Genomic DNA, 56,044 nt, shown 5'->3' with positions numbered 1-56,044 from the left:
AAGACGGTCTGCCAGCTGCCGGTCGCCTCCACCATCAGATTGCCGACAGGGACCATCAGGGCGGCCACGCCCTTGGCGGTGTAGAGCATGCCGGCGTTGGTCGCGGCGAAGCGCGAGCCGAAGGTGTCGGCGCAGCAGGCCGGGAACAGGCTGAAGATCTCGCCCCAGGCGAAGAACACCAGTCCGGTCAGGATGACGAAGGCCACCGGGTCGGCACCGTAGGCGCTGAGCGCCATCACCCCGACCGCCTCGATGGTGAAGGCGATGAACATGGTGTTCTCGCGGCCGATATGGTCTGACACCCAGCCGAAGAAGGGCCGCGTGATGCCGTTCATCACCCGGTCGATCGACAGGGCGAAGGTCAGCGCCGGCAGGGTCAGACCCAGGATGCTGACCGGCGCTTCGACCAGACCCATGTCGGCGGCGATGGGGCCGAGTTGGGCCGTCACCATCAGGCCGCCGGCGGCGACCATGGTGAACATGCCGTACATGATCCAGAAGACGGGGGTGCGCAGCATCTCCTGCGGGGCATAGTGGCGGCGCTGCGGGGCGGCCGTACCGCGGCTCTGGCCGTATCCCATCTTCGGCGGGTCGGTCATGAAGCAGGCCAGCACCAGGATCACCAGCCCCTGGCCCAGGCCGAAGGTCATGAAGGTGGTCTCGAAGCCGGAGGACTCGATCATGGTGGCGATCGGCACGACCGTCAGGGCGGAGCCGGCGCCGAATCCGGCGGCGGTCAGGCCAGCCGCCAGCCCACGGCGGTCGGGAAACCATTTCAGCGCGTTGCCGACGCAGGTGCCATAGACGCCGCCGGCGCCGATGCCGCCGATCACCGCGGCCAGATAGAGAAGCGCCAGCGAATCCGCCACCGCGTTCAGCGCCCAGGACAGCGCGCACATCGCGCCGCCCACCAGCACGACGATGCGCGGACCGAATTTGTCGACGAACCAGCCCTCCACCGGCACCAGCCAGGTTTCGGTGACGATGAAGATGGTGAAGGCCACCTGGATCGCGGTGCGACCCCAGCCATGCTTGTCGTCGATCGGCTCGACGAACAGGGTCCAGCCATATTGCAGATTGGCGATCATCGACATGCAGACGATGCCGATGGCAAGCTGCATCCAGCGCCCGCCCCAGGGTGCGGCCTGGGCCGTTTTGCCGTGCGTCTCACGCACCATGTCCTTCCTCCCCAATGCACCCGACATGTTCTGTTCGGCGTCTCTTGTTCGGCATCTTCTGTTCGGATGTCCGGACCTGTATTTTCGACCCTGTTCTTGGTTTCTGGTGTCCGGTCCGGGAAAACGGCTGTGGGATGGAACCTTCCACCACCAACTTGCGGTTGCTGGCATGCCAAATGCCCCATGCCCGCCTTCACGATCATCAGTTTGACTGACTATGTCAATACGAACCATTTGCCGACGCAGTGACATGCATGCGAATTGTCCATGTGAATCCGTTGGAATTCCACGATCCGGAAAAAGCGGGGTCTCGCGGCTGGTCGAAAGCGCTACGCCGTTGCGGTAATGCTCGGCTGAACAGGAGGAATCCGTCCTATGCCGTTGCCTGATCCACCGCTGCTGGTCATCACCGACCGCCGCCTCGTCGAGCAGCCGTTGCCGCAGGTGGCGGAGCGCCTGTTCGCGTGTGGCGTGCGCTGGCTGTCGTTGCGCGACAAGGACCTGCCCGATGCCGAACGTGTGGAACTGGCTCGCGCGCTGATGGTACGTGCCCGTCGGTGGGGGGCCTGCGTCACCCTGCATGGCGACCCGGCGCTGGCGGCGGCGGCCGGGGCGGCCGGGGTGCATCTGCCGTCCGGCGGCGACCCGGCGGCGGCGCGTGCGTTGCTGGGGCCGGGGGCGCTGATCGGGCTGTCGTGCCACGACTCGGACGGCGCCGGGGCGATAGAGCAGGGCAGGGGGCAGGTCGATTACGTGACCCTATCGCCGATCTTCCCGTCCGCCAGCAAGCCGGGCTACGGCCCCTGCCTGGGTGCGGCGGGGCTGCGGAGGTGGGTAGGGCGATGGGCGAATATGGGCGTGCCGGTGATCGGGCTGGGCGGCATCGACCACCCCGGCGCGGTGGCCGAATGCCGGGCGGCCGGGGCGGCGGGCGTGGCTGTGATGGGGCTGGCGATGCGCGGCGACCCGCAAGCGCTGGCGCCGCTGCTGGCCGCGCTGGCGCCGGCCAAAACAGCCGGATTGTCCTATGGTTAAGCTCAGGCGCGTTTCACGCCGGTCCCCCTGGACATTTCAACGGCTTGCATGCATCTGGTATGTAGGATACGAAAAAAGGCCGGTGGCTCCGCGCAAGGGGCCGACCGGGTGCGCCGCGACCGCCGGCGAGACATGAGGACATCCACTCCATGACCTTTCCCGCTCTCAACGTCCAGCCCCTCGACACCGGAACCACCTTCCGCAGTCAGGTCTACCACGCGCTGAAGCAGGCGATCACGGAGATGGACATCTACGACCATGACCGTGAAATCCGGCTGGACGAACGGCAGCTCAGCGACAAGCTCGGCGTCAGCCGCACCCCGATCCGCGAGGCGCTGACCCTGCTGGAGCAGGAGGGCTTCATCCGCCTGCAGCCGCGCCGCGGCATCTTCGTCGTCCGCAAGACCAAGACCGAAATCGTCGAGATGATCCAGGTCTGGGCGGCGCTGGAAAGCATGGCCGCCCGCATGGCCGCCGAACATGCCCCGGCGGCGGAGATCCACAAGCTGTGGGACCTGTTCGGCAGCTTCGAGCAGCGTAGCCCGAAGGACCATGTCAGCGAATATTCCGACGCCAACATCGCCTTCCACAAGAGCATCATCCAACTGAGCGGCTCGAAGCTGATCCAGGACGTCACCGACAACCTGTTCATCCACATGCGGGCGATCCGCAAGCTGACCATTGGCCAGGAGGACCGGGCCGAACGCTCCATCCACGACCACCGCGCCATCATCAAGGCCCTGGAAGAGCGCAACGCCGACCTCGCCGAACGGCTGGTGCGCGAGCACACCATGGGTCTGGCCGCGCATGTGGAGAAGCATTGCGATTTCCTGGAGTGAGCGCGCTCGCTGTCATCTGACTCCATACCGATTGCCCCCTCCCCATCCCCCCCCCCGCGTTCCGCGGGAGAGGGGGTAGGAACTTTGCAGACGTTCAGCGGCAGTCCCCTCTCCCGCGAAGCTCTCGCACAAAGCTAAGCTTTGTGCTGACGCGGCAGGCGGACCGTAGGTCCGCTGAGAGCGGGGGAGGGTTAGGGAGGGGGCCGCATTGCCTACACTCCTGACTACGCCGTCACCGCCTCCTTCTGCGCCGTCTCCACCTTCGGCGCGTCGTCGCCGTCGATGGTCACCACCCGCAGGGAATTCGTCTTGCCCGGCGTCCCGAACGGCACGCCCGCGGTGACCACCAGCGATTGGCCGGAGCTGCCGATACCGGTTTCCGCCGCCGCGGTCAGCGCCCGCCCGACCATTTCCGAGAAATTCGCCACGTCGTCGGTCAGCACGGCATGGACACCCCAGGCCAGAGACAGCCGCCGTGCCGTCGCCTGGTTTGAACTGAGGCCGAGGATCGGCACGCCCGGCCGCTCGCGCGAGGCGCGCAGCGTGGTCGATCCGGTGGTGGTGTAGGTGACGATGGCGGCGGCGCTGATGGTTTCCGCCACCTGTCGCGCCGCGGCGGTCAGCGCGTCGGGGGCGGTCGCCTCCGGGCTGGGATGGTCGGCGTCCATGATGCGGCGATAGAGCGGGTCGCCCTCCACCCGGCGGACGATGCGCTCCATCATCGCCACCGCCTCGACCGGATAGCGGCCGGAGGCGGATTCGGCGCTCAGCATCACCGCGTCGGCGCCGTCATAGACGGCGTTGGCGACGTCGGAGGCTTCGGCGCGGGTCGGGGTCGGTTCCGACACCATGGATTCCAGCATCTGGGTGGCGACGATCACCGGCTTGCCCATGGCGCGGCTGAGCCGGATCATCTTCTTCTGCAGAGCCGGCACGTCTTCCGGCGGCAGTTCCACGCCCAGGTCGCCGCGCGCCACCATCACCGCGTCGGACAGCTCGATGATCCGGTCCAGCGTCGGCAGGGCGGCCGGCTTCTCGATCTTGGTCATCACATGGGCGCGATTGCCGATCAGCTCGCGCGCCTCCAGAATGTCCTCCGGCCGCTGGACGAAGCTGAGCCCGATCCAGTCGACGCCGAGTTCCAGCCCGAAGGCGAGATCGCTGCGGTCCTTCTCCGACAAAGCGCTGAGCGCCAGCGCCGCGCCCGGCACATTGACGCCCTTGCGGTCGGACAGGGTGCCGCCGGCCACCACCTCCGTCTCGGCGAAGTCGGGGCCGCAGTCCAGCACGCGCAGCCGGATGCGACCGTCGTTCAGCAGCAGGTCGAGGCCCGGTTCCAGACTGGCGAAAACTTCCCCATGGGGCAGGCAGACGCGGCGGCGGTCGCCCGCCCCGCGGTCGAGGTCCAGGCGGAAGCGGTCGCCGATGGCGAGGTCCACCGGCCCGGACCCGAAGGTCCCGACCCGCAGCTTCGGCCCCTGGAGGTCGAGCAGGATGCCGATCGGCCGGCCCAGCGTCTTTTCGGTGGCGCGGATGCGGGCGTAACGCTCCGCATGTTCGGCCTGGGTGCCGTGGCTGGCGTTCAGGCGGAAGACATTCACGCCCGCCCGGGCCAGGGCCGTGATCTGGCTTTCCGAAGAACTGGCGGGGCCCAGCGTGGCGACGATCTTTGTGCTGCGGTGAAACGGCATGACGACAGCCTTCCTCCGCCCGGCCCTTTGCGAAAGGGGCGGGACTGGCGAATGATGATGAGCGAGGTTCGGTGTTGCCCGGATGCTGGAAGTCCTAGGCCGGACGGTCAAACGGCACCCGCCCCTTATTCCGCATCGTGAGAGTGGTTCCACCCGGCGCACATGGACAGCCGGACCGCCCGTCGGCGACACTGGGGCATGTCCGAAACCGCGCCTCAAAGCCCTGTTACTCCCCATCCGGCCGCCACGCTGATCCAGCTGCGCGACGGCCCGGACGGGTTGGAACTGCTGGTGATGGAACGCCACGCCGGCCTGCGCTTCGCCCCCGGCGCCACCGTCTTCCCCGGCGGCCGGCTGGAGGCGGCGGACCATCACCCGCTGTGGCGCGTCCACTGGCCGGAGGGGGAGCCGCCCGCCGACCTCGCGCACCGGGTCGCGGCCTTGCGGGAATGCGTGGAGGAGTGCGGCATGCTGCCGACCCGCGATCCGCTTTCCTCCTCGGCGCTGGCGGACCTGCGCTGCGGACTGGCGGCGGGGGAGGGCTTCGCTGCGGCGCTGGCGCGGGTCGGAGTCGCCCCCGCGCTCGACCGCATGGCGGTGCTGGCCCGTTGGATCACGCCGGAGATGCTGCCGCGCCGGTTCGACACGCTGTTCTTTCTTGCCCCGGCACCGGAGGGGCAGGAGCCGGTCTGCGACGGCGGGGAGGCGGTCGGCGTGCTGTGGGCCACCCCGCGCCGCCTGCTGGCGGAGGAGGAGGCGGGTCGGCGCCGGCTGGTCTTCGCCACGCGGATGACCCTGCTGCGGCTGGCGGTATGTGCCGACATGACGGCGGCGATGGCCAGTGGTGCGTTGGCCTCCGCGGCGGTGTCCGGCCAGGGCTTGCCGGCGCCGATCCTGCCGCGGCTGGTGGAAACGGCGGCCGGTCCGGTGTTCCGGATTCCGGCCGGCTGCGGCTTTTTGCCACTGGAGACCTCCGCCCAAACTGTTAGGCTTGGGTAAGATTAGGCAAGTTCAGTACGGTTTCCGCGATGTGAAAATTGCGCAGACGTGCTATTGTGCGATGCGACATGCGCAATCAATCTCCATGCTGACGCTCGGCGCCGAACGACGGCGCTTCGGGCTGAGGCGGGAGGATCGCGGAATGGATGTCGGGTTCATCGGGGACGGGAAGATGGCCGAAGCGATCATGGACAGGCTGCGCGACGCCGGGCACCGGCTGCACCGCCACCCCCATGGCCGCGGCGACTTCCGCCACCGGGCCGGCGCGTGCGACGTGGTGATGATGCTGTTGCCCGATGCGCCCGCGGTGGAGGCCGCCCTGTTCGCCGAGGACGGCTTTGCCGCCGCCCTGCCGCCGGGCGCGCTGGTGATCGACCTGTCGGACCTGCCGCCGGCGGAGGCTTCGGCCAACGCCGCGCGGCTCGCCGATCTGGGCGCCCTGCTGGCCGATGCGCCGGTCGGAACCGATCCTGTTATCGATCTCGGCGGCAGCGACGCGGCCTGTGCGCGGGCCGAACCGCTGTTGCGGCTGTTTAGCGATGGCGTCGTCCGTGCCGGCGGCCCCGGTTCGGGGCAGCGGGCGCGTCTGGTCCGCATGGCGGACATGAGGATGGCGGACAGGAAAAGCGACGATCCGGATGGACTGCACCGGCTGCTGCGTCTGATGGCCTTCGACGGGCCGGCTGAATCCAGGTTGGGCACATCATGAACACCTCCACCGCTCCCGACATCGCCCCAATGCGCCGTCCGGCCTCCAGCCTCTTTGCGACCGGACCGGACATGATCGTCCCTTTCGGCGCCGGGCTTGCCGCCGGTCTGGTCGCCGGGCGGGCCGATATGGCGCGGCTGGGCAACAAGGGCGGGCGTCTGGTGGAGATGGCGGCGCTCGGCATTCCGGTGCCGCCGGGCTTCGTCATCGCTGCGGAGGCCGGGCACGGGCTGGGCGCGGAGGATGCGCTGCCGGCGGAACTGCTGAAGCGGATTGATGAGGCCGTCCTGGCGCTGGAGCGGCAGGCGGGTGGGCGCTTCGGCGGCACCGGTGATGGTGATGGTGGGCCGCTGCTGCTGTCCGTCCGCTCGGGCGCGGCGGTGTCGATGCCCGGCATGATGGACAGCATCCTGAATCTCGGCCTCAACGACCGCACCGTGCAGGGGCTGGCGGCGGCGTCGGGCGATGCGCGCTTCGCCTACGACTGCTATCGCCGGCTGGTCCAGTCCTTCGGCTGCGTGGTGATGGGCGTGCCCGGCCACCGGTTCGAGGCGCTGCTGGACGAATACAAGGAGGAGCGCGGGCTTCAGCGCGACGGCGAGCTGACGGCGGAAGACTGGCGCAGCCTGATGCCGCGCTTCCTTCGGCTGGTGGAGACGCGCTGCGGCCGTCCCTTTCCGCAGGATCCGACGGAACAGTTGCGTCTGGCGGTGGCGGCGGTCTTCCGCTCCTGGATGAACCCGCGGGCGGTCGCCTTCCGCGTCCTGCACGATGTTCCGGAGGATTTAGGGACGGCGGTGACGGTGCAGGCGATGGTGTTCGGCAACCGTGGGCCGGAGTCCGGCACCGGCGTTCTGTTCACCCGCGATCCCTCCACCGGCGCGCCCGGCCTGTGCGGCGAGTTCCTGGCCGATGCCCAGGGCGAGGACGTCGTGTCCGGCACCTGCGATCCCGACCCGCTGAGCGCCAGCCAGCCCAACCCGGACCGCTCGATGGAGCGCCGCATGCCGGCGGTCCATGCCGAGCTTTGCCGGGTGGCCGAGCGGCTGGAACGGGCCTTCGGCGACATGCAGGACATCGAGTTCACCGTGGATGGCGGGCGCCTGTTCATCCTGCAGTCGCGCAGCGGCAAGCGCTCCTCCGAAGCGGCCGTCCGCATCGCCGTCGACATGGCGGAGGAGGGGATCATCACCCGCGACGAGGCGGTGGGCCGCGTCGATCCGCAGGCGCTCGACGAGCTGCTGCGCCCGACCCTGACGCCGGAGGCGCTGGCCGCCGCCATCGCGACCGGTCTTCCCGCCTCGCCCGGGGCGGCGACCGGCCGCGCCGCCTTCACCACCGAGGATGCGCTGCGGCTGTCGCGCGGCGGTGGGCCGGTGATCCTATGCCGGCCGGAAACCTCGCCGGAGGACATCCACGGCATGCAGGCCGCCGTCGGCATCGTCACCGCCCGCGGCGGCTTCACCAGCCACGCCGCCACCGTCGCCCGCGGCATGGGCCGCCCTTGCGTCTGCGGCGCCCGCGGGCTGCGCATCGACCCGGAAGAGGGGGTGATGCGGGCCGGTGAGGTGACGGTCCGCACCGGCGACCTGCTGACCATCGACGGCAGCAACGGCGCCGTGGTTCTGGGAGCCGCGGCCCTGCAACGGCCGGCGCCGGATGGCGCGACCGCCCGGCTGCTGGACTGGGCGCGGGAGTGCGGGGTGGGGCTGGCGGCGGATTGAGCGTCGAGGATTGTGGGGGGATCATCCCCCCACGATACCTCCATCACCCCCGCATCAGCGCCTTCAGGTGCGCCGCGCAGCCTTCCGCCAGCCCGGTCGCGTCATAGCCGCCTTCCAGCGCCGACACCACCCGGCCGCCGCACACCCGGTCGGCAAGCTCGACCAGCTTGCGCGTCACCCATTCGAAATCCTCGGCGGTGAAGCCGAGTTGGGCCAGCGGGTCGCGCTTGTGGGCGTCGAAACCGGCGGAGATCAGCAGCAATTCCGGCTGGAACGCCTCCAGCGCCGGCAGGATGGCGCGCTCCACTGCCTGGCGGAACTCGACGGAGCCGCTGTAGGGTTCCAGCGGCAGGTTCAGGATGTTGCCGTCGACGCCGCGCTCCCATGAATTGCCGGTGCCGGGGTAGAGCGGCGACTGGTGGGTGGAGGCGAAGAACAGGTCGGGGTCGTCGGCGAACATCGCCTGGGTGCCGTTGCCGTGATGCACGTCGAAATCGACCACGGCGACGCGGGTCAGGCCGTGCACCTTGCGGGCATGCTCGGCCCCGACGGCGATGTTGTTGAAGACGCAGAAGCCCATGGCGCGGGCCGGTTCGGCATGGTGGCCGCAGGGGCGCACCGCGCAGAAGGCGTTGGTCGCCTCGCCGGCCAGCACCGCGTCCACTGCGGCGCAGACCGAACCGGCGGCGCGCAGGATGGCGCCGCGCGACCCCGGCGACAGCAGCGTATCGCCGTCCAGCCGCTGATACCCGTCGGCCGGCACCGCGGCGAGCACGGCATCGACATAGCTGCGCTCATGGACGCGCGACAGCTGCTCGACATCGGCCTCGGGGGCGGACCGGCGCTCCAGATCGCGGAACTCCTGCCGGTCCAGCACTTGCCACACCACGGCCAGCCGTTCCGGCGCCTCCGGATGGCCGGGGCCGGTGTCATGCGCGAAGCAGTCGTGATGGGTGAAGATCAGGGTGGTCACGGGCGGCCTCTCCCATAGGAAAGGCGCCGCCGGACAGGATGTGCCGGCGGCGCCATGGTCGGGGAATGGTTCAGTGGGCGTAGCTGGTGGTGGCCGGCGGCGGCTCCGCGACCGAGGCGACGGTGCCTTCAAGCTCCTGCAGATGCAGGCGGGTGAAGTCGCGCGCGCTGACGACGCCGACCAGATGGCCGTCCTCCAGCACCGGAAGATGGCGGATGTGGTGCTTGTCCATCAGTTGCAACGCCTGATGGACGCTGTCCGACGGGGTGCAGGTCACCGGCTGGCGCGTCATCAGCTGCGACACCGGCATGGACAGCAGCGAACCGCCGCGCTCCAGCAGGGCGTGGACGACGTCGCGTTCCGAAAGCACGCCGGCCAGCGTGTTGCCTTCGGTGCGGCAGACATCCTTGACGACCAGGGCGCTGATGTTCTCCGCCTTCATCAGCTTGACGGCCTCGGCGACCGTTGCGCTGGTCCGCACGGCGACGACGCGGGATTCCTTGGTGCGCAGGATATGTTCGACCTTCATGGCGTGACTCCTGATCGGCTGGCGGCTGGCAGGAAAACCGTCTCTCGGGCGGTTCCCTAGGGGCGGCAAGGCGCCCGGCCGGGCGTCGTGCTGTGAATATGGTATGCCAGATACAGTACGCCAAGCAAACAATTTCGACATCGGCCTATGCGATGGTGCAGCGCAATCAAAATCGCTCTGTTGGAGCCGTAATGCCAAAGCACAAGAGGCGAAATGTTCGACATGCGGTATGTTTGATATGCGTGCAAATTGATGGAGGTATGCGGCATGCGCATGTCCGGCATCGTGTACCTTGTATACCAAACAACTTGAACCAATTGCTGCGGCGCGTCATAACAGAATGGTCACGCCGAAGCCGACCAAACAAAAAAGCACCCCACCGAGACACTGGAGCGATGAACATGTTGGAAATGCTGGTTCTGGCGCTTGTGCTGTCCGTCTTCGGCGGCACGGTCCACTATATTCTGTCGATGCAGATCACCAACGCGGGCAAGTCGCAGCGCGATTTCTCCTCCGCGCCGCTTCGCCTCGCCAACCCGACCGAAGCCGATCTCAAGGAACCGGAGGACGAACTGCCGCCGGGTCCGGCCTGGGCAAGCTTCCCCCGCGCCTTCTGAGCTGCGGTTCCCCACCTGACAGATCGTAAGAAAGACGGCCCTTCCAGGCCGTCTTTTTCGTTTCGACTCCAGTCCGGCATGCGGCCCGCTCAGGCGAGCGGCAGCACCAGCTGGAAGCTTTTGATGGTCATCCGCTTGCGGTGATAGAAGCGGTGGGCCTCGCCGCGCTGGATGCCGGAGATGATCTCCATCTGGGCGCAACCGCGCTCCCGCGCCTCGCCCGCCAGCCAGTCGAACAGCTTGTCGCCCAGCCCGTAGGACCGCTTGGCGGAGCTGGTGACCAGATCCTCCACATACATGTAGCGACCGCGCGACAGCGTCTCGTGGACGCGGAAGCCGCCGCAGCCGGCGATCTCGCCGTCCAGCCGCAGAAGGGCGAGGTTGTAGCCGTCGTCCATCTGGCGGCGAATCTGCGCGCGGTAGGCCTCGGGGTCGGTCATGTGAGTCCGCAGCTCCTTCATGATCGGATAGCTGGCGGCGATATCGGCATCGTCACGCGCCACGACGATCTCGATGTTCTGCTGCTGGTCCATGGCGGTCGACTCCTTATCAATATGGGTTCTGCCGGGAAGGGCGTCAGCGCCGGCGGCGGAGACCATGCCGGCCGGCGGTTGCCGGGCCGAATTGTGCCGTCGGAGCTGGCATACCATATGCCAATAGATTGTCCGGCCAAAAGCTGCGCCGCCCCACTTTCCGCGTGCCGGAAAATCGAAACGCGACTCTCGCCCCCGGCGCCTGGGCGAATGCAGCCTGCGGAAACAGTTCGCCCAACCCACTAATCGCTTGTCAGGTGTCCGGCATCTGGTATACCATATTGATAATTCCAGATCGGATCAGGACTGCACCGGTCTGGCGGGAGGCGAAAACCCGCCACCCAAGCATTGCAGCGCACCGAGGCCGCATCCTCGCCGCGCTGCCAAGCAAAAGCGAACAACAGCGTCAAACCTCTTAAAGCATCTAAGAAGACGCCAAAAGTAAAAGCCTAAGCATCAAAACAGAAGCGACGCCCGAACCGGCAGAGAACCGCTTCCTAGGAGGAGATAGAAGATGCAGCATACGAATTCGGAGGCGCAGGGAGCACCGCTCGGCGGCCGCTGGATGCAGTTGGTCATCGGCGTGATCTGCATGTCGATGATCGCGAACCTGCAATATGGCTGGACGCTGTTCGTCAACCCCATCGATGAAAAGTACCATTGGGGTCGTGCCGCCATTCAGGTCGCCTTCACCATTTTCGTCGTGACCGAAACCTGGCTGGTGCCGATCGAAGGCTGGTTCGTCGACAAGTTCGGTCCCCGCATCGTCGTTGTGGTCGGCGGCGTGCTGTGCGCCCTGGCCTGGGTCATCAACTCGTTCGCCGACTCGCTGGCGCTGCTCTATATCGGCGCTGCCGTCGGCGGTGTCGGTGCCGGCGCCGTGTACGGCACCTGCGTCGGCAACGCGCTGAAGTGGTTCCCGGATCGCCGCGGTCTGGCCGCCGGCCTGACGGCTGCCGGTTTCGGTGCCGGTTCCGCCGTGACGGTCGTGCCGATCGCCAACATGATCCAGACCTCCGGTTTCCAGCAGACCTTCCTGGTGTTCGGTCTGGGCCAGGGCCTGATCGTCTTCGCGCTGGCCTGGTTCCTGAAGGAAGCCAACCCGGCCCTGCTGCCGAAGGGCAAGTCCACCGTCAACCAGAGCCGCCGCAACTACACCCCGCAGGAGACGCTGAAGTCGCCGGTCTTCTGGGTGATGTACCTGATGTTCGTCATGGTCGCCGCCGGCGGTCTGATGGCCACCGCCCAGCTCGGCCCGATCGCCAAGGACTTCCACCTCGACGGCATGCCCGTCAGCATCATGGGTCTGACCCTGCCGGCGCTGACCTTCGCCCTGACCATCGATCGCGTGCTGAACGGCGTGACCCGTCCCTTCTTCGGCTGGGTGTCGGATCACATCGGCCGTGAAAACACGATGTTCGTCGCCTTCGCCATCGAAGCGGTTGGCATCCTGGCGCTGAACCAGTGGGGCCACAACCCGGTCGCCTTCGTTGTCCTGACCGGTCTGGTGTTCTTCGCCTGGGGCGAGATCTACAGCCTGTTCCCGTCCTGCTGCGCCGACAGCTTCGGGTCGAAGTTCGCCACCACCAACGCCGGCCTGCTCTACACCGCCAAGGGCACTGCCTCTCTGGTCGTTCCCTTCGCCAACATCATTGTGGCCTCCAGCGGGTCGTGGCAGACGGTGTTCTTCTTCGCCGCCGCGGTCAATGCCATCGCCGCCTTCATGGCCCTGTTCGTCCTGAAGCCGATGCGTGCCCGTCAGATCGCCGAGGACACCGTCCAGCCGGTCAGCGGCAAGCTGGCGACCGAAGGCGCCGACTGAAAGGAAAGGGAGGTTCCCGCCGACCGGGGGGCCGGCCGGGACTCCAGATAAAAGGCGGCACAGTTCACCGCCAAACGACACGACAAGCCGGCATCGGGACCACCGCATTGGTCCCGGTGTCGGTTTGTCGCGTTTTGGGAGGCAGAATCGTGAACCGCATCGGAGGGTGAGGGTCACGAACCATGCGTCCCGGCAGAGCCCGCTTCAAAGGCTGATATTCTGTATACAGAATACGATTTGCATCGTCAACACCGATCGAAAGGGGTGGATCGATTATGCTGGCTATCGTCGTTCTGATGCTGGCGGCTTTCTCCTCGGGCGCGCTGAATGCGGTTGCCGGCGGCGGCGCCTTCATCACCTTTCCGGCCCTGTTGTTCGCCGGGGTGTCGCCGGTGGCCGCCAACGCCTCCAGCACGGTGGCGCTGTTTCCGGGGCAGGCGGCCAGCAGTTGGGCCTACCGGCGGGAGATCGCGGCGGGCGGGCAGGTGAATGTTCCGGTCTTTGCGGCGCTCAGCCTCGTCGGCGGGCTGGCCGGCGCGCTGCTTCTTCTGCTGACGCCGAATGCGGTGTTCGCGCGCTTCGTGCCCTGGCTGCTGCTGTTCGCGACCGCCGTCTTCGCCATCGGCGCTTATGCGCCCGGCATCGTGTCCAGGCTGCGGTTGGGCGGGCGCAGCGTGCTGGTGGTGCAGTTCCTGATCTCGATCTATGGCGGCTATTTCGGCGGTGGCATCGGCTTCCTGATGCTGGCGGCGCTGACCCTGTTCGGGCTGCGCGACATCCACGCCATGAACGGGCTGCGGCTTCTGCTGGCGATGCTGATGAACGCCGCGGCGGTCGGGACCTTCATCGTCGCCGGGGCGGTGTCCTGGCCGGAAACGCTGGCGATGGCTGTCGCGGCGGTGGCCGGCGGCTACGTCGGCGCCATGGGGGCCAAGCGGGTCGATCCGAAGCTGCTGAAAACACTGGTGGTCATCATCGGAACGGCATTGACCCTCTACTTCTTTGCGAAGGGAGCCTGATTCGATCGGGGAAGCGTCCGATTCCGCAATCTTCAACCCCACCCCCACATTCCGCATTGACATACGGTATGTGGTATACCAAACTCCAAACACAGTTTGCGCGACAGACTGTTGGATGCCGCTGCAAAGCAACCGGTCAGCCGATGGATGCGGCCGGTGTGGGCAGGCTGGCGTCGTCCAGCCCCACAGCATTCAAAAAGTGAAATCGGGGGAGAGGGGAATCCGGCATGAAGATCTGCATCTACGGATCCGGGGCCATTGGCGGCTATCTCGGCGTGCGCCTGCACCAGGCGGGTGCCGAAGTCAGTCTGGTGGCACGCGGTGCGCATCTGGCGGCGATGCGCGAGAACGGCGTCACCTTGCTGATGGGGGAGGAGAAGACCGTCGTCCACCCCCGTTGCACCGACAACCCGGCCGAACTCGGCCCGCAAGACTATGTCATCATCGCGCTGAAGGCCCACTCCGTCCCCGGTGTCGTGCCCGCGATGCAACCGCTGCTGGGTGACGACACCGCCGTCGTCACCGCGGTCAACGGCATTCCCTATTGGTATTTTCACGGCACCGGCGGCGAATTCGACGGCCGCACCCTGGAGACGGTCGATCCGGGTGCGGTTCAGTGGAAGGGTCTCGGTCCGCAGCGTGCCATCGGCTGCGTCGTCTATCCGGCGACCGAGGTGGTGGAGCCCGGCGTCATCCAGCATGTCTATGGCGACAAGTTCTCGCTGGGCGAACCCGACGGGTCGAAGTCGGAGCGCGTCGTCGCCCTGTCCAAGGCGATGGAAGCCGGCGGCCTGCGCGCGCCCGTGCTCGACCGCATCCGCGACGAGATCTGGCTGAAGCTTTGGGGCAACCTGTGCTTCAACCCGATCAGCGCGCTCACCCACGGCACGCTGGAAGGCATCTGCGGCGATCCGGACACCCGCGCCGTCGCCAAGGCGATGATGCTGGAGGCCAAGGACATCGGCGACAAGCTGGGCGTCCATTTCCGCGTCGATGTGGAACGCCGCATCAACGGCGCTGCCGCGGTGGGCGCGCACAAGACCTCCATGCTGCAGGACCTGGAGCGCGGCCGGCCGATGGAGATCGATCCGCTGCTGTCGGTGGTGCAGGAGATGGGCCGCATGGTGGGCGTGCCGACGCCGACCATCGACGTGGTGCTCGCCCTGGTGAAGCAGCGGGGCGAGAACGCCGGCTGCTACAGCCGGCCGCAGCCCGCGGCGGCTCCCGCCTCCGCCCCCGAAGTGGTCGCGGCCCAGTAAACAATGCAGGTGGCGCGGCCGGCGCCGAACCCGAAAGGACCACGGGGCCGGCCGCATCGAACAGGGGGAGGAGCGTCATGAAGGTCGAGGACATTCTCCGCAAGAAGGGCACGCGCATCGGCATGGTGCGCATCAATGAAACGGTCGCCACCGCGCTGCGCCTGATGAAGGCGGAAAACACCGGCGCGCTGGTGGTCAAGGACGTCTGCCGCACCGAAGGCAACACGGTGGTCGGCGTCATTTCCGAACGCGACGTGGTCCGCGCGCTGGTCGACCGCGGGCCGGGCATCCTGGAGCAGGCGGTATCGGCGCTGATGACGCGCGATCCCTATTGCTGCAGCCCGTCGGATACGGTGCGTCACGTGCTGAGCCTGATGGACGAGCACGGCATCCGCCATGTCCCGGTGCTGGAGGGCGCGACGCTGGTCGGCGTCGTCAGCGTCCGCGACCTGATCCGCCGCCAGTTGGAAGAGCTGCCGGTGGACGAACTGCCCATCGCGGCCTCGGCCGCCGAAAGCTGGGACTTCCCGGTCGTCGCCAACCAGTGACCGGTGCCGGTGGGGCCGGCGCAATCGGTTGCCGGCTCCCTTGCCTTTGCCGCTTCGGCGCTAGCCCGCCCTGATCTGGACGCGGGTGGATTTTGCCCGCCGCCATGGCCGGCCTTCGAAAGCAAACGACATGAAGATCGCGATACCCAGGGAGCGCCGCCCGGGCGAGCGCCGCGTCGCCGCGTCTCCCGAAACCATCAAGAAATTCAAAACTCTCGGATTGGATGTCGTCGTCGAGAGCGGGGCCGGTCTCGGTTCCAGCATCACCGACGCGGCCTATGAGGCGGCGGGGGCCGCCATCGCCGCCGACGAGGCGTCGGCGCTGGCCGATGCCGACATCGTGCTGAAGGTGCAGCGGCCGCTGATCGCCGGCGAAGGGGACGTGGACGAGCTGGCGCTGATCCGCAATGGTGCGCTGCTGTTCGCCATCCTCAATCCCCACAACAGCCGCGACCATGTGAAGGCCTACGCCGATGCCGGCGTGAATGCCTTTGCCATGGAGTTCATGCCGCGCATCACCCGCGCCCAGGTCATGGACGTGCTGTCCTCCCAGGCCAACCTCGCCGGCTACAAGGCCGTCGTCGATGCCGCCAGCGAGTACGGCCGCGCCTTCCCGATGATGATGACCGCCGCCGGCACCGTTCCGCCCGCGCGCGCCTTCATCATGGGCGTCGGCGTCGCCGGTCTGCAGGCCATCGCCACCGCCAAGCGCCTCGGCGCCATCGTCTCGGCCACCGACGTGCGCCCGGCGGTGAAGGAGCAGGTGCAGTCGCTGGGCGGCAGCTTCGTCGCCGTCGAGAATGACGAGTTCAAGCAGGCCGAGACCGCCGGCGGCTACGCCAAGGAGATGTCCGATGACTACAAGCGCCAGCAGGCCGCTCTGGTCGCCGAGCACATCAAGAAGCAGGACCTCGTCATCACCACCGCGCTGATCCCCGGCCGCAAGGCGCCGATCCTGGTGACGGCGGAGCATGTGGCGTCGATGAAGCCGGGGTCGGTGATCATCGATCTGGCGGTGGAGCAGGGCGGCAACGTCGAGGGCGCCAAGCTGGGCGAGGTGGTGACCACGGCCAACGGCGTGAAGATCGTCGGCCATGCCAACTACGCCAGCCGCATCGCCGAGAGCGCCTCGCTGCTCTACGCCAAGAACCTGCTGGCGCTGCTGACGTCGCTGCATGGGAAAGAGACGGGCGTGGCCGTCAACTGGGACGACGAGATCGTCAAGGCCATCGCGCTGACCCGCGACGGCGCCATCGTGCATCCTGCCTTCGCGGACGCCCGCGAAGCGCAACCCGCGTGAGGAGGCGGATCCCATGGAACACCCGGATCCCGCAAGCAACATCGCCGCTTTCCGTGAAACCCTGGCGAACCTGAGCAATCAGGTCGATGCGCTCGCCGCCCAGGTCGCGCACAGCGCGCAGCCCGTTACCGAGGCCACCGGCGGCCACGGCAGCTTCTTCGTCACCGGCCTGACCGTGCTCGTTCTGGCCTGCTTCGTCGGCTATTACGTCGTCTGGCGCGTCACCCCGGCCCTGCACTCGCCGCTGATGGCGGTCACCAACGCCGTGTCGTCGGTCATCATCGTCGGCGCCCTGATCGCCGCCGGACCCACCGGCTTGGACTTCTCCAAGGTCCTGGGCTTCCTCGCCGTCATCCTGGCGTCCGTCAATATCTTCGGCGGCTTCCTCGTGACCCAGCGCATGCTCTCCATGTTCAAGAAGAAGGGCAAGTAAGACCATGGAAACCTTGTCGGCCCTTCTCTACCTCGTCGCCTCCATCTGCTTCATCATGGCGCTGCGCGGGCTCTCCAGCCCGGAGACCTCGCGCCAGGGCAACATCTACGGCATGGTCGGCATGACCATCGCCATCCTGACCACGCTGGCCTCGCCCATCGTCCAGTCCTATTGGATGATCGTGCTCGGGATCGCCATCGGCGGCGCCATCGGCTATGTCGTCGCCAAGAAGATCGAGATGACGGCGCTGCCGCAACTGGTCGCCGCCTTCCACTCGCTGGTCGGCCTCGCCGCTGTCTTCGTCGCGCTGGCGGCCTTCTATTCGCCGGAGGCCTACGGCATCGGCCTGCGCGGCGCCATCGCCAAGGGTTCGCTGATCGAGATGGCGCTCGGCACCGCCATCGGTGCAATCACCTTCACCGGCTCGCTGGTTGCCTTTGCCAAGCTGCAGGGTCTGGTCACCGGCAAGCCGCTGGTCTTCCCGATGCAGCACCCGCTGAACGCGGCGCTGGGCGTGCTGACCGTCATCCTGATCGGCTGGCTGGTGCAGTCGAACGCCGATGCGGCGCTCTGGCTGATCGTGGCCGTCTCTCTGGCGCTTGGTTTCCTGCTGATCCTGCCGATCGGCGGTGCCGACATGCCGGTGGTCATCTCGATGCTGAACAGCTACTCCGGCTGGGCGGCCTGCGGCATCGGCTTCACCCTGCAGAACAACCTGCTGATCATCACCGGTGCGCTGGTGGGCTCCTCGGGCGCGATCCTGTCCTACATCATGTGCAAGGGCATGAACCGCTCGATCTTCAACGTCATCCTCGGCGGCTTCGGCGGCGAGGCTGCCGTGGCCGGCGGTGAGGCCAAGGGTCCGCAGGGCAGCGTCAAGGCCGGCTCGGCCGAGGATGCCGCCTACATCATGAAGAACGCCCAGTCGGTGATCGTTGTGCCGGGCTACGGCATGGCGGTGGCCCAGGCCCAGCATGCCCTGCGTGAAATGGCCGACAGCCTGAAGCATGAAGGCGTGGACGTGAAGTACGCCATCCATCCGGTGGCGGGCCGCATGCCCGGTCACATGAACGTGCTGCTGGCCGAGGCCAACGTGCCCTACGACGAGGTGTTCGAGCTGGAGGACATCAACCGCGACTTCGGCACGGCGGATGTGGCCTTCGTCATCGGCGCAAACGACGTGACCAACCCGGCCGCCAAGACCGACCCGTCGAGCGCCATCTACGGCATGCCGATCTTGGACGTGGAGAAGGCGAAGACGGTGTTCTTCATCAAGCGCGGCATGGCGGCGGGGTATGCCGGTGTGGAGAACGAGCTGTTCTTCCGGCCGAACACGATGATGCTGTTCGGCGACGCCAAGAAGGTCACCGAAGAGGTGGTGAAGGCGATGGAAGCGTAGAGGTTGTTGGATGAAAAAGCGCGCCGCTCCGGTTGGGGCGGCGCGCTTCTTTTTATGGGGGAATGTCGGCTTCGATGCCCCCTCCCTAACCCTCCCCCGCCTTTGGCGGTGGAGGGGACTGCCGCCGCTTCGCAGAAGGCACCCTCTCCCGCGGAACGCGGGGGAGGGTCGGGGAGGGGGCAATCGGAGCCGACGCTATCCCACCACCAGATCGTCCAACCGAAACCCCGCGATCTTGTAGATCTCCTCCAGCGCCCGGCCGAACTCCACATCCGGGTCGTTCGCCACGCGCTCGCGCATCGCAGCCAGAATCTCCTGCTTGCTGCTGAAGCGTACCGCCATGATGAACGGGAAGCCGAAGCGCTCGCGATAGGCGCGGTTCAGGTCGCGCTGTTCCTGCGCCTCCGCCTCGGTCAGTTCGTTCAGCCCGGCCTTCGCCTGTTCGGTCTGCGAAAAGGCGGTCAGGTTGGCGGCGCGGGTCGCGCGGTCGGCGAGGTCCGGGTGGGAGAGGATCAGCGTGCGCTGCCGCTCCGTCCCGGAAGTGCGGACGATGTCGATCATCACCGCACGCAGGCTGTCCGCATCGGCGAAGGGACGCTTGTCCCACGCGGCCTCGGCCACCCAGGGGCTGTCCTCGAACACGGCGCCCAGCGCCGCGACGAAGGCGGCGCGGTCCATTCCGTTCAGATCGTCCAGGCTGTAGGGCATCTGCGCTCTCACTTCGCGGTGTAGGGATGTTCGGCGATCCAGTGGCGGGCGATGTCCAGCCGGGTCGCCACCCATGCCTTGTCATGGCTGCGCACATAGTCGAGGAAGCGCGCCAGCGCCGCCGCGCGGCCGGGCCGGCCGACCAGACGGCAATGCAGGCCGACGGACATCATCTTCGGCGTCGTCTCCCCCTCCGCATAGAGCGTGTCGAAGCTGTCCTTCAGGTAGGCGAAGAACTGGTCGCCGCTGTTGAAGCCCTGGTTGGTGGCGAAGCGCATGTCGTTGGCGTCGAGCGTGTAGGGCACGATCAGTTGCGGCCGGCCATGGCTGTCGTCCCAATAGGGCAGGTCGTCGGCGTAGGAATCGGCGTTGTAGACGAAGCCGCCCTCCTCCGCGACCAGCCGCCAGGTGTTGGGGCTGCAGCGCCCGAGATACCAGCCGAGCGGCCGTTCGCCGGTGACGCGGGTGTGGACCTCGATGGCGCGCAGCATGTGCTCGCGCTCCACCTCAGACGGCAGATGCTGATAGTCGATCCAGCGCCAGCCATGGGTGGCGATCTCCCACCCGGCGGCCTTCATCGCGGCGACCACGTCGGGATTGCGCTCCAGCGCCATGGCGACGCCATAGACGGTGACCGGCAGGTTGCGCTCGGTGAACATCCGGTGCAGCCGCCAGAAACCGGCGCGCGAGCCGTATTCGTAGATCGACTCCATGTTCATGTGGCGGGCGCCGGGGATCGGCTGGGCGCCGACGATCTCCGACAGGAAGGCCTCCGACGCGGCGTCGCCGTGGAGGACGCAGTTCTCGCCGCCTTCTTCGTAATTGATGACGAACTGCACCGCCACCCGGGCGCCGCCCGGCCAATTGGCCTGCGGCGGGGTGGCGCCATAGCCGATCATGTCGCGGGGATAGCCCTGGGGTTGGGCGGTCTCGGTCATCGTCGTCTCGCTCGCTGCGGTCGAAGCGGGGACTACGCTAAGCCATTGGCGGCAGGGGGTTCAATCGGCGGATTGGGCGCGGGGATGAAGACAGTTTCCGGATTTCGGAGGGTGGGATTGCGATGTGGATGCGCTTAAGTTGGCGGTTCGATGATTGAGCTGTTGTTGCGCGTGCCCCCTCCCTAACCCTCCCCCGCTCTCGCGGGAGAGGGAACCCCGCCGCACTCCCGCAAAGCTCCTGCCCCCTCTCCCGCGGAGCGGGGGAGGGATGGGGAGGGGGCAGCCACAGCGACCACCCAAATCCAAGGAGACCGCCCCTATGGGCCGCCTGACCACCCACGTCCTCGACATCGCCGCGGGCCGTCCGGCGCCGGGCATGCGCATCCGCCTGACGGCCCTGGATACCGGCACCATCCTTGGCGAGTTCACAACGAACGCCGATGGCCGGCTCGACGCCCCGGCGCTGCAGGGCGAGGATTTCAAACCCGGACGCTATGAGCTGCTGTTCATGGCCGGCGACTATTTCCGCCGCATCGGCGTCATCTCCGGTGATGGCCCGGACTTCATTGACGAGGTTCCGCTGCGCTTCGGCATCAAGGACGCCGCCCAGCATTACCATGTGCCGCTGCTGGTTTCTCCCTGGGCCTATTCCACCTACCGCGGCAGCTGACGCCCTCTCCCCCGTTCGCGCCGCTTTCCAGCCTGTGGAAAAGGCAACCCGTTGATTTGCCGCACCCACCATCCGCGCGCTTAGCTGTCTTCAGGAACAATCGCGTTTGGTAAGGAGTCGAGCGATGGCGAGAATGACGGCGGCGGAAGCGGCGGTGCGGGTGCTGGAGCGGGAGGGCATCGACGTCTGCTTCGGCGTCCCCGGCGCCGCGATCAACCCCTTCTACGCGGCGATGCAGCGGCGCGGCACGATGCGCCATGTGCTGGCCCGCCATGTGGAGGGCGCCTCGCACATGGCCGAGGGCTATACCAGGGCCAATGCCGGCAACATCGGCGTGTGCATCGGCACCTCCGGCCCGGCCGGCACCGATATGATCACCGGCCTCTATTCGGCGATCGCGGACTCGATCCCGATCCTGTGCATCACCGGACAGGCGCCGCGCGCCCGCCTGCACAAGGAGGATTTCCAGGCCATCAACGTCCCGGACATCGCCAAGCCGGTGACCAAGTGGGCGCTGACCGTGCTGGAGCCGGCGCAGGTGCCCTACGTCTTCCAGCAGGCCTTCCACCTGATGCGCAGCGGCCGTCCCGGCCCGGTGCTGATCGACCTGCCGATCGACGTGCAGATGGCCGAAATCGAGTTCGACGAAGAGGCCTACGAGCCGCTGCCGGTCTACAAGCCGGCGGCCACCCGCCAACAGGTCGAAAAGGCGCTGGCGATGTTCGCCGCGGCGGAACGGCCGCTGGTGGTGGCCGGCGGCGGCATCATCAACGCCGATGCGTCCGACAAGCTGGTCGAGTTCGCCGAGCTGATGGGCGTGCCGGTCATCCCGACCCTGATGGGCTGGGGCACCATCCCCGATGACCATCCGCTGATGGCGGGCATGGTGGGGCTGCAGACCGCCCACCGTTACGGCAACGCGACGATGCTGAAGTCCGACTTCGTGCTGGGCATCGGCAACCGCTGGGCCAACCGCCACACCGGCTCGGTCGAGGTCTACACCAAGGGCCGCAAGTTCGTGCATGTCGACATCGAGCCGACCCAGATCGGCCGCGTCTTCATGCCCGACCTCGGCATCGTGTCGGATGCCGGGGCGGCGCTGGACATGTTCATCGCGGTGGCGAAGGAGTGGAAAGCCGCCGGCAAGTTCAAGGACCTCGGCGGCTGGGTCAAGGACTGCCAGGGCCGCAAGCGGTCGATGCACCGCCGCAGCGACTTCGATCAGGTGCCGATGAAGCCGCAGCGCGTCTATCAGGAGATGAACAGCGCCTTCGGCCAGGACACCACCTACGTCACCACCATCGGCCTGTCGCAGATCGCCGGCGCCCAATTCCTGCACGTCTACAAGCCGCGCCACTGGATCAACTGCGGTCAGGCCGGCCCGCTGGGCTGGACCCTGCCGGCGGCGCTGGGTGTCCGGGTGGCCGATCCGAAGCGGCGCATCGTCGCGCTGTCCGGTGACTACGACTTCCAGTTCATGATCGAGGAACTGGCGGTCGGCGCCCAGCACAAGCTGCCCTACATCCATGTGCTGGTGAACAACGCCTATCTCGGTCTGATCCGGCAGGCGCAGCGCGCCTTCCAGATGGACTTCCAGGTGCAGCTGTCCTTCGAGAACATCAACGCGCCGGAGATCGGCGTCTACGGCGTCGACCATGTCGCGGTGGCCGAAGGGTTGGGCTGCAAGGCGATCCGCGTCACCGAACCCGACCGCATCCAGGACGCCTTCGCCCAGGCCCAGGCCTGGATGGACGAGTATCAGGTGCCGGTCGTCGTCGAGTTGGTGCTGGAGCGGGTGACCAACATCTCCATGGGCACCGACATCGACAACGTCACCGAGTTCGAGGAGACGCTGGATCTGCCGGTGGACGAGAGCGAGACCGTTCTGGTCTGACCGTCCGTTTCTTCTGACGAAAGCCGCCGGGGCGCCGATGCGCTCCGGCGGCTTTCTTTTTGGCGGGCTTGCTGCATCGCGCAAATTCCCTTCCCCGTTTCGCCCGTGCTAGCGTCCTTTCCGATCCGTAACCCACCGGTTCGGCCCAATGGTCGAGAGGGGAGTCCGCGCGAGCATGGCGTTGCTTGAAAACATGCGCATCTTTGTCCGCGTCGTCGAACTGGGCAGCCTGTCGGCGGCCGGACGGAATCTGCGCATGTCGCCGGCCATGGTCAGCCACCGCATCCAGCAGCTGGAAACCCATCTCGGCGTCCGGCTGCTGAACCGCACCACGCGGCAGTTGCAAGCGACCGAGACCGGGATGGATTTCTACCACAGCTGCCTTGAGGTGCTGGAGGCGGTGGAGCGCGCGCAAAGCAGCATCGCCGCCGGGTCCGGCGTGCCGTCGGGCAGCGTGCGGGTGACGGCGCCGCTGGGCTTCGGCCGCCGCATCCTGGCGCCGCTGGTGCCGGATTTCTGCGCCGCCCACCCGCTGGTGGAGGTGCGGCTGCGCCTGTCCGACCATTTGCTGGATCTGCTGCGCGAGGCGGTGGATGTGGCGGTGCGGATGGCGGCGCTGAAGGATTCCAGCTTCGTCGTGCGCAAGATCGCCGACGTGCGCCGTGTGCTGGTGGCGGCCCCCTCCTACCTGTCGGAGCGCGGGACGCCGGAAAAGCCGGCGGACCTGTCCGGCCACAACTGCCTGCTGCTGCGCTTTCCCGGCACCCAGCAATATCAATGGAGCGTGTTGGAGGGCGGCGAGCCGGTGAAGCTGCCGGTGTCGGGCCGCTTCGATGCCGACGACGGCGACGTGCTGACGGGCTGGGCGCTGGATGGGCGCGGCATCGCGATGAAGCCGCTGTGGGAGGTGGCAGAGCATCTCGCCAGTGGTGCCCTGGTGCCGGTTCTGCCGGATTCCCCGCCGGAACCGATCACGCTGGCCGTGCTCTATCCCCACCGCGCGCTGGTGCCGGCCAAGGTGCGGGCCTTCGCCGATCACTTGGTGCCGAAGATCAAAGCGGCGCTGACGGCGATTTCGCCCGATACGATCCTGTAGCGCGGTGAGCGCCGCCATTTCCTGAACGATCGCGCAGGTCTTGCGAACGCCCGCGCATTCAGCGTTTGCCGCCCGGCGTCTATCGTTTCCGTCCCCACAACGGAGACGACTCATGAACAGCTCAGCACCCACTCCGGAGGTCGTGGCGATCACCGGTGCCAGCAGCGGCATCGGCGAGGCGACGGCCCTGCGTCTGGCCGCGTCCGGCGCGAAGCTCGTCCTCGGCGCCCGCCGGGCGGATCGGCTGGAAGCGCTGACTCAGCGCATCGCACAGGCCGGCGGCGAAGCGGTCTTTCTGCCGACCGATGTCCGTCGGCGCGGCGACCTGACCGCTCTGGTCGGGCTGGCATGCGAGCGGTTCGGACGGCTCGATGTCCTGATCAACAACGCCGGGATCGGTCCGATCTCGCCGCTCGACGAGTTGCGGGTCGAGGATTGGGAAGACATGGTGGACGTCAACATCAAGGGCGTGCTCTATGGCATCGCCGCGGCGCTGCCGGTCTTCCGCGCCCAGGGAAGCGGCCATTTCGTCACCACGGCATCGACCGCCGCGCACCGCACGGTGCCGACCATGGCCGTCTATGCCGGAACGAAGGTCGCCGTCCGGACCATCTGCGAAGGGCTGCGGCAGGAGGCCGGCGAGACCCTTCGGGTGACGGTCGTATCTCCCGGCTTCATCAACACCGACTTCATTGAAGGCATCACCAGTGCGGAGGTGCGGGCGCGGCTTGCCGCGTCACGCGACGCGCTTGGGATTCCGCCGGATGCCGTCGCCCGTGCCATCGCTTTCGCCATCGACCAGCCTGCCGATGTCGACATCAACGAGATCATCGTGCGCCCCACCGCGCAGGCCTGACCGCTCCGCCACCAGCCCGGTTGCCGCATGCCGGTTGCGGTAAAGGCTCGGCGCCATCCCGAAGGTCCGCTTGAAGGCGTTGCTGAATGCGCTTTCCGACTGGTAGCCGAGCGACAGGGCGATGGCCGACACCGGCGTCGTGTCGCAGCACAGCTCCCGCTCGGCCAGCCGCATGCGCCAGTTCAGCAGATAGGTGAGCGGCCCGACCCCGGCCGCCGCCTTGAAGCGTACGGCAAAGGTCGTCCGCGACATGCCCACCGCCCGCGCCAGTTCCCCGAGTTGCCAAGCGCGGCCGGGATCGCCGTGCATCAGCCGCAGGGCGGGCGCGAGGCGCACGTCGCGCAACGCGCCGGCCCAACCGGGACCGAGCGGACCGGATGTGGCGAGGTGGGCGCGGATGATCTGGACGAACAGCATCTGCGCCAACTGACCCGACACCAGCATGGTGCCCGGCCGTCCTCCGGCCAATTCGCTCCCGAGCTGGTCGAGCAGCCAGCGCATGGCCGGCGCCTCCGGCGCTCCCGACCGAACATGGACCAGCGGCGGCAACACGTCCCGGAGCAGGTGGCCACGGATTGGATCGAGCGTGACATGCCCGCCGACCGCCAGGAATTCCGCGCCGTTGCCGACCGTCACCCGGTCCCCCTTCGTCGGATCGCCGGCCGCCACGGCGAAGGCGCTGGCGCCGTCCTCCGCCGGCAGGGCAAGGTCGCTGCCGAGCCGAAAAGGCCGCTCCGCTGCCAGCATGATCACGTCGCCGGTGGCGAGGTGCCGCGGCTCATCGATGCCGTCCACCGCCAGCCAGACGTTGCCGGTCATGATGGCGATGAACTTGATCATCCCCGGCGGCGGGAAGCGCAACGCCCAGTTCCCGCCGGCCGCCAGCCGGCCGGACACGGCGCAGCGGCTGCCCGCCAGCGTCAGGATGTCCGAGAGTGGATCGCCGTCCGCAGAAGGGCGGCCCTCCACCTCACACTCCCCGCGCCCGCACCAGCAACACCCGCGCCTCTTCCGCGGCGCGGTGCAGGTGGGGTAGGAACTGCACCTCCATCTCCGGGCAGGTGACGCGGGCGGCCTGGGCGCTGATGTTCATCGCCGCGACCACGCCACCCGACGCGGTGCGGATCGGCACGGCGATGGAGCGCAGCCCCAGCTCCAATTCCTGGTCCACCAGCGAGAAGCCGCGCTCCCGCACCCGCTCCAACTCGCGCTTCAGCGCGTCGGCTGCGGTGATGGTCCGCTCCGTGTAAGGCTTCAGCGGGACCCGCGCCAGATAGGCATCGAGTTCCGACTCCGGCAGTGCCGCCAGTAGGACGCGGCCCATCGAGGTGCAATAGGCCGGCAGGCGGCTGCCGACATTCAGCCCGACCGACATGATCCGCTTGGTCGCCGCGCGGGCGATATAGACCACGTCGTCCTCGTCCAGCACGGCGGCGGAGCAGGATTCCTGCACCGCCCCGCTGACCTGTTCGATCAGCGGGTCGAGGATCGTCGCCAGCGGGGCCGACGACAGGAAGGAATAACCCAGCGCCAGGATCTTCGGCCGCAGATGGAAGGTCCGGCCGTCCGATCCGGCATAGCCCAGCTGCATCAGCGTCAGCAGGCAGCGCCGCGCCGCCGCCCGCGGCAGCCCGGTGATCTTGGCGATGTCGGCGATGGTCAGGTTCGGCTCCCGCTCCGTAAAGGCGCGAATCACCGACAGGCCACGGGCCAGAGAGGTCATGAAGTTCGGGTCGGAGGCTTCCTCCGCCGCGCCGGATGACGGCTCGTCCGCGGCCTTGGCCAGATGCTGAGTGTCGGCCATGCGATGGCTCCTTCCCCGAAGAGCGGTCCTAGGAGGGCCAAATTAGGGCGATTACCGCGCAATAGCCAGAAAAATCGAACAAAACTGCCCACAACTCCGTCGGCGGCAGAAATAGTTCGAGGTGCCCGCAATTGATGTTGCGGGTGTCTGGCATCTGGTATACCGTATCGATAATTCAAAACGACGCGCCACAGGGCGATCACCCGGACGCTCGCACAGGAACGCTCACGACAACAAGCGGCGCCGATGGCGTCGGCGCGCAAAGGGTCGGAAACGTGATGAACCGAGAAAGATTCAGTGTTGAACCCCTCGAACAGGGGATGAGCTTCAAGGCCAAAGCCTACCAGTCGCTGCGACAGGCCATTACGCAGATGAACATCTACGGCCAGAGCAACGAGATCAGGTTGGACGAACGCCGTCTGTGCGAAGCGTTGGGTGTCAGCCGCACCCCGGTGCGTGAGGCGATGGCGCTGCTGGAACAGGAGGGGTTCATCCGCTCCCAACCGCGGCGCGGGATCTTCGTGGTGCGCAAGACGAAGGCCGAACTGGTGGAGATGATCACGGTGTGTGCCGCCCTGGAAGGCATGGCGGCACGCCTGTTCGTCGAAAACGCCACCACGGACAAGCTGGAACTCCTGCACGCCGCGTTCGACAAATACACGAAAGCCGAGTTGGCGGAACATGTCGCCGAGTATTCGGACGCCAACATCGTCTTCCATCAAAGCATCGTCCAGGCTTCGGGCTCCACCCTGATCTCGGACCTGACCGACCGCTTCTTCATCCATATGCGTGCGATCCGCCGCGCGACGATGGGCCTCGGCGACCGTGCCGACCAGTCCGTCCACGAGCATCGGGAAATCATCGAGGCGCTTGCCGCCCGCGATGCCGATCTCGCGGAACGCCGCGTCCGCGAACACACGCTCGGTCTCGCACAGTACGTGGAACGGCATTGCGCCTTCCTCGACTAACCGATCTTGAACCTTTTTGGAGCCTCGGGGAGGAGTCACCCATATGTCTACTGCGGCTGCAACGATCACTAAGAACCAGGCCACGGAAGCATCTGTTGTCGAAGACGCGCCGGCGCTGACCGACGGCTTCCAGCTCGTCATCGACGCGCTCAAGCTCAACGACATCAACAACCTGTATGTCGTCCCCGGTATTCCGATCTCCGACCTGCTGCGCATGGCGCAGGCCGAGGGCATGCGCGTCGTTTCGTTCCGCCACGAACAGAATGCCGGCAACGCCGCCGCGATCGCCGGTTTCATGACCAAGAAGCCGGGCGTCTGCATGACGGTGTCGGCGCCGGGCTTCCTGAACGGCCTGACCGCTCTGGCGAACGCCACCACCAACTGCTTCCCGATGATCCTCATCAGCGGCTCGTCCGAGCGTGAGATCGTCGATCTCCAGCAGGGCGACTATGAGGAGATGGACCAGCTCGCCATCGCCAAGCCGCTGTGCAAGGCCGCCTTCCGTATTCTGCACGCCCAGGACATCGGCATCGGCGTGGCGCGCGCCATCCGCGCCGCCGTGTCGGGCCGTCCGGGCGGCGTCTATCTCGACCTGCCGGCCAAGCTGTTCTCGCAGGTGATGGACGCGGCCGAAGGCGCCAAGTCGCTGGTCAAGGTGGTCGATCCGACCCCGGCGCAGTATCCGTCGGCCGACGCGGTCAACCGTGCGCTCGACCTGCTGAAGGGCGCAAAGCGTCCGCTGGTCATCTTCGGCAAGGGCGCCGCTTACGCCCAGGCCGACGAGACGATCCGCACCTTCGTCGAGAAGAGCGGCATTCCCTTCCTGCAGATGAGCATGGCCAAGGGCCTGCTGCCCGACACCCATCCGCAGTCGGCCGGTGCCGCCCGCTCGCTGGTGCTGCAGGAAGCCGACGTGGTCATGCTGGTCGGCGCGCGCCTGAACTGGCTGCTGTCGCACGGCAAGGGCAAGACCTGGGGCAAGCCCGGCTCCAAGAAGTTCATCCAGGTCGACATCGAGCCGCGGGAGATGGACAGCAACGTCGAAATCCATGCTCCGCTCGTCGGCGACATCGCCTCGGTCATGGAAGTGATGCTGAAGGGCATCGAGGGCGGCCTGACCCCGCCGACCGAGTGGATGGCCACCGTCGCCGCCAAGCGTGAGCAGAACGTCGCCAAGATGGCGCCGAAGCTGATGAGCAACGCGTCGCCGATGAACTTCCACGGTGCGCTGGGCGCTCTGCGCCGGATCATCAAGGAGCGGCCGGACGCCATGCTGGTCAACGAGGGCGCCAACACCCTCGACCTCGCCCGCGGCATCATCGACATGTACGAGCCGCGCAAGCGTCTGGACGTCGGCACCTGGGGCGTCATGGGCGTCGGCATGGGCTACGCCGTCGCCGCGGCGGTGGAGAGCGGCAAGCCGGTTCTGGCGGTTGAGGGCGACAGCGCCTTCGGCTTCTCCGGCATGGAGGTGGAGACGATCTGCCGCTACAACCTGCCGGTCTGCATCGTCATCTTCAACAACAACGGCATCTATCGCGGGACCGACACCAACCCGACCGGCGGGGCCGACCCGTCGCCGATGGTCTTCGTCCCCGGCTCCCGTTACGACAAGATGATGGAAGCCTTCGGCGGCGTCGGCGTCCATGTCACCAACCCGGACGAGCTGTACCGCGCGGTCAACGAGGCGATGGACAGCGGCCGTCCGACCCTGATCAACGCCGTCATCGATCCGGCGGCGGGCACCGAAAGCGGCAACATCGGCAGCCTGAACCCGACCAGTTCGGTCCGCAAAATGCCGTCCTAAAGGGACGGCCTCAGGAAGCCAAGCGGCCACACGACACTAAAAAGCAGGGGGAGAGATACATGGGCAAGGCACTTCAGGGCGTGCGGATTCTCGACTTCACGCATGTGCAGTCGGGGCCGACCTGCACCCAGTTGCTCGCCTGGTTCGGCGCCGACGTCATCAAGGTCGAACGGCCGGGCGAGGGTGACATCACCCGCAGCCAGCTGCGCGACCTGCCGGACGCCGACAGCCTGTATTTCACCATGCTGAACCACAACAAGCGGTCCATCACCCTCGACACCAAGACGCCCAAGGGCAAGGAGGTGTTGGAGGCTCTGATCAAGACCTGCGACGTGATGGTCGAAAACTTCGCCCCCGGCGTGCTCGATCGCATGGGGTTCACCTGGGAACGCATTCAGGAACTGAACCCCGCGATGATCGTCGCGTCGGTGAAGGGCTTCGGCCCCGGGCCGTTCGAGAACTGCAAGGTGTACGAGAACGTCGCCCAATGTGCGGGCGGCGCCGCCTCGACCACCGGCTTCGACGACGGCCCGCCCATGGTCACCGGCGCCCAGATCGGTGACAGCGGCACCGGCCTGCATCTGGCGCTCGGCATCGTCACCGCGCTCTACCAGCGCAAGGAAACCGGCCGGGGCCAGAAGGTGCTGGCCGCCATGCAGGACGCCGTGCTGAACCTGTGCCGCGTCAAGCTGCGCGACCAGCAGCGCCTGGCCCATGGGCCGATGAAGGAATACCCGCAATACCCGAACGGCGAGTTCGGCGACACGGTGCCGCGCGCCGGCAACGCCTCGGGCGGCGGCCAGCCGGGCTGGATCCTGAAGTGCAAGGGTTGGGAGACCGATCCCAACGCCTACATCTACTTCATTGCCCAGGCGCCGGTTTGGAAGTCGATCTGCAAGGTCATCGGCAAGGAAGAGTGGATCACCGATCCCGACTACGCCACCCCGGTGGCCCGCCTGCCGCGCCTGATGAGCATCTTCGCGACCATCGAGGAATGGACCAAGACCCTGAGCAAGTTCGAGGTCATGGACATCCTCAACAAATACGACATCCCCTGCGGCCCGATCCTGTCGATGAAGGAAATCGCCGAGGACAAGTCGCTCTACGAGACCGGCACGCTGGTCGAGGTGGAGCATCCGACCCGCGGCAGCTACCTGACGGTCGGCAACCCGATCAAGCTGTCCGACAGCCCGACGGAAGTCACCCGCTCTCCGCTGCTGGGCGAGCATACCGACGAAATCCTGCGTGACGTCCTGGGTTTCGGCGAGCGTGAGATCGTTGAAATCCGCGACAGCGGCGCCATTGGCGTCGTGGAGCGGCTGGCGGCGGAGTAACGTACTCTGCCCCCTCCCTAACCCTCCCCCGCTTCGCGGGAGAGGGGACTGCCGCCGCCCTGGTGCTTACTCCCTCTCCCGCAAAGCGGGGGAGGGTCGGGGAGGGGGCAAAACACTGCACAAATAGTGCCTTCAAATATTCAAACGCGCCTCCCTCTCCCCCGACCGTCCCCTTCCCGGTCGCCTGAGAGCCGAAGCCCGCAGTTTTTAAAAATCCGCCGCCTGTCAGCCGACGAATTTCCGGCTCCCCGCGGCATCCAAAAGACCATTTCCGACAGGGTTGAGACGCAAACCATGAACATTCACGAATATCAGGCCAAGGATCTGCTGCGGGGGTACGGCGTCGCCGTTCCGCGCGGTGGCGTGGCCTTCACCCCGGAAGAGGCTGCATCGGTCGCCCGCGAACTCGGCGGTCCGGTCTGGGTGGTGAAGTCGCAGATCCATGCTGGCGGCCGCGGCGCCGGCCGGTTCCAGGACAACCCGACCGGCAAGGGCGGCGTCCGCGTCGTCAAGTCGATCGAGGAGGTCGCTTCCAACGCCGCCGAGATGCTGAACCACGTTCTCGTGACCAAGCAGACCGGCCCGGCGGGCAAGGAGGTCAAGCGCCTCTATGTCGAGGAAGGCGCCGATATCAAGCGCGAGCTGTATCTCGGCCTGCTGATCGACCGCGCCACCGGCCGCGTGACGATCATGGCCTCGACCGAAGGCGGTATGGAGATCGAAGAGGTCGCCCATAACACGCCCGAGAAGATCATCAAGGTCGCCATCGACCCGGCCACCGGCATCCAGGGCTACCACACCCGCAAGGTCGCCTTCGCGCTGGGCCTGGAAGGCAAGCAGGTCGGCGCCGCCGCCAAGTTCATCCAGGCCGCCTACAAGGCGTTCGTGGATCTGGACTGCGCCATCGTCGAGATCAACCCGCTGATCGTCACCGGTGCCGGCGACATCCTGGCGCTCGACGCCAAGATGAACTTCGACGACAACGCGCTGTTCCGTCACAAGGACGTGGAAGAGCTGCGCGACGAGGCCGAAGAGGATCCGGCGGAGATCGAGGCGGCCAAGCACAGCCTCAACTACGTCAAGCTCGACGGCAACATCGGCTGCATGGTGAACGGCGCCGGTCTGGCGATGGCCACCATGGACATCATCAAGCTGTATGGCGCCGAACCGGCCAACTTCCTCGACGTCGGCGGCGGCGCCACGAAGGAGCGCGTCACCGCGGCCTTCAAGCTGATCCTCTCCGACAGCGCGGTCGAAGGCATCCTGGTCAACATCTTCGGCGGCATCATGCGCTGCGACGTGATCGCCGAAGGCGTGGTCGCCGCGGCCCGCGACGTGAAGCTGCATGTCCCGCTGGTCGTGCGGCTTGAAGGCACCAACGTGGCGCTGGGCAAGAAGATCCTCGCCGAATCCGGCCTGCCGATCCTGTCCGCCGACAATCTGGACGACGCAGCCAAGAAGATCGTCGCCGCCGTGAAGAAGGAGGCCGCGTAACATGGCTGTTCTCGTCGATAAGAACACGAAGGTGATCTGCCAGGGCTTCACCGGAGCCCAGGGCACCTTCCACTCCGAGCAGGCCATCGCCTACGGCACCAAGATGGTCGGCGGCGTGACCCCGGGTAAGGGCGGCGCCAAGCACCTCGACCTGCCGATCTTCGACACCGTGTCGGAAGCGGTCGAGAAGACCGGCGCCAACGCCTCCGTGATCTACGTGCCGCCGCCCTTCGCGGCCGACGCGATCCTGGAAGCCATCGACGCCGAGATCCCGCTGGTGGTCTGCATCACCGAAGGCATCCCGGTGCTGGACATGGTCCGCGTCAAGCGCGCGCTCGACGGTTCCCAGAAAAATGGAGTTGGGACCCGCCTGATCGGCCCGAACTGCCCCGGCATCATCACGCCGGACGAGTGCAAGATCGGCATCATGCCGGGCCACATCCACAAGCGTGGCAAGATCGGCATCGTCTCGCGTTCCGGCACGCTGACCTATGAGGCCGTCGCGCAGACCACGGCGGCCGGTCTGGGGCAGACCACCTGCATCGGCATCGGCGGCGACCCGGTCAACGGCACCAACTTCGTCGACAGCCTGGAGCTGTTCGTGAAGGACCCGGAGACCGAGGGCATCATCATGATCGGCGAGATCGGCGGCGATGCCGAAGTCCGCGGCGCCGAGTTCATCAAGGCCTCGGGCACCAAGAAGCCGGTCGTCGGCTTCATCGCCGGCCGCACGGCTCCTCCGGGCCGCCGCATGGGCCATGCCGGCGCGGTGATCTCCGGCGGCAACGACACCGCCGACTTCAAGATCGACTTCATGAAGTCGGTCGGCATCGCCGTCGCCGACAGCCCCGCCAGCCTGGGCTCCACCATGCAGTCCATTTTCAAAGGTTGACCGGTACCCCGCGGGACCGCCGTCCGCGACGGTCCCGCGCTTCACGCAAAGCTTCTGTCACTCACGCCATCAGCCGCAACAGACAGGCGCAATCAACGCGCCGGACCCCGAGGGAGATGGGACATGAAAGCGCAAGCCCACACGAGCACTGCCCGCCGCATCATCCACGACGACCCCAGCGAGGGCGCCGCCGCGATCATCAAGACCGCCATCATCGAAACGCCGCGGGTGAAGAACGACAACGGCAAGGACGCCAAGGCCGACGCCAAAGCCGACCGCGGCCAGGTCGTCCAGTCGCTGTGCCGCGCGCTGAACATTCTGACCATCCTCGGCTCCAGTGACGGGCCGATGACCCTGACCGAGTTGTCGGAGGCCGCGAACCTGTCGCCCTCCACCACCCATCGCCTGCTGACGACTTTGCAGTACGAGCGCTACGTCCGCTTCGACCAGAGCGCGCGCGGCTGGGTGGTCGGCGTCCAGGCCTATATGACCGGCGCCAATTTCCTGAAGACCCGCAATCTGGTCGATGTCGCCCGTCCGCGCATGCGCCGCCTGATGGAGGAGAGCAGCGAGATCGTGAACCTCGCCGTCGAGGAGAATGGCGAGGCGCTCTATCTGGCCCGCGTCGGCGGCCCCCGCGCCGCCCAGGTCGCGGTGCCGCAGACCGACCGCACGCTGCTGCACTGCTCCGCCGTCGGCAAGGCTCTGCTGGCCGGCATGCCGGAAACCAAGGTGCAGACCATCGTCACCCAGCGCGGCATGCGCCAATTCACCCGCAGCACCCTGTCGTCGCTGCCGGCGCTCTACCGCGACCTGACGCTGGTCCGCACCCGCGGCTATGCCCTGGACCAGGAGGAGCGGGTGTCCGGCCTGCGCTGTGTCGCCGCCCCGATCTTCGACGAGAATTCCCGTGTGATGGGCGCCCTGTCGCTGTCCGGCTCCAGCCGGCGCATCGAGGACGCGCGGTTGCGCGCCCTGGGCGAGATGGTCAAGCGCGCCGCCGCCGCGGTCACGCAGGAGCTGGGCGGCCGCGTGCCGGTTCCCAACTGACCTTCACACGGACCAGTAACGCCAAGAGCTGACGGCAGGTGGTGCACGTCGGCATTCCTCCCTGGCGCACTCAGGGCCGCGTTCCTCATGGGACGCGGCCTTTTTTCTTGAGAAAAGAGCCGTTTCCACGGAATGGAAAAGCGGCTTTTTTCTTGGGCAAATCGGTCGGTTCGGTGCGATTGTCTGTCTCGGGAAAGGCGTTCCTTTCTCATCGGGCGGATGTGTTGTTTTTGCATGTTCGCGCTTCTCTCGGAGACTGGCCGTGCTGTGTGCAGCACGGCCATTTTTTTGCCTTTTCCGCACGGCGAAATCGGATCCATCGCCGCGTGGACGGGCGGTCCGCCACGGCGACACAGTGCTCCCCAGACCCATCACCACGACAGGGCAGGGGAACGATCCGAATGACAGATTCCAGAAGCATGACGGTCATCGAGGTGAGCCAGCCTGGCAAACCGGAGGTGCTGGTCGCGGCCCGACGTCCGGTCCCGGAGCCGGCTCCCGGCGAGATCCGCATCGCCGTCAAGGCGGCCGGCGTCAACCGGCCCGACGTGCTGCAGCGGCTCGGCAAGTACAACCCGCCGCCGGGCATCACCGACATCCCCGGCCTGGAGGTTGCCGGCACTGTCGATGCGCTGGGCGAGGGGGTTGAGGGCTGGCGGGTCGGCGATCCGGTCTGCGCCCTGCTGGCCGGCGGCGGTTATGCCGAGTTCTGCGTCGTGCCGGCGGCGCAATGCCTGCCGATTCCCGCCGGCCTGTCGATGGCCGAGGCGGCGGCGCTGCCGGAAACCTTCTTCACCGTCTGGTCGAATGTGTTCGAGCGCGGCGCGCTCCAGCCCGGCGAGGCGCTGCTGGTCCATGGCGGCACGTCCGGCATCGGCACCACGGCGATCCAGCTGGGCGCGGCCTTCGGTGCCCGCGTCTTCGCCACCGCCCGCGGACCTGAGAAATGCGGCGCCTGCGTCCGGCTGGGCGCCGAACGCGCCATCGACTACGCCGAGGAGGATTTCGTCGCGGTGGTCAAGGAGGCGACTGGCGCCGCCGGCGTCAATGTGGTGCTGGATATCGTCGGCGGCGACTACGTCGCCCGCAGCATCGACGCGCTGGCGGTCGAGGGCCGCTATGTCTGCATCGGCTTCGTCCGTGGCGCGACGGCCAACGTGAACTTCTTCCCCGTGATGACCAAGCGGCTGGTGCTGACCGGTTCCACCCTGCGGGCGCGTCCCGTCGCCTACAAGCAGGCGGTGGCCGACCAATTGAAGGCCCGTGTCTGGCCGCTGATCGAGCAGGGCAAGGTCAAGCCGGTCGTCCACGAGATCTTCCCGCTCGAACAGGCCGCCGACGCCCACCGGCTGATGGAGAGCAACCAGCATGTCGGCAAGCTGGTGTTGGCGGTGGGGTAATGACCGTCTTCAGTCCAGCATCGGCAGCCCGGTCTCGATCCTGACCAAAGCGGCCAGCAGCGGGGCGCCGATGTCGCGGCGGACGAAGTTGCTGGCCTTTTCCGCCGCGTTGATCGCCTGCTGGAAGGTGCGGCGCCAGCGGTCGTCGTTGTAGAAGGCCTTTTCCGCCTTGGCCCGCTGCGCCAGCAGGCCGGGGCGGCGGCCGGCGGAATCGTCCGCCAGCTTGTTCAGGCGGTTCATCAGGTCGTTGGCGACGGCCGGCTCGCCGCGTTTCATCGCCGCCTCGATCAGCTCGGCATAGGCCTCGCCACGGGTGTCGATGTCGGCGACCTGCTCGGCATAGGCGACGGCCATCGCCGTCTCGCCGCGCTTGGCCAGCCGCCCCAGCACCGCCGGGATCGTCCACGGGTTCTCGTCCTGCACGGTGCTGAGCAGGCCCAGCGCCAGCTTCGGCTCGCCGATGTCGGCGGCCGCGACCGCCAGCTCCGGCGGGCAGCAGTCGCCGCGGGTTTCCTTGAACTTGGAGAACTGCGTCTCGACCGTGTTCAGGAACAGGGTGCGGGCCTGTGCCTCCTTGCCAGCGCGCAGCAGCGACTGGGCGACCAGCCCCAGCTCCCACGCGCAATTGTGGCTGGAGGCATAGCTCTTGGCCTCGTCGGCCAGCGCGTTGGTCAATGCCGCGTCACCGCGCCAAGACGCCGCCTTGGCGATGTCGGCGAGGTTGTAGATGCGGGTCGAGCAGTCGTTGATCTGCCGCGTGATGTCGAGCGCCAGCGACGTCTGCCCCATCAGCGACAGGGCGCGGGCGACGAACAGATCCTGGCCGGAGCTGTCGGCGACGCCGCCGCGGCGCACCGCGCTGACGAAGGGCGCCATGATCTCCTTGGCGCGGCCGGGATCGCCCAGCTGCTGGTAGGCGACCGCCAGCGACAGCCAGTCCCAGCGCGCGGCGGTGATCGGCGTTTCCACCGGCGGCAGCATCTCGCCGATGCGGTGGAGGAAGCACAGGCTGTTCAGGGCGTCGTTGCAGACCAGCGCCCGGATGCGCGAGCGGAATTCGTAGAAATCGAAGTCGCCGACGAACTGGTTGGTGACGAGCTGCACCGCCAGCGGGCTGTCGGGATATTTCGTCACGATCTCGTTGAACAGCTTGTCGGCCTCCTTCAGAAGGCGCGACTCCTCGGCGACGTCATAGGTGTTGTCGGCCTGCCGGATCAGCTGCAGCGCCTGGACGAACAGGCGGTTGGCCGGACCCGGCGTGCCGGCGGCGGGGGAGTCCGCCCCCCCGCCATCCTGATCCTGGGCCACCACATCTTGCGCCACCACGTCCGGGGCCCCCGGACTGCCCTGCGCTGCCCCCTGCGCCGCCGCATCCTGCGCCAGAACGGGACCGGTCGCGACCGCCACCGGCAGGATCAGGGCTGCGGCGACGGCGGCGGTGCGGAGAACGGCGAGGACGCGGGATAGGGCGGAGGCCATGGCGGTCGGGTTTCAACCCTGGAGGTTTGGATTTGAGAGCAGACGCACGTAGCTGACGACGCGTTGAACGTTGGGCACCGAACGGGCGTGCTGGAGCACGTTGTTCAGCTCTTCCTGTGAACTGGCGACACCCATCAGATAGACAACACCATCGACGGTATCGATGCTGTAATTTTGGCTATGAATATTCGCATCGAACGTGATCCGGCTGCGAATCTGGGTTGAAATCCAGGTGTCGCGCGCGGTGTCCACGATGCTGGACCCGTTGTCGATCTGGATTTCGTTGATGACTTCCTTGACGCCGTCGGCCTGCCAGGCGAGACGCACCGCGTCGAGGCGCATCTGTGCGTCGGCGGCGCGGCCGGTCAGCAGCACGCGGCCCTGGTCGACGGTCAGGCCGATCCGGTTGGTCATGTCGATCGAATGCTGCAGCCACAGCGAATTGATGCGGGCGCGGATTTCGGTGTCGCTGACGAAGCCGCTGAAACCGCGCTCCTGCGAGGCCACGACGGCGGCGCCGCCCGCGGTGCCCAGCACCAGCGGCCCGCAACCGGACAGCGAGGTCCCTGCGGCGCTGGCAAGTGCGACCATCATCCAAAGGCGGCTCAAACCCGTCACAGCGTGCCTCCCTTCGCCTGCGTGTCGAGCGCCGGGAAAATGCGGCGCGCGGCCGGAAAAAGTCACGGCGGAACGGTCTTTGCAATGGGGAAATTCGAGGCTTTCACCAGTCATCGTCACTTTGTCCCGAGGTGATGCACGGATGTTGCAGTCGCTGCGACTGCGAAGGAGCGGCTGCGGCGGTAGTTTCGCCGCAGAGCCTCATGCAGTCTCGGGGCAAAATCAGGCGAAAGCTGGGCTGGAGATCACGCGTGCGATTTCGCGGGCGAGGACGCGCGAAACGACCCGCCGCGCCGTGGCGTCACGCAGGATTTCCTCGTCCCTCGGGTTGGACAGGAAGCCGGTCTCCACCAGCACCGACGGCACGTCCGGCGCCTTCAGCACCGCGAAATTCGCCGAGCGCATCGGGTTTTCCAGCAGGCGCAGCTCCTTCCCCGCGCCCTCCACCAGAAGCTGGCGGGCGGCCAGCGAGGCATGGCGGGTATGGCGCGCCGTCAGGTCCAGCAGGATGTCCTTGACGATCCGGCCGCCGCCCAACGATCCCGGCTTTCCGAAGCGGTCGGCCTGATTTTCCTGCTGGGCGAGGCGCGAGGCGAAGGAGTCCGACGCCTTTTCCGACAGGATGTAGGCCGACAGGCCACGGGCATCGGCATTTGGGGCGCTGTCGGCGTGGATCGACACGAACAGGTCGGCCCCGGCCTCGCGCGTCAGCGCCACCCGCTCGTCCAGCGCCAGGAAACGGTCGTCGCGCCGCGTCAACTTCACCGCGACGTTGCTCCGGTCGGCCAGGATGCGTGCGACCTCATGGGCGATGTCGAGCGTCACCTCCTTTTCGAAGGTGCCGCGGGTGCCGATTGCGCCGGGGTCGTTGCCGCCATGGCCGGGATCGAGCATGACCAGCCGGGGCCGCGACGGACCCCCACCGGCCGGTTTGCGGCCGGGCCGCCGCTCCGCAGCCAGGGCCGAGCCCGGCGGATCGGCCAGGGCCAGTGCTGCGGTGCCGAAAGCGGTTAACCAAAGTTTGCTCAGCCCAAGCCCAAGCAGCTGTCGTCGATCCATCGCCAGAAATACCATGCTGCAAAGGTGGGGAGACCGTGGCGTCAGGTCGCCCGACCCGTTGTGCCACCCGTTGGTCTAGCCTGATTCATTAACCAATGCGGCTGCAAAAAAGTATTGTCAAGACCGGGCAGGTTACCGTTTCTGAATATTTGTGAGCCTCCGGTCATGCGGGCACACTTGAAAGGCTGAGAATTCGACAGACGTGATTGGTTGCTTGATGACCGATTGAAAAAGCGCTAAAATTTTAGCGATCAGCTCGGGAGGTGTCGATGTTGAGGAAAGCCTTGTTCAACATCATCCGGCAAGAGCAGCGCGATATCGAGGACAAGCTCGAACGCGAGGAGCAGCAGCCCAGCCCTGACGTCCGCCGGATCGTCGGCCTGCGGCAAGAGGCGACCAGCCTGCGTCGTGAGTTGGAGCATTTCCACGACGTATAAGGCCTGATGCCGGCCAGCATCCGGCCACCGGGCGTCGCTATGGAAGGTCGCCACTGAATATGTGACCGATCGGTCGCGCCCCTTCTCCGCAGGATCGCGGGGGAGGGGATTTTTGTTTTCGGGGTCTTGAGGGGAGAGGTCAGTGGGGTGATTTGCGTTGTCGGATTACCGCATGGACCACTCTCGACCGTCATCCCCGCGAAGGCGCACTGCTGTCCGGGATTTTTGGATGGATTGAAGCTGCACGGCAGACAAAGCCAGAGTTCTGGCCCAAAATCGCAGTCGCCAAACATAGATTTTGAGGTCTGCCGTGCCGTTCCAAGCTAGCGGATTTTTGCGCCTTGTGGAACCTCTGGACCGTCGTGTGGTGAACGGGATTGTGGCGCGGCACCGTGGCAATCATGGGGTTGGGAGTGGTGACAAGGGCTGGACGTGCCAGCGGCACCTGAAGGCGATGCTTTTCGCCCAGTTCGCCGGGCTGAAGAGCCTTCGCGAGATTGCGGAGGGGTTGGCGGCCCAACCGGCAGGGCTTTACCACACCGGGCTGCGGCCGGTTAGCAAGAGCACGCTCAGCGATGCCTCGGCGGCCCGGCCTGCGGCGGTGTTCCGGGAGATTGCCGAACAGGTCATGGGCGGCTTGGCCCGATCGGCGCGTCAGGAAAGCCGGGAGTTGGTGCGGCTGATCGACGGCTCTGCGATCATGTTGCGGGACCGCCGCTTCAACTGGGCCGAAGCCGATTCGCGCTGCCGTGGCCTGAAGCTCCATCTGGTCTACGATCCGCGGACAGCCACGCCGGTGCATTTTGCCGTGGAAACGCCCAAGCTCAGCGAAATCAAGATGGCGCGACGCCTGCCGTTCGCTGCCGGGGCCACCTATGTCTTTGACAAGGGATACACGGATTACCGCTGGTGGCATGAGATCACCATGGCGCAGGCGCTGTTCGTGACCCGGCTGAAGGCCAATGCACACCGCCGTGTAGAGCGAACCGTGGAGGCGGTTGGCGACAACATCGTGGCGGACCGCCGGGTGAAGGTCGGCCACAAAAAGCCGCGTGGCGGCGCGACCAACCCACTCTACGACGCCGAACTTCGTGAAGTGGTGGTGGCGCGTCCGGATAAGGAGCCACTCCATCTGATCACCAATGATCTTGACCGGACTGCTCAGGAGATCGCCGACCTTTATAAGGAGCGTTGGCAGATTGAGTTGTTTTTCAAGTGGATCAAACAGAACCTGAAGCTGAAGACATTCTTCGGTCGCTCGGAGAATGCCGTCAGAATTCAGATCTACACGGCATTGATTGCCTTCTGCTTGTTGCGGCTGTTCCAGAACACCTACGCCAAAAACCATGTCGGCGGTGCGAAGGCCCTGAAGATCAGGCTCAAGGTTGCACTCTTCGAACCTTTCGACACCACCAATCATTGTCCGACAAGACCACGGCCACCGCAAAAAAGACCGCCAGACCGTCAACTTAGTCTGCCCCTGGCGGAGCCCTGAAAATCCCGGACAGCAGTGCGCGAAGGCGGGGAACCAGGAAACTCCGCAAGGGAGCGGCTGAAACGGCCGGATTCCCGCCTTCGCGCACTGCTGTCCGGGATTTTTGGATGGATTGAAGCTGCACGGCAGACAAAGCCAGAGTTCTGGCCCAAAATCGCAGTCGCCAAACATAGATTTTGAGGTCTGCCGTGCCGTTCCAAGCTAGCGGATTTTTGCGCCTTGTGGAACCTCTGGACCGTCGTGTGGTGAACGGGATTGTGGCGCGGCACCGTGGCAATCATGGGGTTGGGAGTGGTGACAAGGGCTGGACGTGCCAGCGGCACCTGAAGGCGATGCTTTTCGCCCAGTTCGCCGGGCTGAAGAGCCTTCGCGAGATTGCGGAGGGGTTGGCGGCCCAACCGGCAGGGCTTTACCACACCGGGCTGCGGCCGGTTAGCAAGAGCACGCTCAGCGATGCCTCGGCGGCCCGGCCTGCGGCGGTGTTCCGGGAGATTGCCGAACAGGTCATGGGCGGCTTGGCCCGATCGGCGCGTCAGGAAAGCCGGGAGTTGGTGCGGCTGATCGACGGCTCTGCGATCATGTTGCGGGACCGCCGCTTCAACTGGGCCGAAGCCGATTCGCGCTGCCGTGGCCTGAAGCTCCATCTGGTCTACGATCCGCGGACAGCCACGCCGGTGCATTTTGCCGTGGAAACGCCCAAGCTCAGCGAAATCAAGGTGGCGCGACGCCTGCCGTTCGCTGCCGGGGCCACCTATGTCTTTGACAAGGGATACACGGATTACCGCTGGTGGCATGAGATCACCATGGCGCAGGCGCTGTTCGTGACCCGGCTGAAGGCCAATGCACACCGCCGTGTAGAGCGAACCGTGGAGGCGGTTGGCGACAACATCGTGGCGGACCGCCGGGTGAAGGTCGGCCACAAAAAGCCGCGTGGCGGCGCGACCAACCCACTCTACGACGCCGAACTTCGTGAAGTGGTGGTGGCGCGTCCGGATAAGGAGCCACTCCATCTGATCACCAATGATCTTGACCGGACTGCTCAGGAGATCGCCGACCTTTATAAGGAGCGTTGGCAGATTGAGTTGTTTTTCAAGTGGATCAAACAGAACCTGAAGCTGAAGACATTCTTCGGTCGCTCGGAGAATGCCGTCAGAATTCAGATCTACACGGCATTGATTGCCTTCTGCTTGTTGCGGCTGTTCCAGAACACCTACGCCAAAAACCATGTCGGCGGTGCGAAGGCCCTGAAGATCAGGCTCAAGGTTGCACTCTTCGAACCTTTCGACACCACCAATCATTGTCCGACAAGACCACGGCCACCGCAAAAAAGACCGCCAGACCGTCAACTTAGTCTGCCCCTGGCGGAGCCCTGAAAATCCCGGACAGCAGTGCGCCTTCGCGGGAATGACGGCCGAAGGAGGCCTCACCCCAGCTTGGCGTATCCGCGCTCGATCACCCGTTCGGCGGCCTCATAGACGGCCAGCATCTCCTCGTAGGCCGCGCGCAGGCGGGCGAGGTCGGTGACGGTGGAGGAATCGGGATGCCGGGATTCGGACATCTTCAGTCCGGCGCGGATATAGTCGGCGCGCAGTTCCGCCACCCGCACCGCCATGCGCAGGAAGCTGTCGCGGTCCAGGTTCGGCAGTTCGCGCCCGATGACCTCGCAGTTGGCCTCCAGGATCGCCGCATCCATGTTTTCCAGGAAATGGCGGATGCGCTGGCTGCGGCTGCTGTCGGCGGCATCCGCCGTCATCAGCTTGTCGACCTTGCCCTTGTTGTATTCACCGATGATCTTGCCGCCGGTTGCCATGGGTGACCCCGCCTTCCCGATGCTGGCCAGTCCGGCCGCCGCCGATTGTCGCACTGCCGGCGCATCTGCGCCAGAGCGGCGTGGGGCGCGCGGGATCGAGGGCATTCTCGCTCGACGGTGTGGCCCGCCTGACGGTGCAGCCATGTGCGCATCCGCATATGAAGCGGGTGCAACATCGCGGCGTTCGTGCTAGGGAAGCTTCCCCCTATTTCTTGCTGTACGCCATGGTGGACGCGCGATGTCTGAGACCGGCTCCGACTATATCCTCACCGTTTCCTGCCCCGACACCGTCGGCATCGTCTTCGCGGTGTCCGGCTTCCTGGCGGAGCGGAGCTGCAACATCATCGACAGCGCGCAGTTCGGCGACCGCATCTCCGGCCTGTTCTTCATGCGCGTCAGCTTCAACGGCAACCCGGCCGGGCCGACGAAGGCGCAGCTGGAGGCCGAATTCGCCGCCCAGGTGGCGGAACGCTTCGGCATGACCTGGAAGATCCATGACGCCCGCCGCCGTCCGCGCGTGCTGATCATGGTGTCGAAGTTCGGCCACTGCCTGAACGACCTGCTGTACCGCTATCGCACCGGCTACCTGCCGATCGAAATCCCGGCCATCGTCTCCAACCACCGCGACTTCTACCAACTGGCGGCGTGGCACAACATCCCGTTCCACCATCTGCCGGTCGGCCCCGACAACAAGGCGCATCAGGAAGCCCGCCTGCTGGAGATCGTGGACGAGGAGAAAATCGACCTCGTCGTGCTCGCCCGCTACATGCAGGTGCTGTCGGGGGCCTTGTGCGAGCGGATGGCCGGCCGGGTGATCAACATCCACCACAGCTTCCTGCCCAGCTTCAAGGGGGCCAAGCCCTATCATCAGGCCCATTCCCGCGGCGTGAAGCTGATCGGCGCCACCGCGCACTACGTCACCTCCAACCTCGACGAAGGCCCGATCATCGAGCAGGAGGCCGAGCGCGTCGACCACACGATGACGCCCGACGACCTGGTGGCCATCGGGCGTGACATCGAGAACATCGTGCTGGCCCGCGCCGTCCGCTATCACGTGGAGCACCGCGTGCTGCTGAACGGCAACAAGACGGTGGTCTTCCGCTAAAGCGGGGCTAAGGCGCCGCCCCTCAGTGGGGCTGCGCCGTCTCGCGGGCGTCTTCCGGCTGGGGCATGAACACCGCGCGGGTGATCGCCTGTTCGATCTGGTCGCGGGTGAAGGGCTTCGGGATCACCGGACCCAGATGCTCCAATCCGTGCTTGGCCAGATCGTCGGGGAAGGCGGTGACGAAGATCACCGGCAGGAACCGGCGGGCCCGCAACTCGCGCGCCACCTCCAGCCCGTTGTCGCCGTCGGCCAGCCGGATGTCCATCAGGGCCAGCGTCGGCCGGTGCTCCGCCGCCAGCGACAGCGCCTCGTCCATCGTCGCCGCGTTGCCGCAGACGATGTGGCCCATGCCGCGCACCGTTTCCGCCAGATCGAAGGCGATGATGGCATCATCCTCGACGATCAGGATGGTGGCGGTCAGCCGGGCGCGGACACGCTCGCGGGCGTGGTTCAGCCGCTCCATCGCGTCTTCCGGGGCGATGCCCAGGACGGCCGCGGCGTCGCCGACCGGCAGATCCTCCAGATTGACCAGAAGGTAGAGCCGGCGGTCGGTCTCCTCCAGCGTCATCAGCGCCGATTCGACCGGATGATAGGGCGCCACCGCCGGGGGTGCGCCTGCCTCGTCCTGCAATTCGTTCAGATGGCGATAGAGCGTGCCGCGCGACAGGTCGCCGCCCCGGCCGGTTTCAGCCTCGTCCGCCTCCAGATACCATTCCAGAGTGCGGGTCACCAAGGCGTCCCCCCGTCCGTTCGTCCCGGTCAGCGCGCGGGCATAGCGGCGCAGGTAGGGCAAATGCTGCATGAAGTGACCGGTGTACTGCTCCATCTCTCTCCCCGTGCCTTTCTGCGGCGCGTGTTCCTGGCATCCACCCGACATGCCGCTCCGGATACCCGGATGCGGCCGGTGCAACCCGATCCTTCCGGGCTTAGGTCTTCGGCGACGAATCCCGGCGACGAATTCCGGAAGTCGGTTCCCGCCGGAGATCGCGACGCCATCGACGCTGCTTCCACAGCAGACTGACGCATTGCGACCTGCAACGGTCAAATTCATATGGCGCAGTCCACGGCCTAACGGGAGTGAACCCGAAAGATTTATTCGAGATACCTGCAAAGGATTACTCAGTATGCATGGTATGCAACAGGGCATGACAGGGACCGGCGAGACCGGCCGGCGGTCTATGACCCCCGCCGCTTAGGGGGTTGCGGAGGCCGGGATTTAACCGTTCCGAAAGACTTACCGGCCTACTCTGACTTTGCCCTCCGGCATTTGCTGCGCATCTGCCGTGTGAGGGCGAGGCGAGTGTTCCCGATCCTCGAACGCGCCGGCCACCCCCAGGCCGGCGCGTTTTTCTTTCTGCGCATCGTGACTTCCGGGTCGCGCGGTCCGGCAATTGAAAAAACCAAGCACGCCGCCCGGGAACCAACCGGCAGCAGCCGTGTTGGAACCGCCAATGGTGTGATTCCTCCCTGAACCGCCAGTCCTTTCGCCGCCGGGCGCCGCCGCGAGATCATGCGGATTGGCGCCGGCGGCGAATTTTTATCTGGATGGATAACGGCCCTGTCACCGCTTTCATTTCGTCAATTGGTGACTTTCACAACCCGACGCTTGCAACCCGTTTAATCCAACGTTAAGGACATCGGCACACGGTTGGGGTTGGGCGTCATCGGGTCCGGGTTTGTGCATGGAAGACCAAGAGTTGGATCGGTCCCTGATGGATGGCATTCCGCCGGATGAGTTGGCCGATTTCGTCCAATGGCGGGAGCGCGTGCGCGGCACGAACATCTCCGAAAAGACGCTGCTGGCGACCGACTATCTCAATCACTTCAACGAAATCGTGATGCTGATCGAGATGATTCCGGACATGCCGGACATGCTGGAGGAATGCCGCATCTGGCAACCCAAGAGCTATGCCGAACATTTCCGCGACAGCGGTTTTTCCGACAAGGAACTGGCGATCGAGGCCTACGGCCATGTGCCGTCGAAGTTTCTCCGCCCCTTCGAGGACACCATCGCCCAGGCCCATCAGGTGATCGCCCACACGCTGGAGCGGATCGGCACCGACATCGACAGCGGCGATCCCGACAAGCTGCGGATGGACTGCCAGGCCTCCGTCGCGATGATCCACCGCATCATCCAGATCGCCAACGGCATCATCCACGGCACCGCCCATGTGATGGAGCAGGGCGAGATCGACATCTATCTGCAGAACGGCTGACGGTTGGTACGCCGACCCGTACTTTCGGTCCGAATCGTGCGTCTTACCAACGAAAAACAGGCCTTTTCAGTCACTTGTCCCGGCACGAATGGCGATTGATGGTGCACCCACCATTCGTTCGTTGCATGGCTCACTCGTCCCCCCTGGCACTATAGTCGAAGCATAAAAGATAAGACGGAGGCGTGTTCATGCGTCCTCTGCGGGGGGAGATGGAGCATTGCCCATGAAGGGATGCGCATTCGCGCCGGCCGATGGCATGGCCGTGTCTGAACCGCGCGTGTGGCGGCCGGTTCCGCCCACCGATCACGCCGGCCCCATCCTCCCCGTCAGCCAATGGGGGGAGGCAGCACCGCGCATGACGCCATCCGGACATCTGGACAGCTTCACCCGTGACCGGCTGCCGGCGCCGGCGCAACGCCCCGACCTGATTCTCGAACGCCCCGAACTCCAATACCCGCAGCGCCTGAACGCCGCCTCCGTCCTGATCGACGGCTGGCGCGAGCGCGGCTGGGACGGACGCCCCTGCCTGATCGGCGGCGACGGCGAGGTGTGGAGCTATGGCCGGATGCGCGACACCGTCGACCGCATCGCCCGCGTCCTGACCGAGGATTACGGGCTGGTCACCGGCAACCGCGTCCTGCTGCGCGGCCCCAACACGCCGATGCTGGCCGCCTGCTGGCTGGCGGTCATCAAGGCCGGCGGCGTTCTGGTGCCGACGATGCCGCTGCTGCGCGCGCCGGAACTGGCCGACGTGCTGAAGCGCGCCGCCATCGACATGGCGCTGTGCGACACCCATTACCTCGACGACCTGGAAGAGGCGGCGCTGCCGTCGCTGCGCATCGTCGGCTTCCGCGATGGCGAGCTGGAACACCGCATCGCCACCAAGCCGGCCGGGTTCGAGGCCGCCGACACGGCGCAGGACGACGTGGCGCTGATCGCCTTCACCTCCGGCACCACCGGAACGCCGAAGGCCGCCGCTCATTTCCACCGCCATCTGCTGGCGATCTCCGACCTGTCGCCGCGCTCGGTGCTGGGCACGACGGCCGAGGACGTGTTCTGCGGCTCGCCGACGCTGGCCTTCGCCTATGGGCTGGGCGGGCTGCTGCTGTTCCCGCTGCGCATCGGCGCGTCGGTTATCCTGCTGGAGCGCGGGACCGCCGACCGGCTGCTGGAGGCCGCCACCCGCCACCGCGCTACGGTGATGTTCACCGTGCCCACGGTCTACCGCGGCATGATCGGCCGCATGGCCGCCGATCCTGGGCTGGCGAATGGGCTGTCCTCCCTGCGCCTCTGCGTATCGGCTGGGGAGCCACTGCCGCAGCAGACCTTCGAGGGTTGGCGCGACGCCACCGGGCTGCAGATCCTCGACAGCCTGGGCACCACCGAGCTGCTGAACGCCGTGCTGCATGCCGTCCCCGGCGATGTCCGGCCGGGCTCCACCGGAAAGCCGGTGCCGGGATACGAGGCGATGGTGGTCGACGACCAGTTCCGCCGGCTGCCCCCCGGACAGGTCGGCCGGCTGGCGGTGCGCGGCGCGACCGGCTGCCTCTATCTCGACGATCCGCGCCAGGAAAGCTATGTCCAGCAGGGCTGGAACCTGACCGGCGACGCCTTCCACGTCGATGAGGACGGCTTCTTCTGGTATCACGCCCGCACCGACGACCTGATCGTCTCGGCCGGCTACAAGATCTCCGGTCTGGAAGTCGAGAACATCCTGCTGAGCCACGAGGCGGTGCAGGAATGCGCGGTGATCGCCGCTCCGGATCCGGTGCGCGGCACCATCCCCAAGGCCTTCGTCGTTCTGCATGACGACGTCCGTCCCGACGAGCGTCTGGCGGAGGAGCTGCAGAGCTTCGTCAAGGAGCACATCGCGCCCTACAAGTACCCCCGCGCGGTGGAATTCCTCGACGCGCTGCCGCGCACGGAGACCGGCAAGGTCCAGCGCTTCAAGTTGCGCCGCCGCGCCTGGCAGCCGGACGACGAGGAGTAGGGCGTCGCTTTACCGGGGAAAGCCGGCGAAGCGGGTCAGCCGGATGTTGCGCGCTTTCAAGAGCGCGGCGAACTCCGGACCGCGCAGATAGTCGTATTCGGCGCGCCGCGGCTCGACCAGCGTGTCGACGCGGCGCAGTTCCTCGTCGGGCAGGCCGGGATGGACCATCACCAGGGTCCGGCCGCCGATCCCATCGAGGAAACGCGGCATCAGCTCGGCGAAAGGCCGGTTGTCGGCGAAGTCGTAGACACCGGCGAAGCGGTCGTTGGCGGGAATGCCGCGCGCCCGCGCCATGCGCCTCAGCCCGCCGCCCAGCCCGCCGATCAGCAGCGTTTTCGGCACCGCGACGCCCCGGCGCAGCACCGCCGCCACCGGCTCCCCGCACAGGCGGACATAGGCGCCGGGCAGGGTGTCCAGCGCCTCCACCACCGCGTCGCGGATGCTGGGCAACTGGTGGATGTGCTGGTGGCCGTCGATATAGTCGGGCGGCGCCCCCCAGGCTTCGGTGAAGGCGGCGATCTGGCGCGACAGTTCGTCACGGATCTCCGCACGCGCCGCCGGTGCGTTCAGTTTCCCGCGATAGGCCCAGCCCATCAGCCGGCCCAGCGGCGGCAGCCGCCCATCCGGCGCCAGCGTCGGCATGGCGCCCAGCGGCGGCTGGTCGGTCAGGGTGAAATGCAGCCCGACATCGGCCTTGTCCTTCAGCTCGCGCAAGGCCGCGGCCCCGCCGCGCCAATGCGGGCAGAGGCTCATGACCGACGTCGCGGTCAGCCGTCCTTGGGCGATCAGGTCACGGATGGCGGCGTTGACGCCGGGCGACAGACCATAATCGTCGGCACAGAGCAGGAGCGGGGTGGGCGCGGTATCGGGCATGACCGGACGGAAGCAGGATGCGGAGTTCCGGCCAAGATGGGCGGGCGGCTCCGATCAAGCAATACCGATCAAGCAATACCGATCAAGCGATATCCATCAAGCCGCTTCGGTCGCCGGCTCCGCCGCCGGCTTGCGGGCTTGCAGGGTGGCCAGCATCACGCCGGGCAGGACCAGCGCCACCCCCATCAGGTGAAAGCCCTGCAGCGGCTCGGACAGCAGAACCCAGGACGCCAGCGCCGCCCACAGAGGCGACACGTACAGCGCGGTGGAAGCGCGCGCGGCCCCCATCATCGCGATGGTCTTCTGATAGGCCAGCAGAGCCAGGACCGACGCGAACAGCGCGACCGCGACGATCGACAGGATGGTGGAGACGGAGAAGGGAACCGGCCGCACCGCCACCGTCTCCCACGCATAGAAGGGAGCCAGCACCAGCACCCCGGCGAAGGCATTGGCGGCGAAGGCGGTGACCACCGGCAGGGGTGTGCCCGATTGCCGCAGCAGGATGGTGTAGACCGACCATGACACCGCCCCGGTCAACACCAGCAGGTCGCCGGAATTGAAGGACAGGTGGCGCAAGGCGTCGAGATCGCCGCGGGTCAGGATCACCAGCACACCGGCCATCGCCAGCAGGATGCCCAGCACCTGCCGCGGCCGGATCGCGTCGCCCAGCCAGACGGCGGCCAGCGCCAGGATCATCGCCGGGCTGGTCGCATAGATCAGGCTGGCGTTGGTGGCGCTGGTCCGCTCCAGCCCGTAATAGACGATGGCGCCCGAAATCCCCTGGCCCAGCACGCCCAGCAGCAGATAGCGCCGCCACTGCCGCTTCAATTGAACACGGTGGGTCAGCAGCCCCGGCAAGGCGAAGGGCAGCACGATCAGGAAGGCGATCAGCCAGCGCCAGAAGGCCAGCCCGATCGGCGGCACCACATGCGCCACCGCCCGCCCGACCACCGGGTTAGAGGCCAGCAGGGCGGAACCGACGATGTAGAGGCCATAAGCGGCCAACGGGCCGGCCAGCGGACCGGTTCGCAGGAAGGACGGCAGGAGCGGAAGCGACATCGCCGGATCGGTATCCGAAAAGGGGGTTCCATGACGGGTGCAACCCAGCCTAGCATGGCGGCCGCGGCCGCCCTTCACGGCAGCTGTGCATGGCAGCCGTCCGACTCCCGTCGGCTGCGGGCATTGCCGGAATGGTCCACCCGGATAACCTGATTCGCAGGGGAAGGGAACTATCGATTCGGTCAACCGGATGGTTGACTTTGCAACTGTTTCGTTTTTGGGGGCGAAAATGTGTCCATACGGACGTATTGGTGCCCAAAAATATGCTCTGCGCCACGGTATAGCCACGTATGCATGTTGGCGTTGACAGGTGGCTTTGCCACGCGCCAAATGGCGACGCTATTTCCAAAAGCGTTCTGGCAAATTTCCGTACGCTCCAACCGGAATCGGGAGGCAAGACGAATGAAGCGCATCCTGCTGGGTGCCGGGCTTGGTATGGCCGCGGCGCTGGCGCTGTCGGCGCCGGCCCAGGCGGCGAAGACCCTTGTTTATTGCTCCGAGGGTAGCCCCGAAAACTTCAACCCCATGTTGAACACGACCGGCACCAGTTTCGACGTTGCTCTCCCGGTCTACAACAACCTCGTCCAGTTTGAGCATGGCGGCACCAAGGTCGTTCCCGGCCTCGCCGAGTCCTGGACCATCTCCGACGATGGTCTGGTCTACACCTTCAAGCTGCGCGCCGGCGCCAAGTGGCACAGCAACAACGATTTCAAGCCGACGCGCGACGCCAACGCCGACGACGTGATCTTCTCGTTCGAGCGCCAGTGGAAGGCCGACAATCCCTTCCACAAGGTCTCGGGCGGCGCCTACGACTACTTCAACGACATGGCGATGCCGAAGTTGTTGAAGTCGATCGAGAAGGTTGACGACCTGACGGTCAAGTTCACGCTGAACGCGGTCGAGGCGCCGTTCCTGGCCAACCTCGCCATGCCGTTCGCGCCGATCATGTCGGCCGAATACGCCGCGATGCTGCTGAAGAAGGGCACGCCGGAGAAGCTGGACCAGGTTCCCATCGGCACCGGTCCCTTCCAGTTCGTCGCCTACCAGAAGGACGCCGTCATCCGCTACAAGGCGTTCGAGCAGTATTGGGGCGGCAAGCAGCCGCTGGACAACCTCGTCTTCGCGATCACGCCCGACGCGGCGGTCCGGCTGGCCAAGCTGAAGGCCGGCGAATGCCAGGTGATGCCGTACCCGAATCCGGCCGACATCGACAGCATGAAGAAGGACAACTCGATCGTCGTTCAGGAGCAGGAAGGCCTGAACGTCGGTTACGTTTCCTTCAACGTGACGAAGAAGCCGTTCGACGACGTGCGTGTCCGCCGCGCCGTCAGCATGGCGATGGACAAGAAGGCGATGGTCGCCGCGGTCTATCAGTCCGCCGGCGTCCCGGCCAAGAACCCGATCCCGCCGACCATGTGGTCGTACAACAACGCGATCGAGGATTATCCCTACGACGTCGAGCGGGCGAAGAAGCTGCTGGCCGATGCCGGCTACCCCAACGGTTTCGAGACCGATCTGTGGGCGATGCCGGTGCAGCGTCCGTACAACCCCAATGCCAAGCGCATCGCCGAGATGATGCAGGCCGATCTGGCCAAGGTCGGCATCAAGGCGAAGATCGTGCAGTACGAGTGGGGTGAGTACCGCAAGCGGATGCAGCAGGGCGAGCACCAGATGGGCATGCTCGGCTGGACCGGCGACAACGGCGACCCCGACAACTTCCTCTACACCCTGCTGGGTTGCGAGGCGGCGCGTCCGGGCGGCAACAACCTGTCGAAGTGGTGCAACAAGGAGTTCGACGACCTCGTCGTCCAGGCCAAGCGCACCAACGACATCGCTGCCCGCACCAAGCTGTACGAGCAGGCGCAGGTCATCTTCAAGGAAGAGGCCCCCTGGTACACCATCGCCCATTCGGTGGTTTACATGGGCCTCGCCAAGAACGTCGTCGGCTACAAGATGGATCCGTTCGGCGTCCATCGCTTCGAAGGCGTCGATCTGAAGTGATGCGTGGCGCACCCCTGCAAAAAAGGGGGTGCGGCGATGACCGTTTTGGGTTGGAGGCATGGGTTGCCACGCCTCCAACCCTATGAATCGAGTGACATTCCCGACCCTGCGCGAGTGGGGGAGGGCCGGAGTGGGGGCAGGTGCCCCTGACGGAACGGGGCGTCGGCCCGAGCGGTTTTCCTGCCGGGCCAGCGCTCCGTTCCAGTTTTCACCGCAGTTTTAAAAAACGAGTACCCCTCGATGCTTCGCTTCATCCTGACGCGGGTGAGCTTGGTGATTCCGACCTTTCTCGGCATCACCTTTCTGACCTTCATCCTGATCCGGCTGGTTCCCGGCGACCCCATCGAGGTGCGCGTCGGCGAACGGGGCATCGCGCCCGAACGGCTCGCCGCCCTCCGCCATGAACTGGGTCTCGACCAATCGCTCTGGCAACAGTTCCTCGACTATGTCGGCAACGTGCTGTCGGGTGATTTCGGCCTGTCGCTGGTCACCCACAATTCGGTGCTGAGCGAGTTCCTGACGCTGTTCCCGGCGACGCTGGAACTGGCGCTGTGCGCCATGCTGTTCGCGACGCTGGTCGGGCTGCCCGCCGGCATCCTGGCGGCGGTGAAGCGCGGATCGCTGTTCGACCACGGCGTGATGGGCCTCAGCCTGACCGGCTATTCGATGCCGATCTTCTGGTGGGGCCTGCTGCTGATCCTGTTCTTCTCGGTCGGGCTGGGCTGGACCCCGGTGTCGGGCCGCCTGGATCTGGTCTATTACGTGGAGCCGGCGACCGGCTTCATGCTGATCGACACGCTGATGGCCGGGGATTACGAGGCGTTCCGCTCCGCGCTGGGCCATCTGGTGCTGCCGACCATCGTGCTGGGCACCGTGCCGCTGGCCGTGGTGGCGCGCATGACGCGCTCGGCCATGCTGGAGGTGCTGGGCGAGGATTACATCCGCACCGCCCGCGCCAAGGGGCTGGACGACGGCCGGGTCATCGGCATGCACGCGTTGCGCAACGCGCTGATCCCGGTGGTGACCGTCATCGGTCTGCAGGTCGGCACGCTGCTGGGCGGCGCCATCCTGACCGAGACCATCTTCTCCTGGCCGGGCGTCGGCAAATGGCTGATCGAATCGATCAACCGCCGCGACTATCCGGCCCTGCAGGGCGGTGTCCTGCTGATCGCCACCTCGGTGATCCTGGTCAACCTGCTGGTGGACGTGCTTTACGGCGTCCTCAACCCCCGCATCCGTCACGCGCGGTGAGGCCAATCCATGTCCGCTGAATATTCGACCAACGCAGAACCCGCCACCCCCGAACCGGTCGCCGTGTCGCGCCCGCCGCACCCGCTGACCGAGTTCTGGTATCACTTCCGCCAGAACAAGGGCGCGCTGGGCGGTCTGGTGGTGATCACGCTGATCGCGCTGATCGCCATCTTCGCCGGCGTCATCGCCCCGCACGACCCCGACATCCAGTACCGCGATGCGATCCTGACCCCGCCGGTCTGGCAGGATGGCGGCACCTGGACCTACATCCTGGGCACCGACGACATCGGCCGCGACATGCTGTCCCGCCTGATGTACGGCGCGCGGCTGTCGATGATGATCGGCCTGATCGTCGTCACCCTGTCGCTGGCCGTCGGGCTGGGGCTGGGGCTGATCGCCGGCTTCTTCGGCGGGATGGCCGACGTGCTGATCATGCGCGGCATGGACATCCTGCTGGCTCTGCCCTCGCTGCTGCTGGCCGTCGTGGTGGCCGCCATCCTCGGGCCGGGGCTGGTGAACGCCATGCTGGCGGTGTCGGTGGTGGTGATCCCGCATTATGCCCGCCTGACCCGCGCCGCCGTGCTGGCGGAGGTGAACAAGGACTATGTCGTCGCCTCCCGCGTCGCCGGGGCCGGGCCGATGCGCCTGATGCTGATCGTGGTGCTGCCGAACTGTCTGGCGCCGCTGATCGTGCAGGCGACGCTGGGCTTCTCCACCGCCATCCTGGACGCGGCCGCGCTCGGCTTCCTCGGTCTCGGCGCCCAGCCGCCGACGCCGGAATGGGGCACCATGCTGGCCTCCTCGCTGCAGTTCCTTCAGCGCGCGCCCTGGGTCGTGACCTGGCCCGGCATCGCCATCCTGGTGACCGTGCTGGCCTTCAATCTGTTGGGCGACGGTCTTCGCGACGCGCTCGACCCCAAGCTGAAACGTTGACCTCATGCCTCTTCTCGACATCAAGAACCTGTCGGTCGAGTTCACCACCCGCGCCGGCACCTTCCGCGCGGTGGATGGCATCGACCTGACCGTGGACGAAGGCGAGGTCGTCGGCATCGTCGGCGAATCCGGCTCCGGCAAGTCCGTGACCTCGCTGGCCGTGATGGGGCTTCTCGGCTCCAACGGCCGGGTGGTTGCCGACCGGATGACGTTCGCCGGCAAAGACCTGCTGACCATGCCCGCCGCCCAGCGCCGGAAGATCACCGGCAAGGACGTCGCCATGGTCTTCCAGGAGCCGATGACCAGCCTGAACCCCTGCTTCACCGTCGGCTTCCAGATCATGGAGACGCTGCGGGTGCATGAGGGGCTGTCCGGAAAGGCGCTGCGCAACCGCGCCATCGCCCTGCTGGAGCAGGTCGGCATTCCCGCGCCGGAATCGCGCCTGTCCGCCTTCCCGCACCAGCTGTCGGGCGGCATGAGCCAGCGCGTAATGATCGCCATCGCCATCGCCTGCAACCCGCGCCTGCTGGTGGCGGACGAGCCGACGACCGCGCTGGACGTCACCATCCAGAAGCAGATCCTCGACCTGCTGGTCCAGCTGCAGCGCGAACGCGGCATGGCGCTGATCCTCATCACCCACGACATGGGCGTGGTGGCGGAAACGGCCCAGCGCGTCGTCGTCATGTATGCCGGTCAGGTGGCGGAGACGCGGCCCGTCGGCTCCCTGTTCGAGCGGCCGCGCCACCCCTACACCGGCGCCCTGCTCGACGCGCTGCCGGAGCGGGCGCTGGGCAAGCGCCGGCTGCCGACTATTCCCGGCATGGTGCCGGGCATCGCCGACCGGCCGGCCGGCTGCCTGTTCAGCCCGCGCTGCCGCTTCGCCGACGCCCGCTGCCGTGCCGAGCGCCCGGCCCTGTTCGATGTGGACGACGGGCGCGCGCGCTGTTTCTACCCGCTGCCGGACGGCCATCTCGCCGCCGGGGAGGCGCTGTGATGAGCATCGAGACCGAACCCCACAACGACCCCCATATCTTCGAGGCCGTGGCCGACATGTCGGTCGTGCTGGAGGCGCGCGATCTGCGCAAGCACTATGCGGTCAAGCGCGGCGCCTTCAAGCCGTTGGCGACGGTGAAGGCGCTGGACGGCGTATCCTTCCGCCTGCAGGCCGGCAAGACGCTGGCGGTGGTCGGCGAGTCGGGCTGCGGCAAGTCGACGCTGGCCCGCTCCGTCACCATGATCGAGCCGCCGAGTTCGGGCGAGCTGCTCTATGACGGCCGTGAGGTCGTCGGCCGCAACGCGGCGGAGATGAAGGAACTGCGCCGCACGGTGCAGATGGTCTTCCAGAACCCCTACGGCTCGCTGAACCCGCGCAAGACGGTCGGCTCCATCCTGACCGAGCCGCTGGTCATCAACACCGACATGGACAAGCACGAGCGGCGCGACCGCGCGGTGGCCATGATGGGGAAGGTGGGCCTGCGTCCCGATCAGGTCGACCGCTACCCGCACATGTTCTCCGGCGGCCAGCGCCAGCGCATCGCCATCGCCCGCGCCCTGATGCTGAACCCGCGCGTCGTGGTGGCGGACGAGCCGGTGTCGGCGCTCGACGTGTCGATCCAGGCGCAGGTGCTGAACCTGATGATGGATCTGCAGGAGGAGCTGAACCTTGCCTACCTGTTCATCTCCCACGATCTCAGCGTCGTGCGGCACATCGCCGATTCGCTGATGGTGATGTATCTGGGCAAGCCGGTGGAGCATGGTGCCAAGGACGTGGTCTTCACCCGGCCGCGCCACCCCTACACCCGCATCCTGCTGGCGGCGACGCCGCGGGTGAACCCGGACCTGCGCATGGACCGGGTGGTGCCGAAGGGCGAGTTGCCTTCGCCGCTGAACCCGCCACCGGGCTGTGCGTTCCACAAGCGCTGCCCCTTCGCCACCGACCGCTGCGCCGCGGAGGTTCCGCCGTTGCGCCCGGTCGACGAACGGCTGGTGGCCTGCCATTACGCCGAAGAGATGAACTGACCGGCCCCTCAGCTGTTTGAAGGGCGACTGTTCGGAAGGCGGCTGTTGAGTGCGGCGGCCGTCTTCTTTACGGTGGGCCCGATTCGTTCCTCAGCCGTCCTATCAGGGAGAGTGCCGCCATGCCGTCGTTCGACATCGTGTCCGAGACGGACGTCCACGAGATCGACAATGCTCTCGCCGG

Annotated in this window: 52 protein-coding genes (2 of these 52 running past the window's edge); 36 read left to right on the top strand and 16 right to left on the bottom strand. The window is 66.5% G+C overall.

What is annotated here, in order from left to right:
• Nucleotides 1-1,178, bottom strand: the 5' portion of a protein-coding gene (oxlT, locus tag M5E06_RS20745) for an oxalate/formate MFS antiporter (RefSeq protein WP_252139803.1). 130 nt of this gene lie to the left of the window's left edge; the window shows 1,178 of its 1,308 coding nt (coding positions 1-1,178); the start codon lies at nucleotides 1,176-1,178; the stop codon falls past the left edge of the window.
• Between the two features lie 375 nt (nucleotides 1,179-1,553).
• On the opposite strand from oxlT (M5E06_RS20745), the gene M5E06_RS20740 reads away from it, so the two are divergent.
• The gene (locus tag M5E06_RS20740; RefSeq protein ID WP_252139802.1) at nucleotides 1,554-2,213 is read left to right on the top strand and encodes a thiamine phosphate synthase; all 660 of its coding nucleotides are present in this window, start codon (nucleotides 1,554-1,556) and stop codon (nucleotides 2,211-2,213) included.
• A 149-nt stretch (nucleotides 2,214-2,362) separates the two neighbouring features.
• Nucleotides 2,363-3,052, top strand: coding sequence for a GntR family transcriptional regulator (locus M5E06_RS20735; protein ID WP_085084025.1), 690 nt, complete (start codon nucleotides 2,363-2,365; stop codon nucleotides 3,050-3,052).
• A gap of 224 nt (nucleotides 3,053-3,276) precedes the next feature.
• Here the strand turns inward: M5E06_RS20735 and pyk are convergent, their stop codons facing one another.
• Entirely contained in the window at nucleotides 3,277-4,743 is a 1,467-nt protein-coding gene (pyk, locus tag M5E06_RS20730) for a pyruvate kinase (protein WP_252139801.1), read from the bottom strand.
• A 198-nt stretch (nucleotides 4,744-4,941) separates the two neighbouring features.
• On the opposite strand from pyk, the gene M5E06_RS20725 reads away from it, so the two are divergent.
• The 3 genes from M5E06_RS20725 to M5E06_RS20715 all read left to right on the top strand — a co-directional run bounded on the left by M5E06_RS20725 (nucleotide 4,942) and on the right by M5E06_RS20715 (nucleotide 8,175).
• On the top strand, nucleotides 4,942-5,742 hold the full coding sequence (locus tag M5E06_RS20725; RefSeq protein ID WP_252139800.1) for an NUDIX hydrolase: 801 nt from the start codon (nucleotides 4,942-4,944) through the stop codon (nucleotides 5,740-5,742).
• A gap of 172 nt (nucleotides 5,743-5,914) precedes the next feature.
• The gene (locus M5E06_RS20720) at nucleotides 5,915-6,451 is read left to right on the top strand and encodes an NAD(P)-binding domain-containing protein (RefSeq protein WP_252139799.1); all 537 of its coding nucleotides are present in this window, start codon (nucleotides 5,915-5,917) and stop codon (nucleotides 6,449-6,451) included.
• Entirely contained in the window at nucleotides 6,448-8,175 is a 1,728-nt protein-coding gene (locus tag M5E06_RS20715; RefSeq protein ID WP_252139798.1) for a pyruvate, phosphate dikinase, read from the top strand. Before M5E06_RS20720 ends, M5E06_RS20715 begins: the two co-directional genes overlap by 4 nt.
• A 43-nt stretch (nucleotides 8,176-8,218) precedes the next feature.
• Here the strand turns inward: M5E06_RS20715 and M5E06_RS20710 are convergent, their stop codons facing one another.
• Both M5E06_RS20710 and M5E06_RS20705 read right to left on the bottom strand, forming a co-directional pair.
• Complete coding sequence (locus M5E06_RS20710) at nucleotides 8,219-9,148, bottom strand: histone deacetylase family protein (RefSeq protein ID WP_252139797.1); 930 nt, start codon at nucleotides 9,146-9,148, stop codon at nucleotides 8,219-8,221.
• 70 nt (nucleotides 9,149-9,218) lie between these two features.
• Nucleotides 9,219-9,677, bottom strand: a complete 459-nt coding sequence (locus M5E06_RS20705) for a CBS domain-containing protein (RefSeq protein ID WP_109157809.1) — start codon at nucleotides 9,675-9,677, stop codon at nucleotides 9,219-9,221.
• Between the two features lie 395 nt (nucleotides 9,678-10,072).
• Here M5E06_RS20705 and M5E06_RS20700 point away from each other — a divergent pair, with 395 nt between their 5' ends.
• Entirely contained in the window at nucleotides 10,073-10,294 is a 222-nt protein-coding gene (locus tag M5E06_RS20700; RefSeq protein WP_109152829.1) for a hypothetical protein, read from the top strand.
• Nucleotides 10,295-10,383: 89 nt separating this feature from the next.
• Here M5E06_RS20700 and M5E06_RS20695 read toward each other — a convergent pair whose 3' ends face one another.
• Nucleotides 10,384-10,827, bottom strand: a complete 444-nt coding sequence (locus tag M5E06_RS20695; RefSeq protein ID WP_085084000.1) for a GNAT family N-acetyltransferase — start codon at nucleotides 10,825-10,827, stop codon at nucleotides 10,384-10,386.
• A gap of 514 nt (nucleotides 10,828-11,341) precedes the next feature.
• Between M5E06_RS20695 and oxlT (M5E06_RS20690) the strand changes: the two genes are divergently transcribed.
• The 7 genes from oxlT (M5E06_RS20690) to M5E06_RS20660 all read left to right on the top strand — a co-directional run bounded on the left by oxlT (M5E06_RS20690) (nucleotide 11,342) and on the right by M5E06_RS20660 (nucleotide 18,607).
• Entirely contained in the window at nucleotides 11,342-12,649 is a 1,308-nt protein-coding gene (gene oxlT / locus M5E06_RS20690; protein WP_109152830.1) for an oxalate/formate MFS antiporter, read from the top strand.
• Between the two features lie 275 nt (nucleotides 12,650-12,924).
• Complete coding sequence (locus M5E06_RS20685; protein WP_252139796.1) at nucleotides 12,925-13,668, top strand: sulfite exporter TauE/SafE family protein; 744 nt, start codon at nucleotides 12,925-12,927, stop codon at nucleotides 13,666-13,668.
• Between the two features lie 227 nt (nucleotides 13,669-13,895).
• Nucleotides 13,896-14,927 (top strand): 2-dehydropantoate 2-reductase, encoded by a 1,032-nt coding sequence (locus M5E06_RS20680; protein ID WP_252139795.1) that lies wholly within the window; start codon nucleotides 13,896-13,898, stop codon nucleotides 14,925-14,927.
• 77 nt (nucleotides 14,928-15,004) lie between these two features.
• Nucleotides 15,005-15,475 carry a CBS domain-containing protein gene (locus tag M5E06_RS20675; RefSeq protein ID WP_252139794.1) on the top strand — a complete coding sequence of 157 codons (471 nt, stop codon included), beginning with the start codon at nucleotides 15,005-15,007 and terminating at the stop codon, nucleotides 15,473-15,475.
• A 130-nt stretch (nucleotides 15,476-15,605) separates the two neighbouring features.
• Nucleotides 15,606-16,775 carry a Re/Si-specific NAD(P)(+) transhydrogenase subunit alpha gene (locus M5E06_RS20670; protein ID WP_252139793.1) on the top strand — a complete coding sequence of 390 codons (1,170 nt, stop codon included), beginning with the start codon at nucleotides 15,606-15,608 and terminating at the stop codon, nucleotides 16,773-16,775.
• Nucleotides 16,776-16,788: 13 nt separating this feature from the next.
• The gene (locus M5E06_RS20665; RefSeq protein WP_252139792.1) at nucleotides 16,789-17,208 is read left to right on the top strand and encodes an NAD(P) transhydrogenase subunit alpha part 2; all 420 of its coding nucleotides are present in this window, start codon (nucleotides 16,789-16,791) and stop codon (nucleotides 17,206-17,208) included.
• A 4-nt stretch (nucleotides 17,209-17,212) separates the two neighbouring features.
• Complete coding sequence (locus tag M5E06_RS20660) at nucleotides 17,213-18,607, top strand: NAD(P)(+) transhydrogenase (Re/Si-specific) subunit beta (protein WP_252139791.1); 1,395 nt, start codon at nucleotides 17,213-17,215, stop codon at nucleotides 18,605-18,607.
• 195 nt (nucleotides 18,608-18,802) lie between these two features.
• On the opposite strand, the gene uraD is transcribed toward M5E06_RS20660, so the two are convergent.
• Together uraD and puuE are read right to left on the bottom strand one after the other, a co-directional pair.
• Complete coding sequence (gene uraD, locus M5E06_RS20655) at nucleotides 18,803-19,315, bottom strand: 2-oxo-4-hydroxy-4-carboxy-5-ureidoimidazoline decarboxylase (protein ID WP_252139790.1); 513 nt, start codon at nucleotides 19,313-19,315, stop codon at nucleotides 18,803-18,805.
• 8 nt (nucleotides 19,316-19,323) lie between these two features.
• Nucleotides 19,324-20,253, bottom strand: coding sequence for an allantoinase PuuE (puuE, locus tag M5E06_RS20650; protein WP_252139789.1), 930 nt, complete (start codon nucleotides 20,251-20,253; stop codon nucleotides 19,324-19,326).
• A 319-nt stretch (nucleotides 20,254-20,572) separates the two neighbouring features.
• Between puuE and uraH the strand changes: the two genes are divergently transcribed.
• From uraH to M5E06_RS20630, 4 genes are all read left to right on the top strand, one after another.
• The gene (gene uraH / locus M5E06_RS20645; RefSeq protein ID WP_252139788.1) at nucleotides 20,573-20,923 is read left to right on the top strand and encodes a hydroxyisourate hydrolase; all 351 of its coding nucleotides are present in this window, start codon (nucleotides 20,573-20,575) and stop codon (nucleotides 20,921-20,923) included.
• A gap of 124 nt (nucleotides 20,924-21,047) precedes the next feature.
• On the top strand, nucleotides 21,048-22,817 hold the full coding sequence (gcl, locus tag M5E06_RS20640) for a glyoxylate carboligase (protein ID WP_252139787.1): 1,770 nt from the start codon (nucleotides 21,048-21,050) through the stop codon (nucleotides 22,815-22,817).
• Between the two features lie 175 nt (nucleotides 22,818-22,992).
• Complete coding sequence (locus M5E06_RS20635; protein ID WP_252139786.1) at nucleotides 22,993-23,913, top strand: LysR family transcriptional regulator; 921 nt, start codon at nucleotides 22,993-22,995, stop codon at nucleotides 23,911-23,913.
• Nucleotides 23,914-24,025: 112 nt separating this feature from the next.
• Entirely contained in the window at nucleotides 24,026-24,769 is a 744-nt protein-coding gene (locus M5E06_RS20630) for an SDR family oxidoreductase (RefSeq protein ID WP_252139785.1), read from the top strand.
• Here the strand turns inward: M5E06_RS20630 and M5E06_RS35890 are convergent.
• Nucleotides 24,650-25,738 (bottom strand): AraC family transcriptional regulator, encoded by a 1,089-nt coding sequence (locus tag M5E06_RS35890; protein WP_252139784.1) that lies wholly within the window; start codon nucleotides 25,736-25,738, stop codon nucleotides 24,650-24,652. The genes M5E06_RS20630 and M5E06_RS35890 overlap by 120 nt on opposite strands.
• Nucleotide 25,739: 1 nt before the next feature.
• On the bottom strand, nucleotides 25,740-26,573 hold the full coding sequence (locus M5E06_RS20620) for an IclR family transcriptional regulator (RefSeq protein ID WP_252139783.1): 834 nt from the start codon (nucleotides 26,571-26,573) through the stop codon (nucleotides 25,740-25,742).
• Nucleotides 26,574-26,707: 134 nt separating this feature from the next.
• On the opposite strand from M5E06_RS20620, the gene M5E06_RS20615 reads away from it, so the two are divergent.
• From M5E06_RS20615 to M5E06_RS20585, 7 genes are all read left to right on the top strand, one after another.
• Entirely contained in the window at nucleotides 26,708-27,541 is an 834-nt protein-coding gene (locus M5E06_RS20615; protein ID WP_247871039.1) for a GntR family transcriptional regulator, read from the top strand.
• Between the two features lie 43 nt (nucleotides 27,542-27,584).
• Nucleotides 27,585-29,348 (top strand): oxalyl-CoA decarboxylase, encoded by a 1,764-nt coding sequence (oxc, locus tag M5E06_RS20610; protein WP_252139782.1) that lies wholly within the window; start codon nucleotides 27,585-27,587, stop codon nucleotides 29,346-29,348.
• 59 nt (nucleotides 29,349-29,407) lie between these two features.
• On the top strand, nucleotides 29,408-30,682 hold the full coding sequence (gene frc, locus M5E06_RS20605; RefSeq protein ID WP_252139781.1) for a formyl-CoA transferase: 1,275 nt from the start codon (nucleotides 29,408-29,410) through the stop codon (nucleotides 30,680-30,682).
• A 294-nt stretch (nucleotides 30,683-30,976) separates the two neighbouring features.
• Nucleotides 30,977-32,176, top strand: a complete 1,200-nt coding sequence (sucC, locus tag M5E06_RS20600; protein WP_252139780.1) for an ADP-forming succinate--CoA ligase subunit beta — start codon at nucleotides 30,977-30,979, stop codon at nucleotides 32,174-32,176.
• Nucleotide 32,177: 1 nt separating this feature from the next.
• A complete protein-coding gene (gene sucD, locus M5E06_RS20595; RefSeq protein WP_252139779.1) occupies nucleotides 32,178-33,068 on the top strand; it encodes a succinate--CoA ligase subunit alpha in 891 nt (296 codons plus the stop codon).
• 123 nt (nucleotides 33,069-33,191) lie between these two features.
• Entirely contained in the window at nucleotides 33,192-34,118 is a 927-nt protein-coding gene (locus M5E06_RS20590) for an IclR family transcriptional regulator (protein ID WP_252139778.1), read from the top strand.
• 401 nt (nucleotides 34,119-34,519) lie between these two features.
• A complete protein-coding gene (locus M5E06_RS20585; protein WP_252139777.1) occupies nucleotides 34,520-35,518 on the top strand; it encodes an NAD(P)H-quinone oxidoreductase in 999 nt (332 codons plus the stop codon).
• Between the two features lie 9 nt (nucleotides 35,519-35,527).
• Here the strand turns inward: M5E06_RS20585 and M5E06_RS20580 are convergent, their stop codons facing one another.
• From M5E06_RS20580 to M5E06_RS20570, 3 genes are all read right to left on the bottom strand, one after another.
• Complete coding sequence (locus M5E06_RS20580) at nucleotides 35,528-36,997, bottom strand: hypothetical protein (protein ID WP_286208877.1); 1,470 nt, start codon at nucleotides 36,995-36,997, stop codon at nucleotides 35,528-35,530.
• A 12-nt stretch (nucleotides 36,998-37,009) separates the two neighbouring features.
• Nucleotides 37,010-37,729, bottom strand: coding sequence for a BON domain-containing protein (locus M5E06_RS20575; protein ID WP_252139776.1), 720 nt, complete (start codon nucleotides 37,727-37,729; stop codon nucleotides 37,010-37,012).
• Nucleotides 37,730-37,837: 108 nt separating this feature from the next.
• Nucleotides 37,838-38,674: an N-acetylmuramoyl-L-alanine amidase family protein gene (locus M5E06_RS20570; protein WP_109153343.1), complete on the bottom strand. Its 837-nt coding sequence runs from the start codon at nucleotides 38,672-38,674 to the stop codon at nucleotides 37,838-37,840.
• 269 nt (nucleotides 38,675-38,943) lie between these two features.
• On the opposite strand from M5E06_RS20570, the gene M5E06_RS20565 reads away from it, so the two are divergent.
• From M5E06_RS20565 to M5E06_RS20555, 3 genes are all read left to right on the top strand, one after another.
• Nucleotides 38,944-39,111, top strand: a complete 168-nt coding sequence (locus M5E06_RS20565) for a hypothetical protein (protein WP_167393191.1) — start codon at nucleotides 38,944-38,946, stop codon at nucleotides 39,109-39,111.
• A gap of 310 nt (nucleotides 39,112-39,421) precedes the next feature.
• Complete coding sequence (locus M5E06_RS20560; RefSeq protein ID WP_252137514.1) at nucleotides 39,422-40,606, top strand: IS4 family transposase; 1,185 nt, start codon at nucleotides 39,422-39,424, stop codon at nucleotides 40,604-40,606.
• Nucleotides 40,607-40,794: 188 nt separating this feature from the next.
• Nucleotides 40,795-41,979 carry an IS4 family transposase gene (locus M5E06_RS20555; protein ID WP_252139775.1) on the top strand — a complete coding sequence of 395 codons (1,185 nt, stop codon included), beginning with the start codon at nucleotides 40,795-40,797 and terminating at the stop codon, nucleotides 41,977-41,979.
• 50 nt (nucleotides 41,980-42,029) lie between these two features.
• Here the strand turns inward: M5E06_RS20555 and M5E06_RS20550 are convergent, their stop codons facing one another.
• Nucleotides 42,030-42,416 carry a hypothetical protein gene (locus M5E06_RS20550; RefSeq protein ID WP_109153345.1) on the bottom strand — a complete coding sequence of 129 codons (387 nt, stop codon included), beginning with the start codon at nucleotides 42,414-42,416 and terminating at the stop codon, nucleotides 42,030-42,032.
• A gap of 238 nt (nucleotides 42,417-42,654) precedes the next feature.
• Between M5E06_RS20550 and purU the strand changes: the two genes are divergently transcribed.
• Nucleotides 42,655-43,521: a formyltetrahydrofolate deformylase gene (purU, locus tag M5E06_RS20545; RefSeq protein ID WP_109153346.1), complete on the top strand. Its 867-nt coding sequence runs from the start codon at nucleotides 42,655-42,657 to the stop codon at nucleotides 43,519-43,521.
• A gap of 22 nt (nucleotides 43,522-43,543) precedes the next feature.
• Here the strand turns inward: purU and M5E06_RS20540 are convergent, their stop codons facing one another.
• Entirely contained in the window at nucleotides 43,544-44,347 is an 804-nt protein-coding gene (locus tag M5E06_RS20540) for a response regulator (protein ID WP_252139774.1), read from the bottom strand.
• A gap of 886 nt (nucleotides 44,348-45,233) precedes the next feature.
• Between M5E06_RS20540 and M5E06_RS20535 the strand changes: the two genes are divergently transcribed.
• Nucleotides 45,234-45,737: a hypothetical protein gene (locus M5E06_RS20535; RefSeq protein ID WP_109153348.1), complete on the top strand. Its 504-nt coding sequence runs from the start codon at nucleotides 45,234-45,236 to the stop codon at nucleotides 45,735-45,737.
• Nucleotides 45,738-46,092: 355 nt separating this feature from the next.
• Nucleotides 46,093-47,727, top strand: a complete 1,635-nt coding sequence (locus M5E06_RS20530; protein WP_252139773.1) for an AMP-binding protein — start codon at nucleotides 46,093-46,095, stop codon at nucleotides 47,725-47,727.
• Between the two features lie 9 nt (nucleotides 47,728-47,736).
• Here M5E06_RS20530 and M5E06_RS20525 read toward each other — a convergent pair whose 3' ends face one another.
• Entirely contained in the window at nucleotides 47,737-48,600 is an 864-nt protein-coding gene (locus tag M5E06_RS20525; RefSeq protein ID WP_252139772.1) for a ChbG/HpnK family deacetylase, read from the bottom strand.
• 96 nt (nucleotides 48,601-48,696) lie between these two features.
• Nucleotides 48,697-49,659: a DMT family transporter gene (locus M5E06_RS20520; protein ID WP_247871397.1), complete on the bottom strand. Its 963-nt coding sequence runs from the start codon at nucleotides 49,657-49,659 to the stop codon at nucleotides 48,697-48,699.
• A gap of 402 nt (nucleotides 49,660-50,061) precedes the next feature.
• On the opposite strand from M5E06_RS20520, the gene M5E06_RS20515 reads away from it, so the two are divergent.
• The 6 genes from M5E06_RS20515 to M5E06_RS20490 all read left to right on the top strand — a co-directional run.
• Nucleotides 50,062-51,660, top strand: a complete 1,599-nt coding sequence (locus M5E06_RS20515) for an ABC transporter substrate-binding protein (RefSeq protein ID WP_252139771.1) — start codon at nucleotides 50,062-50,064, stop codon at nucleotides 51,658-51,660.
• A 240-nt stretch (nucleotides 51,661-51,900) separates the two neighbouring features.
• Nucleotides 51,901-52,911 (top strand): ABC transporter permease subunit, encoded by a 1,011-nt coding sequence (locus M5E06_RS20510; protein WP_252139770.1) that lies wholly within the window; start codon nucleotides 51,901-51,903, stop codon nucleotides 52,909-52,911.
• A gap of 9 nt (nucleotides 52,912-52,920) precedes the next feature.
• Nucleotides 52,921-53,844, top strand: coding sequence for an ABC transporter permease subunit (locus tag M5E06_RS20505; protein WP_199230965.1), 924 nt, complete (start codon nucleotides 52,921-52,923; stop codon nucleotides 53,842-53,844).
• 4 nt (nucleotides 53,845-53,848) lie between these two features.
• Complete coding sequence (locus M5E06_RS20500; RefSeq protein ID WP_252139769.1) at nucleotides 53,849-54,838, top strand: ABC transporter ATP-binding protein; 990 nt, start codon at nucleotides 53,849-53,851, stop codon at nucleotides 54,836-54,838.
• A gap of 56 nt (nucleotides 54,839-54,894) precedes the next feature.
• Nucleotides 54,895-55,863, top strand: coding sequence for a peptide ABC transporter ATP-binding protein (locus tag M5E06_RS20495; RefSeq protein WP_252139938.1), 969 nt, complete (start codon nucleotides 54,895-54,897; stop codon nucleotides 55,861-55,863).
• A gap of 119 nt (nucleotides 55,864-55,982) precedes the next feature.
• On the top strand, nucleotides 55,983-56,044 hold the beginning of the coding sequence (locus M5E06_RS20490; RefSeq protein WP_109074657.1) for a YajQ family cyclic di-GMP-binding protein. Its footprint extends 427 nt past the window's final position; the window shows 62 of its 489 coding nt (coding positions 1-62); the start codon lies at nucleotides 55,983-55,985; its stop codon lies beyond the right edge, outside the window.

Source organism: Azospirillum sp. A1-3, from assembly GCF_023806445.1.
Taxonomy (GTDB): domain Bacteria; phylum Pseudomonadota; class Alphaproteobacteria; order Azospirillales; family Azospirillaceae; genus Azospirillum.
Note: the sequence above shows the minus strand (reverse complement) of the source record. Positions and strands in the feature narration are given on the sequence as shown.

Excerpts from the sequence above, each read along its gene's own strand:
- M5E06_RS20740 (WP_252139802.1), top strand. The coding sequence starts at position 1,554 with ATGCCGTTGCCTGATCCACCGCTGCTGGTCATCACCGACCGCCGCCTC.
- M5E06_RS20735 (WP_085084025.1), top strand. The coding sequence starts at position 2,363 with ATGACCTTTCCCGCTCTCAACGTCCAGCCCCTCGACACCGGAACCACC.
- pyk (WP_252139801.1), bottom strand. The coding sequence starts at position 4,743 with ATGCCGTTTCACCGCAGCACAAAGATCGTCGCCACGCTGGGCCCCGCC.
- M5E06_RS20725 (WP_252139800.1), top strand. The coding sequence starts at position 4,942 with ATGTCCGAAACCGCGCCTCAAAGCCCTGTTACTCCCCATCCGGCCGCC.
- M5E06_RS20720 (WP_252139799.1), top strand. The coding sequence starts at position 5,915 with ATGGCCGAAGCGATCATGGACAGGCTGCGCGACGCCGGGCACCGGCTG.
- M5E06_RS20715 (WP_252139798.1), top strand. The coding sequence starts at position 6,448 with ATGAACACCTCCACCGCTCCCGACATCGCCCCAATGCGCCGTCCGGCC.
- M5E06_RS20705 (WP_109157809.1), bottom strand. The coding sequence starts at position 9,677 with ATGAAGGTCGAACATATCCTGCGCACCAAGGAATCCCGCGTCGTCGCC.
- M5E06_RS20700 (WP_109152829.1), top strand. The coding sequence starts at position 10,073 with ATGAACATGTTGGAAATGCTGGTTCTGGCGCTTGTGCTGTCCGTCTTC.
- M5E06_RS20695 (WP_085084000.1), bottom strand. The coding sequence starts at position 10,827 with ATGGACCAGCAGCAGAACATCGAGATCGTCGTGGCGCGTGACGATGCC.
- oxlT (WP_109152830.1), top strand. The coding sequence starts at position 11,342 with ATGCAGCATACGAATTCGGAGGCGCAGGGAGCACCGCTCGGCGGCCGC.
- M5E06_RS20685 (WP_252139796.1), top strand. The coding sequence starts at position 12,925 with ATGCTGGCTATCGTCGTTCTGATGCTGGCGGCTTTCTCCTCGGGCGCG.
- M5E06_RS20680 (WP_252139795.1), top strand. The coding sequence starts at position 13,896 with ATGAAGATCTGCATCTACGGATCCGGGGCCATTGGCGGCTATCTCGGC.
- M5E06_RS20675 (WP_252139794.1), top strand. The coding sequence starts at position 15,005 with ATGAAGGTCGAGGACATTCTCCGCAAGAAGGGCACGCGCATCGGCATG.
- M5E06_RS20670 (WP_252139793.1), top strand. The coding sequence starts at position 15,606 with ATGAAGATCGCGATACCCAGGGAGCGCCGCCCGGGCGAGCGCCGCGTC.
- M5E06_RS20665 (WP_252139792.1), top strand. The coding sequence starts at position 16,789 with ATGGAACACCCGGATCCCGCAAGCAACATCGCCGCTTTCCGTGAAACC.
- M5E06_RS20660 (WP_252139791.1), top strand. The coding sequence starts at position 17,213 with ATGGAAACCTTGTCGGCCCTTCTCTACCTCGTCGCCTCCATCTGCTTC.
- uraD (WP_252139790.1), bottom strand. The coding sequence starts at position 19,315 with ATGCCCTACAGCCTGGACGATCTGAACGGAATGGACCGCGCCGCCTTC.
- puuE (WP_252139789.1), bottom strand. The coding sequence starts at position 20,253 with ATGACCGAGACCGCCCAACCCCAGGGCTATCCCCGCGACATGATCGGC.
- uraH (WP_252139788.1), top strand. The coding sequence starts at position 20,573 with ATGGGCCGCCTGACCACCCACGTCCTCGACATCGCCGCGGGCCGTCCG.
- gcl (WP_252139787.1), top strand. The coding sequence starts at position 21,048 with ATGGCGAGAATGACGGCGGCGGAAGCGGCGGTGCGGGTGCTGGAGCGG.
- M5E06_RS20635 (WP_252139786.1), top strand. The coding sequence starts at position 22,993 with ATGGCGTTGCTTGAAAACATGCGCATCTTTGTCCGCGTCGTCGAACTG.
- M5E06_RS20630 (WP_252139785.1), top strand. The coding sequence starts at position 24,026 with ATGAACAGCTCAGCACCCACTCCGGAGGTCGTGGCGATCACCGGTGCC.
- M5E06_RS20620 (WP_252139783.1), bottom strand. The coding sequence starts at position 26,573 with ATGGCCGACACTCAGCATCTGGCCAAGGCCGCGGACGAGCCGTCATCC.
- M5E06_RS20615 (WP_247871039.1), top strand. The coding sequence starts at position 26,708 with ATGTTGCGGGTGTCTGGCATCTGGTATACCGTATCGATAATTCAAAAC.
- oxc (WP_252139782.1), top strand. The coding sequence starts at position 27,585 with ATGTCTACTGCGGCTGCAACGATCACTAAGAACCAGGCCACGGAAGCA.
- frc (WP_252139781.1), top strand. The coding sequence starts at position 29,408 with ATGGGCAAGGCACTTCAGGGCGTGCGGATTCTCGACTTCACGCATGTG.
- sucC (WP_252139780.1), top strand. The coding sequence starts at position 30,977 with ATGAACATTCACGAATATCAGGCCAAGGATCTGCTGCGGGGGTACGGC.
- sucD (WP_252139779.1), top strand. The coding sequence starts at position 32,178 with ATGGCTGTTCTCGTCGATAAGAACACGAAGGTGATCTGCCAGGGCTTC.
- M5E06_RS20590 (WP_252139778.1), top strand. The coding sequence starts at position 33,192 with ATGAAAGCGCAAGCCCACACGAGCACTGCCCGCCGCATCATCCACGAC.
- M5E06_RS20585 (WP_252139777.1), top strand. The coding sequence starts at position 34,520 with ATGACAGATTCCAGAAGCATGACGGTCATCGAGGTGAGCCAGCCTGGC.
- M5E06_RS20580 (WP_286208877.1), bottom strand. The coding sequence starts at position 36,997 with ATGGCCTCCGCCCTATCCCGCGTCCTCGCCGTTCTCCGCACCGCCGCC.
- M5E06_RS20575 (WP_252139776.1), bottom strand. The coding sequence starts at position 37,729 with ATGACTGGTGAAAGCCTCGAATTTCCCCATTGCAAAGACCGTTCCGCC.
- M5E06_RS20570 (WP_109153343.1), bottom strand. The coding sequence starts at position 38,674 with ATGGATCGACGACAGCTGCTTGGGCTTGGGCTGAGCAAACTTTGGTTA.
- M5E06_RS20565 (WP_167393191.1), top strand. The coding sequence starts at position 38,944 with ATGTTGAGGAAAGCCTTGTTCAACATCATCCGGCAAGAGCAGCGCGAT.
- M5E06_RS20550 (WP_109153345.1), bottom strand. The coding sequence starts at position 42,416 with ATGGCAACCGGCGGCAAGATCATCGGTGAATACAACAAGGGCAAGGTC.
- purU (WP_109153346.1), top strand. The coding sequence starts at position 42,655 with ATGTCTGAGACCGGCTCCGACTATATCCTCACCGTTTCCTGCCCCGAC.
- M5E06_RS20540 (WP_252139774.1), bottom strand. The coding sequence starts at position 44,347 with ATGGAGCAGTACACCGGTCACTTCATGCAGCATTTGCCCTACCTGCGC.
- M5E06_RS20535 (WP_109153348.1), top strand. The coding sequence starts at position 45,234 with ATGGATGGCATTCCGCCGGATGAGTTGGCCGATTTCGTCCAATGGCGG.
- M5E06_RS20530 (WP_252139773.1), top strand. The coding sequence starts at position 46,093 with ATGACGCCATCCGGACATCTGGACAGCTTCACCCGTGACCGGCTGCCG.
- M5E06_RS20525 (WP_252139772.1), bottom strand. The coding sequence starts at position 48,600 with ATGCCCGATACCGCGCCCACCCCGCTCCTGCTCTGTGCCGACGATTAT.
- M5E06_RS20520 (WP_247871397.1), bottom strand. The coding sequence starts at position 49,659 with ATGTCGCTTCCGCTCCTGCCGTCCTTCCTGCGAACCGGTCCGCTGGCC.
- M5E06_RS20515 (WP_252139771.1), top strand. The coding sequence starts at position 50,062 with ATGAAGCGCATCCTGCTGGGTGCCGGGCTTGGTATGGCCGCGGCGCTG.
- M5E06_RS20510 (WP_252139770.1), top strand. The coding sequence starts at position 51,901 with ATGCTTCGCTTCATCCTGACGCGGGTGAGCTTGGTGATTCCGACCTTT.
- M5E06_RS20505 (WP_199230965.1), top strand. The coding sequence starts at position 52,921 with ATGTCCGCTGAATATTCGACCAACGCAGAACCCGCCACCCCCGAACCG.
- M5E06_RS20500 (WP_252139769.1), top strand. The coding sequence starts at position 53,849 with ATGCCTCTTCTCGACATCAAGAACCTGTCGGTCGAGTTCACCACCCGC.
- M5E06_RS20495 (WP_252139938.1), top strand. The coding sequence starts at position 54,895 with ATGTCGGTCGTGCTGGAGGCGCGCGATCTGCGCAAGCACTATGCGGTC.